The 57,671-nt window shown below is 56.4% G+C and carries 46 protein-coding genes and 1 riboswitch (2 of these 47 cut by a window edge); of the genes, 28 read left to right on the forward strand and 18 right to left on the reverse strand.

The genetic code is table 11. The features are described from left to right. From ribF to dapB, 6 genes are all read left to right on the forward strand, one after another. Window positions 1-228: the 3' end of a bifunctional riboflavin kinase/FAD synthetase gene (gene ribF, locus FA92_RS01480; RefSeq protein WP_013356724.1), read on the forward strand. Its footprint begins 702 nt before the window's first position; 228 of the gene's 930 nt are visible here — the last part of the coding sequence; the start codon falls outside the window, past its left edge; it ends in the stop codon at window positions 226-228. A 29-nt stretch (window positions 229-257) separates the two neighbouring features. Next, window positions 258-3,074, forward strand: a complete 2,817-nt coding sequence (ileS, locus tag FA92_RS01485; protein ID WP_033781823.1) for an isoleucine--tRNA ligase — start codon at window positions 258-260, stop codon at window positions 3,072-3,074. Then, window positions 3,074-3,580: a signal peptidase II gene (lspA, locus tag FA92_RS01490; protein WP_013356726.1), complete on the forward strand. Its 507-nt coding sequence runs from the start codon at window positions 3,074-3,076 to the stop codon at window positions 3,578-3,580. The genes ileS and lspA overlap by 1 nt, the downstream gene beginning before the upstream one ends. Window positions 3,581-3,583: 3 nt before the next feature. After that, window positions 3,584-4,054, forward strand: coding sequence for an FKBP-type peptidyl-prolyl cis-trans isomerase (fkpB, locus tag FA92_RS01495; RefSeq protein ID WP_033784493.1), 471 nt, complete (start codon window positions 3,584-3,586; stop codon window positions 4,052-4,054). Beyond that, window positions 4,035-4,988, forward strand: a complete 954-nt coding sequence (gene ispH, locus FA92_RS01500) for a 4-hydroxy-3-methylbut-2-enyl diphosphate reductase (protein ID WP_013356728.1) — start codon at window positions 4,035-4,037, stop codon at window positions 4,986-4,988. Before fkpB ends, ispH begins: the two co-directional genes overlap by 20 nt. 223 nt (window positions 4,989-5,211) lie before the next feature. Next, window positions 5,212-6,027: a 4-hydroxy-tetrahydrodipicolinate reductase gene (gene dapB, locus FA92_RS01505; protein ID WP_033781825.1), complete on the forward strand. Its 816-nt coding sequence runs from the start codon at window positions 5,212-5,214 to the stop codon at window positions 6,025-6,027. A gap of 186 nt (window positions 6,028-6,213) precedes the next feature. On the opposite strand, the gene FA92_RS23180 is transcribed toward dapB, so the two are convergent. Continuing rightward, a complete protein-coding gene (locus tag FA92_RS23180; protein ID WP_156105660.1) occupies window positions 6,214-6,381 on the reverse strand; it encodes a hypothetical protein in 168 nt (55 codons plus the stop codon). Window positions 6,382-6,496: 115 nt separating this feature from the next. Between FA92_RS23180 and carA the strand changes: the two genes are divergently transcribed. The 5 genes from carA to FA92_RS01530 all read left to right on the forward strand — a co-directional run bounded on the left by carA (window position 6,497) and on the right by FA92_RS01530 (window position 14,971). Then, entirely contained in the window at window positions 6,497-7,645 is a 1,149-nt protein-coding gene (gene carA, locus FA92_RS01510) for a glutamine-hydrolyzing carbamoyl-phosphate synthase small subunit (RefSeq protein ID WP_033781827.1), read from the forward strand. Between the two features lie 14 nt (window positions 7,646-7,659). Continuing rightward, window positions 7,660-10,887: a carbamoyl-phosphate synthase large subunit gene (carB, locus tag FA92_RS01515; RefSeq protein ID WP_013356733.1), complete on the forward strand. Its 3,228-nt coding sequence runs from the start codon at window positions 7,660-7,662 to the stop codon at window positions 10,885-10,887. 252 nt (window positions 10,888-11,139) lie between these two features. Further along, window positions 11,140-12,279: a porin gene (locus FA92_RS01520; protein WP_033781830.1), complete on the forward strand. Its 1,140-nt coding sequence runs from the start codon at window positions 11,140-11,142 to the stop codon at window positions 12,277-12,279. Window positions 12,280-12,514: 235 nt separating this feature from the next. Continuing rightward, window positions 12,515-12,997, forward strand: coding sequence for a type 3 dihydrofolate reductase (gene folA / locus FA92_RS01525; protein ID WP_013356735.1), 483 nt, complete (start codon window positions 12,515-12,517; stop codon window positions 12,995-12,997). 90 nt (window positions 12,998-13,087) lie between these two features. Continuing rightward, on the forward strand, window positions 13,088-14,971 hold the full coding sequence (locus FA92_RS01530) for a PhoX family phosphatase (RefSeq protein WP_033781832.1): 1,884 nt from the start codon (window positions 13,088-13,090) through the stop codon (window positions 14,969-14,971). Between the two features lie 35 nt (window positions 14,972-15,006). Here the strand turns inward: FA92_RS01530 and apaH are convergent, their stop codons facing one another. The 6 genes from apaH to lptD are packed head-to-tail and all read right to left on the reverse strand — an operon-like array spanning window position 15,007 to window position 21,820. After that, window positions 15,007-15,864 carry a bis(5'-nucleosyl)-tetraphosphatase (symmetrical) ApaH gene (gene apaH / locus FA92_RS01535; protein WP_033781834.1) on the reverse strand — a complete coding sequence of 286 codons (858 nt, stop codon included), beginning with the start codon at window positions 15,862-15,864 and terminating at the stop codon, window positions 15,007-15,009. 53 nt (window positions 15,865-15,917) lie between these two features. Further along, a complete protein-coding gene (gene apaG / locus FA92_RS01540; protein ID WP_013356738.1) occupies window positions 15,918-16,295 on the reverse strand; it encodes a Co2+/Mg2+ efflux protein ApaG in 378 nt (125 codons plus the stop codon). A gap of 3 nt (window positions 16,296-16,298) precedes the next feature. Beyond that, a complete protein-coding gene (gene rsmA / locus FA92_RS01545; RefSeq protein ID WP_033781836.1) occupies window positions 16,299-17,120 on the reverse strand; it encodes a 16S rRNA (adenine(1518)-N(6)/adenine(1519)-N(6))-dimethyltransferase RsmA in 822 nt (273 codons plus the stop codon). Further along, complete coding sequence (pdxA, locus tag FA92_RS01550; RefSeq protein WP_033784494.1) at window positions 17,113-18,105, reverse strand: 4-hydroxythreonine-4-phosphate dehydrogenase PdxA; 993 nt, start codon at window positions 18,103-18,105, stop codon at window positions 17,113-17,115. The genes rsmA and pdxA overlap by 8 nt, the downstream gene beginning before the upstream one ends. Continuing rightward, window positions 18,095-19,390, reverse strand: a complete 1,296-nt coding sequence (gene surA, locus FA92_RS01555; RefSeq protein WP_033781838.1) for a peptidylprolyl isomerase SurA — start codon at window positions 19,388-19,390, stop codon at window positions 18,095-18,097. Before surA ends, pdxA begins: the two co-directional genes overlap by 11 nt. Window positions 19,391-19,444: 54 nt before the next feature. Further along, entirely contained in the window at window positions 19,445-21,820 is a 2,376-nt protein-coding gene (lptD, locus tag FA92_RS01560; RefSeq protein ID WP_051926437.1) for an LPS assembly protein LptD, read from the reverse strand. Window positions 21,821-22,002: 182 nt separating this feature from the next. Here lptD and djlA point away from each other — a divergent pair, with 182 nt between their 5' ends. After that, the gene (gene djlA, locus FA92_RS01565; RefSeq protein ID WP_013356743.1) at window positions 22,003-22,812 is read left to right on the forward strand and encodes a co-chaperone DjlA; all 810 of its coding nucleotides are present in this window, start codon (window positions 22,003-22,005) and stop codon (window positions 22,810-22,812) included. Between the two features lie 59 nt (window positions 22,813-22,871). Here djlA and rluA read toward each other — a convergent pair whose 3' ends face one another. The 3 genes from rluA to polB all read right to left on the reverse strand — a co-directional run bounded on the left by rluA (window position 22,872) and on the right by polB (window position 28,985). Next, window positions 22,872-23,525, reverse strand: a complete 654-nt coding sequence (gene rluA / locus FA92_RS01570) for a bifunctional tRNA pseudouridine(32) synthase/23S rRNA pseudouridine(746) synthase RluA (RefSeq protein ID WP_013356744.1) — start codon at window positions 23,523-23,525, stop codon at window positions 22,872-22,874. A 39-nt stretch (window positions 23,526-23,564) separates the two neighbouring features. Next, the gene (gene rapA, locus FA92_RS01575) at window positions 23,565-26,471 is read right to left on the reverse strand and encodes an RNA polymerase-associated protein RapA (protein ID WP_013356745.1); all 2,907 of its coding nucleotides are present in this window, start codon (window positions 26,469-26,471) and stop codon (window positions 23,565-23,567) included. Between the two features lie 153 nt (window positions 26,472-26,624). Beyond that, window positions 26,625-28,985: a DNA polymerase II gene (polB, locus tag FA92_RS01580; RefSeq protein ID WP_107319330.1), complete on the reverse strand. Its 2,361-nt coding sequence runs from the start codon at window positions 28,983-28,985 to the stop codon at window positions 26,625-26,627. A 168-nt stretch (window positions 28,986-29,153) separates the two neighbouring features. Here polB and FA92_RS01585 point away from each other — a divergent pair, with 168 nt between their 5' ends. After that, a complete protein-coding gene (locus FA92_RS01585; RefSeq protein ID WP_013356747.1) occupies window positions 29,154-29,918 on the forward strand; it encodes a DedA family protein in 765 nt (254 codons plus the stop codon). 3 nt (window positions 29,919-29,921) lie between these two features. On the opposite strand, the gene thiQ is transcribed toward FA92_RS01585, so the two are convergent. From thiQ to sgrR, 4 genes are all read right to left on the reverse strand, one after another. Then, entirely contained in the window at window positions 29,922-30,623 is a 702-nt protein-coding gene (gene thiQ, locus FA92_RS01590) for a thiamine ABC transporter ATP-binding protein ThiQ (RefSeq protein WP_013356748.1), read from the reverse strand. After that, window positions 30,610-32,217: a thiamine/thiamine pyrophosphate ABC transporter permease ThiP gene (gene thiP / locus FA92_RS01595; protein WP_033781843.1), complete on the reverse strand. Its 1,608-nt coding sequence runs from the start codon at window positions 32,215-32,217 to the stop codon at window positions 30,610-30,612. The genes thiQ and thiP overlap by 14 nt, the downstream gene beginning before the upstream one ends. After that, window positions 32,193-33,179, reverse strand: coding sequence for a thiamine ABC transporter substrate binding subunit (thiB, locus tag FA92_RS01600; protein WP_033781845.1), 987 nt, complete (start codon window positions 33,177-33,179; stop codon window positions 32,193-32,195). The genes thiP and thiB overlap by 25 nt, the downstream gene beginning before the upstream one ends. Window positions 33,180-33,225: 46 nt before the next feature. Continuing rightward, window positions 33,226-33,328: riboswitch (TPP riboswitch) on the reverse strand. A 35-nt stretch (window positions 33,329-33,363) separates the two neighbouring features. Then, entirely contained in the window at window positions 33,364-35,025 is a 1,662-nt protein-coding gene (sgrR, locus tag FA92_RS01605) for an HTH-type transcriptional regulator SgrR (RefSeq protein ID WP_033781847.1), read from the reverse strand. A 253-nt stretch (window positions 35,026-35,278) separates the two neighbouring features. On the opposite strand from sgrR, the gene FA92_RS01610 reads away from it, so the two are divergent. After that, complete coding sequence (locus tag FA92_RS01610) at window positions 35,279-36,457, forward strand: MFS transporter (RefSeq protein ID WP_033781849.1); 1,179 nt, start codon at window positions 35,279-35,281, stop codon at window positions 36,455-36,457. Between the two features lie 270 nt (window positions 36,458-36,727). Here the strand turns inward: FA92_RS01610 and leuD are convergent, their stop codons facing one another. The 4 genes from leuD to leuA are packed head-to-tail and all read right to left on the reverse strand — an operon-like array spanning window position 36,728 to window position 41,404. Further along, window positions 36,728-37,333, reverse strand: coding sequence for a 3-isopropylmalate dehydratase small subunit (gene leuD, locus FA92_RS01615; protein WP_003854779.1), 606 nt, complete (start codon window positions 37,331-37,333; stop codon window positions 36,728-36,730). Between the two features lie 3 nt (window positions 37,334-37,336). Further along, window positions 37,337-38,743, reverse strand: a complete 1,407-nt coding sequence (gene leuC / locus FA92_RS01620; RefSeq protein WP_013356753.1) for a 3-isopropylmalate dehydratase large subunit — start codon at window positions 38,741-38,743, stop codon at window positions 37,337-37,339. A gap of 4 nt (window positions 38,744-38,747) precedes the next feature. Further along, the gene (gene leuB, locus FA92_RS01625) at window positions 38,748-39,839 is read right to left on the reverse strand and encodes a 3-isopropylmalate dehydrogenase (RefSeq protein ID WP_033781851.1); all 1,092 of its coding nucleotides are present in this window, start codon (window positions 39,837-39,839) and stop codon (window positions 38,748-38,750) included. 2 nt (window positions 39,840-39,841) lie between these two features. Continuing rightward, the gene (leuA, locus tag FA92_RS01630) at window positions 39,842-41,404 is read right to left on the reverse strand and encodes a 2-isopropylmalate synthase (protein WP_033781852.1); all 1,563 of its coding nucleotides are present in this window, start codon (window positions 41,402-41,404) and stop codon (window positions 39,842-39,844) included. A 904-nt stretch (window positions 41,405-42,308) separates the two neighbouring features. On the opposite strand from leuA, the gene ilvI reads away from it, so the two are divergent. The 14 genes from ilvI to murC form a co-directional block, all read left to right on the forward strand. Beyond that, window positions 42,309-44,033 (forward strand): acetolactate synthase 3 large subunit, encoded by a 1,725-nt coding sequence (gene ilvI / locus FA92_RS01635; RefSeq protein WP_033731545.1) that lies wholly within the window; start codon window positions 42,309-42,311, stop codon window positions 44,031-44,033. A 2-nt stretch (window positions 44,034-44,035) separates the two neighbouring features. Then, a complete protein-coding gene (ilvN, locus tag FA92_RS01640) occupies window positions 44,036-44,527 on the forward strand; it encodes an acetolactate synthase small subunit (RefSeq protein ID WP_033781853.1) in 492 nt (163 codons plus the stop codon). 196 nt (window positions 44,528-44,723) lie between these two features. Then, window positions 44,724-45,734, forward strand: coding sequence for a catabolite repressor/activator (cra, locus tag FA92_RS01645; RefSeq protein WP_013356758.1), 1,011 nt, complete (start codon window positions 44,724-44,726; stop codon window positions 45,732-45,734). A 494-nt stretch (window positions 45,735-46,228) separates the two neighbouring features. Next, complete coding sequence (mraZ, locus tag FA92_RS01650; protein WP_009092149.1) at window positions 46,229-46,687, forward strand: division/cell wall cluster transcriptional repressor MraZ; 459 nt, start codon at window positions 46,229-46,231, stop codon at window positions 46,685-46,687. 2 nt (window positions 46,688-46,689) lie between these two features. Continuing rightward, complete coding sequence (rsmH, locus tag FA92_RS01655) at window positions 46,690-47,631, forward strand: 16S rRNA (cytosine(1402)-N(4))-methyltransferase RsmH (RefSeq protein ID WP_033781854.1); 942 nt, start codon at window positions 46,690-46,692, stop codon at window positions 47,629-47,631. Then, the gene (gene ftsL / locus FA92_RS01660; protein WP_003854764.1) at window positions 47,628-47,948 is read left to right on the forward strand and encodes a cell division protein FtsL; all 321 of its coding nucleotides are present in this window, start codon (window positions 47,628-47,630) and stop codon (window positions 47,946-47,948) included. The genes rsmH and ftsL overlap by 4 nt, the downstream gene beginning before the upstream one ends. Before the next feature lie 16 nt (window positions 47,949-47,964). Then, complete coding sequence (locus FA92_RS01665) at window positions 47,965-49,734, forward strand: peptidoglycan glycosyltransferase FtsI (protein ID WP_013356760.1); 1,770 nt, start codon at window positions 47,965-47,967, stop codon at window positions 49,732-49,734. Beyond that, window positions 49,721-51,208, forward strand: a complete 1,488-nt coding sequence (gene murE / locus FA92_RS01670) for a UDP-N-acetylmuramoyl-L-alanyl-D-glutamate--2,6-diaminopimelate ligase (RefSeq protein ID WP_033781856.1) — start codon at window positions 49,721-49,723, stop codon at window positions 51,206-51,208. Before FA92_RS01665 ends, murE begins: the two co-directional genes overlap by 14 nt. Next, a complete protein-coding gene (gene murF / locus FA92_RS01675) occupies window positions 51,205-52,563 on the forward strand; it encodes a UDP-N-acetylmuramoyl-tripeptide--D-alanyl-D-alanine ligase (protein ID WP_033781858.1) in 1,359 nt (452 codons plus the stop codon). Before murE ends, murF begins: the two co-directional genes overlap by 4 nt. Beyond that, window positions 52,557-53,639 carry a phospho-N-acetylmuramoyl-pentapeptide-transferase gene (gene mraY, locus FA92_RS01680; protein ID WP_013356763.1) on the forward strand — a complete coding sequence of 361 codons (1,083 nt, stop codon included), beginning with the start codon at window positions 52,557-52,559 and terminating at the stop codon, window positions 53,637-53,639. The genes murF and mraY overlap by 7 nt, the downstream gene beginning before the upstream one ends. A 2-nt stretch (window positions 53,640-53,641) precedes the next feature. Next, window positions 53,642-54,958, forward strand: coding sequence for a UDP-N-acetylmuramoyl-L-alanine--D-glutamate ligase (gene murD / locus FA92_RS01685; RefSeq protein ID WP_033781860.1), 1,317 nt, complete (start codon window positions 53,642-53,644; stop codon window positions 54,956-54,958). Further along, window positions 54,958-56,172 (forward strand): cell division protein FtsW, encoded by a 1,215-nt coding sequence (ftsW, locus tag FA92_RS01690; RefSeq protein WP_003854750.1) that lies wholly within the window; start codon window positions 54,958-54,960, stop codon window positions 56,170-56,172. The genes murD and ftsW overlap by 1 nt, the downstream gene beginning before the upstream one ends. Beyond that, the gene (gene murG / locus FA92_RS01695; protein ID WP_013356765.1) at window positions 56,169-57,227 is read left to right on the forward strand and encodes an undecaprenyldiphospho-muramoylpentapeptide beta-N-acetylglucosaminyltransferase; all 1,059 of its coding nucleotides are present in this window, start codon (window positions 56,169-56,171) and stop codon (window positions 57,225-57,227) included. The genes ftsW and murG overlap by 4 nt, the downstream gene beginning before the upstream one ends. A 70-nt stretch (window positions 57,228-57,297) precedes the next feature. Then, window positions 57,298-57,671 carry the start of a UDP-N-acetylmuramate--L-alanine ligase gene (gene murC, locus FA92_RS01700; RefSeq protein ID WP_013356766.1) on the forward strand. The gene runs 1,105 nt beyond the window's last position, so the window shows 374 of its 1,479 coding nt (coding positions 1-374); the start codon lies at window positions 57,298-57,300; its stop codon lies off the right edge, out of view.

Here is a 57,671-nt window from a genome sequence, read left to right on the forward strand (position 1 = left end):
CCACTGCCGGGTGTTGCCAATATCGGCACCCGTCCGACCGTAAAAGGTTTACGCCAGCAGCTTGAAGTTCACCTGCTCGACATCAATATGGATCTCTATGGTCGTCACATTGATGTGGTGCTGAAACAGAAAATACGAAACGAGCAGCGCTTTGCCTCACTGGAGGCGTTGAAAGAACAAATTGCGAACGATGTGGTAACGGCCCGGCAGTTCTTTGGGCTGCTTTAACCTGAGCGAAAAACGGAATCGAGAATCTGATGAGTGACTATAAATCTACCCTGAATTTGCCGGAAACGGGATTCCCGATGCGTGGCGATCTGGCCAAACGCGAACCGGGAATGTTGCAACGCTGGTATGCCGACAACCTATACGGCATTATCCGCGAAGCCAAAAAAGGGAAAAAAACCTTTATCCTGCATGATGGCCCTCCGTATGCGAACGGCAGCATTCATATTGGTCACTCTGTTAACAAGATTCTGAAAGACATTATCGTCAAGTCGAAAGGCATGGCGGGTTATGACTCGCCGTATGTGCCGGGCTGGGACTGTCACGGTCTGCCAATCGAACACAAAGTTGAGCAGATGATCGGCAAGCCAGGCGAGAAAGTCAGCGCCGCTGAATTCCGTGCCGCGTGCCGCAAATATGCCGCTGAACAGGTTGAAGGCCAGAAGGCAGACTTTATCCGTCTGGGCGTGCTGGGCGACTGGGATCGTCCTTACCTGACCATGGATTTCGGCACCGAAGCTAACATCATCCGTGCGCTGGGTAAAATCATCGGCAACGGCCACCTGCATAAAGGCGCGAAGCCGGTGCACTGGTGCCTGGATTGCCGTTCTGCTCTGGCAGAAGCGGAAGTCGAGTATTACGACAAAACGTCACCGTCAATTGATGTGATGTTCAACGCTATCGATGCCGACGCGGTGCGTCAGGCATTTGGCGTAGCACAGGTCAATGGCCCAATCTCACTGGTGATCTGGACAACGACGCCGTGGACATTACCGGCTAACCGCGCCATCTCTCTGCATCCTGAATTTGAATACCAGCTGATCCAGATCGAGGGACGCGCCCTGATCCTGGCGAAAGAGCTGGTTGAGAGCGTCATGAAACGCGCCGGTGTCAGTGAATGGCAGGTACTGGGCGAATGCAAAGGCGCTGCGCTGGAACTGCAGAAATTCCAGCACCCGTTCCTGGCGATTGAGTCGCTGGTGGTGCTGGGCGATCACGTGACGCTGGACGCGGGTACGGGTGCAGTTCACACCGCACCCGGCCACGGTCCGGATGACTACGTCATCGGTCAGAAATATGGCATCGAAACGGCGAATCCAGTCGGACCGGATGGCAGCTACCTGCCAGGCACCTATCCGACGCTGGATGGGATTAACGTCTTCAAAGCTAACGACATGATCGTTGAGCTGCTGAAAGAGAAAGGCGCGCTGCTGCACGTTGAGAAACTGCTGCACAGCTACCCGCACTGCTGGCGCCACAAAACGCCGATCATCTTCCGCGCCACGCCGCAGTGGTTCATCAGCATGGATCAGAAAGGACTGCGTGCGCAGTCGCTGAAAGAGATCAAAGGAGTGCAGTGGATCCCTGACTGGGGCCAGGCGCGTATCGAATCGATGGTGGCGAACCGTCCTGACTGGTGTATCTCCCGTCAGCGTACGTGGGGCGTGCCAATGGCGCTGTTCGTTCATAAAGAGAGTGAAGAGCTGCACCCGGACACGCTGGCGCTGATGGAAAAAGTGGCGCAGCGCGTTGAGCAGGAAGGCATTCAGGCCTGGTGGGATCTCGACCCGCGCGAACTGATGGGCGACGATGCCGATCATTACGTCAAAGTGCCGGATACGCTGGATGTCTGGTTCGACTCCGGTTCTACCAGCTACTCTGTGGTGGATGCGCGTCCGGAATTTGGCGGACATGCGCCTGACCTCTATCTGGAAGGCTCCGATCAGCATCGCGGTTGGTTTATGTCCTCGCTGATGATCTCCACGGCGATGAAGGGCAAAGCGCCTTATCGTCAGGTACTGACACACGGTTTCACCGTGGATGGTCAGGGCCGTAAGATGTCGAAGTCGATCGGCAATACCGTTGCGCCGCAGGATGTGATGAACAAGCTGGGCGCTGATATTCTGCGTCTGTGGGTGGCCTCAACCGACTACTCAGGCGAAATGGCGGTCTCCGATGAGATCCTCAAGCGCTCTGCCGATGCCTACCGTCGTATCCGTAACACCGCACGCTTCCTGCTGGCTAACCTCAGCGGCTTCAACCCGGCCACCGATCTGGTGAAACCGGAAGAGATGGTCGTCGTGGATCGCTGGGCAGTGGGTCGCGCACAGGCAGCACAGGCCGATATCGTTGCCTCTTATGAGAACTACGATTTCCACGAAGTGATCCAGCGTCTGATGCAGTTCTGCTCAATTGAGATGGGCAGCTTCTATCTCGACATCATCAAAGATCGTCAGTACACCGCGAAAGGCGATGGCCTGGCACGTCGCAGCTGCCAGACCGCGCTGTGGCATATCGTCGAAGCGCTGGTGCGCTGGATGGCACCGATCATGTCCTTTACGGCGGATGAAATCTGGGGCTACCTGCCAGGTGAACGCGCGCAGTATGTCTTCACCGAAGAGTGGTATCAGGGTCTGTTTGGCCTGGCGGAAGATGAAGCGCTGAATGACGCCTACTGGGCTGAGCTGCTGAAAGTGCGTGGCGAAGTGAACAAGGTAATCGAGCAGGCGCGTGCGGATAAACGTATCGGTGGCGCACTGGAAGCGACGGTGACGCTGTATGCCGATCCGGAACTGGCGGCTAAGCTGCAGGCGCTGGGCAATGAACTGCGCTTTGTGCTGCTGACCTCTGGCGCACAGGTGGCGGATTACGCCCTGGCGAACGACGAAGCGCAGCAGAGTGAAGGGCTGAAAGGTCTGAAAATCGCGCTGCACAAGGCGCAAGGCGAGAAATGTCAGCGCTGCTGGCATTACACTACCGATGTCGGACAGAATCCTGAGCATGCTGAGGTCTGTGGTCGTTGTTACACTAACGTAGCCGGTGACGGCGAACAGCGTGAATTTGCCTGATGCGTAAACCTATTTTATCAACCGGATTGCGCTGGCTCTGGCTGGTACTGGTGGTGATTGTTGTGGACTTCGCCAGTAAGCAGTGGGTGATGAACAACATGATGCTGCATGAAACACAGCCGCTGATGCCTTATCTGAATCTGTTCTACGCGCACAACTATGGCGCGGCGTTCAGCTTCCTGGCGGACAAAGGTGGCTGGCAGCGCTGGTTCTTTGCGGGCATCGCGCTGGCTATTGTGATCTCACTGATGGTGATGATGTATCGCAATCAGGCCAGCCAGAAGATCGCTAACATCGCGTATGCCCTGATTATCGGCGGCGCGATCGGCAATCTGTTCGATCGCTCATATCATGGCTTTGTGGTCGATTTTATCGATTTCTATGTCGGTAACTGGCACTTCGCTACATTTAATATCGCTGACTGCGGCATCTGTATTGGTGCCGCACTGGTGGTGCTGGAGGGCTTTTTCAGCCCCAACGGCAAACAGGCTAAACAGAAAGGGTAAGTGATGACTGAGTCCGTACAGCGCGAAAGCGCGGTGTTGGTGCATTTTACGCTGAAGCTGGAAGATGGCTCGACGGCGGAATCGACCCGTGCAAACGGCAAGCCCGCGCTGTTCCGTCTTGGTGATGGCAGCCTCTCTGCGGCACTTGAGCAGGCACTGCTGGGGCTGAAAGCGGGTGAAACTAAGCAGTTCAACCTCGAGCCGGAAGACGCCTTTGGCGGCGTCAGCCCTGACCTTATTCAGTATTTCTCGCGTCGGGATTTTATCGATGCAGGCGAACCTGAAGTGGGTGCCATCATGCTGTTCAGCGGCATGGGCGGCAGTGAAATGCCAGGCGTGATCCGTGAAGTCTCCGGTGATTCGATCACCGTGGATTTCAACCATCCGCTGGCAGGTCGTCGTATTCAGTTTGATGTAGAGGTGCTGGAAATCGATCCGGCACTGGAGGCGAACGATGCAAATCCTGTTAGCTAATCCGCGCGGTTTCTGCGCTGGCGTTGATCGCGCCATCAGTATTGTTGAGCGCGCGCTGGAGATGTATGGCGCGCCCATCTATGTCCGTCACGAAGTGGTGCATAACCGTTACGTGGTGAACAGCCTGCGTGAGCGCGGTGCTATCTTCATTGAAGAGATCAGCGAAGTGCCGGATGACGCGATTCTGATCTTCTCGGCACACGGTGTTTCACAGGCCGTGCGTGCCGAAGCCAAAGCGCGCAATCTGACCATGCTGTTCGACGCCACCTGTCCGCTGGTGACCAAAGTGCATATGGAAGTGGCGCGCGCCAGCCGTAAAGGTGTGGAAGCGATTTTGATTGGTCATGCGGGTCATCCGGAAGTTGAAGGCACTATGGGGCAGTACAACAACCCTAATGGCGGCATGTATCTGGTGGAGTCACCGGAAGATGTCTTCAGGCTGACTGTCAAAGACGAAAACAATCTGAGCTTCATGACGCAGACCACGCTGTCGGTGGATGACACCTCTGACATCATTGATGCCCTGCGTCAGCGTTTCCCTGCGATCATCGGGCCGCGTAAAGATGATATCTGCTACGCCACCACCAACCGTCAGGAAGCCGTTCGTACGCTGGCGAAAGATGCGGAAGTGGTGCTGGTGGTAGGGTCGAAAAACTCCTCGAACTCTAACCGTCTGGCTGAGCTGGCACAGCGTGCCGGTAAGCTGGCTAAGCTGATCGACTCTGCGGATGATATTCAGGAAGAGTGGGTAAAAGGCGTGGCCTGTATTGGTGTGACCGCAGGTGCCTCAGCCCCCGATATTCTGGTGCAACAGGTGATCCAGCGACTGCGTGAGCTGGGCGGTGAAGCGGCGATTGAGCTGATTGGCCGTGAAGAGAATATTGTCTTCGAAGTGCCTAAAGAGCTGCGCGTCGAAGTACGTAACGTGCAGTAACTCTTCGATATAACTGATAAAAAGGCCGACTCTGTTCGGCCTTTTTTGTTTTTCTGGCCAGACAGAAAAGGCCGCTGTTTGCCGTCATGATTGCTTTTACTGATAATCACAGGCGGCTGGCATAAAATTCTTATTATCACGGATTAATAGTGGCGTGACTGTTAACTCATCGTTAACCTGATGACGCTTTGGATGCATAGTTTTGTTTTGGGAATGAATAAATATGAACACTATCCGCATTGCTATTGTGGGCGCGCCGGGCCGAATGGGCCGTAATCTGATTCAGGCGACGCAGCAGGCAGAAGGCGTTGAACTGGGTGCGGCACTGGCACGCCCGGGTTCATCGCTGACCGGCAGCGACGCTGGTGAATTAGCGGGCATCGGTAAGAATGGCATCCTCATCGCAGACGATTTACGCGCGGTGATAAACGACTTTGATGTGCTAATCGACTTCACCCGCCCGGAGGGCACGCTGGAGTATATGGCGATCTGCCGTGAGCAGGGTAAAGCGATGGTCATTGGCACCACCGGTTTTGATGAGGCAGGCAAAGCGGCCATTCGCGCGGCGGCAGAAGATATCGCCATCGTGTTCGCCGCGAACTTCAGTGTGGGGGTTAACCTGGTGCTGAAGCTGCTGGAGAAGGCCGCTAAAGTGATGGGTGAGTACGCGGACATTGAGATCGTTGAAGCACACCACCGTCATAAAGTAGATGCGCCGTCTGGCACCGCGCTGGCGATGGGAGAGGCGATAGCCGATGCGATGCAGTGGAAACTGGATGAGCATGCAGTCTATACGCGTGAAGGCCACACGGGTGAACGCCAGCCGCAGACCATCGGTTTTGCGACGGTGCGCGCAGGTGACATCGTCGGTGAGCATACAGCGATGTTTGCAGATATCGGTGAGCGGGTAGAGATAACCCACAAGGCTTCGAGTCGTATGACCTTTGCAAATGGTGCAGTTAAGTCAGCTTTATGGCTGAAAGATAAGAAATTCGGCCTGTTTGATATGCGGGATGTACTGGATTTGTCGATGTTGTAAGTGTTTTGAGCCATCGTGATGTGGTTATTTCAATCGGTAATTGATTGATTGAAAAGGGGCAATGTTTTCATTGCCCTTAATTTTATCTGAAAAATACCATTCCGATTTAAAATAGTCATCTGATGCTCATTTGTATCTGTTTTCCAGGTTTAGCAGCCCGGTGAAACACCATTTTTGACCATTTGGTCAAAAATAAAGGCCCTGCTGCGCCGGTTTAGTTTTTACGCCGCCTGGCAAACGATTATTCCGCCGGGTTTTCCCCTCTTTTTGCCGCTTATGCCCACTTTTTCCCTCATAAGGCAGATAATCATTAAAAAATACCGCTTCAGGGTAGACAATGACCAGGGCGATCATTAGAATGCGCGCAATTTGCCAAAAATCGACAATTCAGGCGGTTTTTGCATTGATTCAGGCGGCTATTTTGAATTAATATGCAGATATATTGACTGTTTATTCCCTGGAGGATGTTTTGATCAAGTCAGCAATCCTGGTTCTGGAAGACGGAACCCAATTCCACGGTCGGGCCATCGGGGCAACAGGATCGGCAGTGGGAGAAGTCGTTTTCAACACTTCAATGACCGGTTATCAAGAAATCCTCACTGATCCTTCCTATTCCCGCCAAATCGTTACTCTCACTTATCCCCATATCGGTAATGTCGGTGCCAATGCCGCCGATGAAGAATCCAGCCAGATTCACGCGCAGGGCCTGGTTATTCGTGACCTGCCGCTGATTGCCAGCAACTTCCGTAGCGAAGAGGGCTTATCGGCTTACCTGCAGCGCAACAACATCGTGGCGATTGCCGATATCGATACCCGCAAGCTGACGCGCTTGCTGCGTGAGAAAGGGGCGCAGAACGGCTGCATTATTGCTGGCGACAATCCGGATGCTGCGCTGGCGCTGCAAAAAGCCCAGGCGTTCCCGGGACTGAAAGGAATGGATCTGGCAAAAGAGGTCTGCACCACGGAGACTTACAGCTGGCAGCAGGGCAGCTGGACGCTGGACGCGGGTCTGCCAGAGCAGGCTGCTGCGGAGTCGCTGCCTTACCATGTGGTGGCTTACGACTACGGCGCTAAGCGCAACATCCTGCGCATGCTGGTCGATCGCGGCTGCCGTCTGACCGTGGTTCCGGCACAGACACCTGCCGAAGAGGTGCTGAAGCTGAACCCGGATGGCATTTTCCTCTCCAACGGTCCTGGCGACCCGGAGCCGTGCGACTACGCCATCAGCGCGATTCAGGCCTTCCTGAAAACCGAGATCCCGGTATTCGGTATCTGCCTGGGTCATCAGTTGCTGGCGCTGGCCAGCGGGGCTAAGACCGTGAAGATGAAGCTCGGCCACCACGGCGGCAACCATCCGGTGAAAGATCTCGAAAACAATCGCGTCATGATCACCGCCCAGAACCACGGTTTTGCAGTCGATGAGAACAATCTGCCTGCGAACCTGCGTGTCACCCACATTTCGTTGTTCGATAAAACCGTGCAGGGTATTCACCGCACTGACAAGCCCGCATTCAGCTTCCAGGGACACCCGGAAGCCAGCCCTGGACCGGGTGATGCTGCGCCGCTGTTTGACCACTTTATTGAATTGATTGACACATTCCGTCTGCAAGCGAAGTAATCAGGAGCTAATTCATGCCAAAACGTACAGACCTAAAATCCATCCTGATTCTTGGTGCCGGTCCGATTGTGATCGGCCAGGCCTGCGAATTTGACTATTCCGGTGCGCAGGCGTGTAAAGCGCTGCGTGAAGAGGGCTACCGCGTCATTCTGGTGAACTCTAACCCGGCGACGATTATGACCGACCCGGAAATGGCCGATGCAACCTACATTGAGCCGATTCACTGGGAAGTGGTGCGCAAAATCATCGAAAAAGAGCGCCCGGATGCGGTGCTGCCAACGATGGGCGGACAGACAGCGCTGAACTGTGCGCTGGAGCTGGAACGCCATGGCGTGCTGGAAGAGTTTGGCGTCACCATGATTGGCGCGACCGCTGATGCGATCGACAAAGCGGAAGATCGTCGTCGCTTCGACGTGGCGATGAAAAGTATCGGTCTGGATACCGCGCGCTCCGGCATTGCGCACACCATGGAAGAAGCGCTGGCCGTGGCGGAAGATGTTGGCTTCCCGTGCATCATCCGCCCCTCCTTTACCATGGGCGGCACCGGTGGCGGCATCGCCTATAACCGCGAAGAGTTTGAAGAGATTTGCGAACGCGGTCTCGACCTCTCACCAACCAATGAGCTGCTGATTGATGAGTCGCTGATTGGCTGGAAAGAGTATGAAATGGAAGTGGTGCGCGATAAAAACGATAACTGCATCATCGTCTGCTCCATTGAAAACTTCGACGCGATGGGCATTCACACCGGTGACTCCATCACGGTCGCACCTGCCCAGACGCTGACCGACAAAGAGTATCAGATCATGCGTAACGCCTCGCTGGCGGTACTGCGTGAAATCGGTGTTGAAACCGGCGGCTCCAACGTGCAGTTCTCGGTTAACCCGAAAGATGGTCGCCTGATTGTCATCGAGATGAACCCACGCGTATCGCGCTCCTCGGCGCTGGCCTCAAAAGCAACGGGCTTCCCGATTGCGAAAGTGGCGGCCAAACTGGCGGTGGGCTATACCCTCGATGAGCTGATGAACGATATCACCGGCGGTTTAACGCCAGCCTCGTTCGAGCCGTCAATCGACTACGTCGTCACCAAGATCCCGCGTTTCAACTTTGAAAAATTTGCCGGTGCCAACGATCGCCTGACCACGCAGATGAAGTCAGTCGGTGAAGTGATGGCGATTGGCCGCACATTCCAGGAATCGATGCAGAAAGCGCTGCGCGGTCTGGAAGTGGGCGCTAATGGCTTCGATCCGAAAGTGCACCTGGACGATCCGGAAGCGTTAACCCGCATCCGCCGCGAGCTGAAAGATGCCGGTTCAGACCGCATCTGGTACATCGCAGACGCTTTCCGCGCTGGCATGTCGGTTGATGGCGTGTTCAATCTGACCAACATTGACCGCTGGTTCCTGGTGCAGATTGAAGAGCTGGTGCGGCTTGAAGATCAGGTGGCAAGCGAAGGAGTGAATAGCCTGGATGCCACGTTCCTGCGTACCCTGAAGCGCAAAGGCTTTGCTGATGCGCGGCTGGCGACGCTGGCGGGTGTGGCAGAGAGCGAAATCCGCAAGCTGCGTCAGCAGTTTAACCTGCACCCGGTTTATAAGCGTGTGGATACCTGTGCCGCCGAGTTCGCCACGGATACGGCCTACATGTACTCCACCTATGAGGAGGAGTGTGAAGCCAACCCGAGTCCGGATCGCGAAAAAATCATGATTCTGGGTGGTGGACCAAACCGTATCGGTCAGGGTATCGAATTCGACTACTGTTGCGTTCACGCCGCTCTGGCGCTGCGTGAAGATGGTTACCAGACCATTATGGTCAACTGTAACCCGGAAACGGTTTCGACCGATTATGACACCTCCGACCGCCTCTACTTTGAGCCGGTCACGCTGGAAGACGTGCTGGAGATTGTGCGGATTGAGCAGCCAAAAGGCGTCATCGTCCAGTATGGCGGTCAGACCCCGCTGAAACTGGCGCGTGCGCTGGAAGCCGCAGGCGTGCCGGTTATCGGCACCAGCCCGGACTCGATTGACCGTGCGGAAGACCGTGAACGTTTCCAGCAGGCGGTTGATCGCCTGAAACTGAAGCAACCGGCTAACGCCACGGTAGCGACGCTGGAACAGGCGGTCGAGAAAGCCGCTGGCCTGGGTTATCCGCTGGTGGTGCGTCCTTCTTATGTACTGGGCGGCCGTGCCATGGAGATCGTCTACGACGAGATCGACCTGAGACGCTACTTCCAGACGGCGGTTTCGGTTTCCAACGATGCGCCGGTACTGCTGGATCGCTTCCTTGATGATGCGGTTGAAGTGGATGTGGATGCGATTTGCGACGGTGAGCGTGTGCTGATTGGCGGTATCATGGAACACATTGAGCAGGCTGGCGTTCACTCCGGTGACTCCGCCTGTTCACTGCCGGCCTACACGCTGAATCAGGAGATTCAGAACGTGATGCGCCAGCAGGTTGAGAAGCTGGCGTTTGAGCTGAACGTTCGTGGCCTGATGAACGTTCAGTTCGCAGTGAAAGACAATGAAGTCTACCTGATCGAAGTTAACCCACGTGCGGCACGTACCGTTCCGTTCGTCTCTAAAGCGACCGGCGTACCGCTGGCGAAAGTGGCCGCGCGCGTGATGGCAGGTAAAACACTGGCAGAGCAGGGCGTCACGGAAGAGGTGATTCCGCCTTACTACTCAGTCAAAGAAGTGGTTCTGCCGTTCAACAAATTCCAGGGCGTTGACCCGATTCTGGGACCAGAAATGCGCTCTACCGGTGAAGTCATGGGCGTGGGCCGCACGTTCGCTGAGGCATTCTCCAAAGCGATGCTGGGTGCCCAGAGCAATATGAAGAAGTCGGGCCGTGCGCTGCTGTCGGTGCGTGAAGGCGACAAGAAACGTATCGTCGACCTGGCTGCGAAGCTGCAGAAGTTTGGTTTCGAACTGGATGCGACCCACGGCACGGCAGTGGTGCTGGGCGAAGCGGGCATCAATCCGCGCCTGGTCAACAAGGTACATGAAGGACGTCCACACATTCAGGACCGCCTGAAGAATGGCGAGTATAGCTACATCGTCAATACCACGGCGGGTCGTCAGGCGATTGAAGATTCCAAGCTGATTCGCCGCAGCGCACTGCAGTATAAAGTGCACTACGACACCACGCTGAACGGCGGCTTCGCCACTGCGATGGCGCTGAATGCTGACCCGACGGAACAGGTTATCTCCGTTCAGGAGATGCATGCCCAGATAAAGGCGATGTAAGATAATGTAGTGTGAAAAACGGCTCCTGCAGGAGCCGTTTTTTTTGCCACTTCTCTGGCGATAATCCGAATCCCAGGTTCAGGTGAAGCCAGGTATTTGCGTTAAAGTGACTGATTTGGCTTAATTTTTTAGCTTTAGGTGCGAATGAGGCCGGTTCGCACAAATTTATAAGATAAACACTTCCTGTGCGGATTTTTCGCCAGTACTATGCCTGCCGCTTATCACTGAAGCGTATCAGGACATAAATAAAAAATGAAAATGCGTACTTTTTCTCTGAGTGCAGTGGCTGCACTGATGGTTACTCTTCCTTTCGCCAGTCAGGCGGAAATTACCCTGTTAAAACAGGATCCGCAGGCAGGCGATCCGCTTAGCCGTCTTACCCTGAATGTTGGCGGCAGCATCCGTGCTCAGGTCAATCATCAGACCGGCGTGGGTGACAAATCCTACAAGCGTGACGGTTTCGATGGCGGCACCCGTTTCCGTTTCGGCGCAGATTACTACCTGTTTGATGACGTTAGCTGGATCAGCTACTACGAGCTGGGCGTTAACATCCCGGCAGTGTTCAGCTGGGATCGTCACTATGCCGATGGTGCCAATAACACCACGCGTCGCCAGCTCTACACCGGTCTGAAAAGCAAAACCTGGGGTCAGCTTACCTTTGGTCAGCAGAACAGCGTCTATTACGACACCGTGGGCGCCAAGACGGATATCTGGGATTACGATATGGTCGGCCAGGCACCGGGCAACGGAATCAACGGCGACTATGACGGATCTTATCGTTCACGTAAGCAGCTGAAGTATAAAAATACCTTCGGCGATGCGGATATCTACGCTTCTTATCTGTTCGACGATAACGAGTATCTGCCAGGCAACGGCCTGCGCTATAAGCGCAAAGGCGGCGGCTCGCTGGGCGTGGATTACCACATCACTGACGATCTAAGCTGGGGCACGGCGTGGAACTACACCCGCGCGGCAATGCGTAACCCGAACAACGGCGACAGCAAAGATTATGATCAGAATATTTACGGCACCGCACTGAGCTGGACACCAGGCAACTGGACGCTGTCAGCCGGTGGTGGCTGGTATGAAAACTTCATGACCACCAAACGCAAAGATGTGCATGACTACTTTGCCGGCGATGCGTGGGGCATTGAATATTTCGCCGGTTACAAGATCCCGGTGGCGCAGTATGGTCTGAAAGCCGTCCAGCCTTATGTCATGGGTGACCGCATCGAGTATGCGACAGGCCGTGATTACCAGCGCATCGACAACGGTCTGGGTGTGACGCTGTTCCTCGACTACGGTTTCCGTGTTGATTACGAACATGTCTTCACCTCCAGCACTGATAACCTGGGTGATATGAATCTGGTGCGTCTGCGCTACGACTTCTGATAACTCTGACGGCTTCCCCTGGAAGCCGTTTTATTTTGCGCACGCTTTTTGTGCCAGCCTGAGGCAAATCGCTGGCGTGCTGCAGCAAACTGACGCGATTACGCGGTGAAAAACGCTGCACAGGCCGTGAAAAACGGCGTCCTGAAAAGGTTTACGCAAATAGACCTTTCCCCCTATCGACGAAAGTTTCACCTTTACGTATCATGGCGCCAATTTTTTTCAGTGAGTGGTTAACATGATTAGTCTTATCGCGGCATTAGCAGCAGATCGCATTATTGGGATGGAGAACGCCATGCCGTGGGACCTGCCTGCAGATCTGGCGTGGTTCAAACGCAATACGCTGAAGAAACCGGTCATTATGGGCCGACTGACCTTTGAATCCATCGGGCGCCCGTTACCTGGCCGGCTGAACATCGTGGTCAGCAGTAAGCCAGGCACCACGGAAGGCGTCACCTGGGTTACGTCGCTGGATGAGGCGTTACAGGCAGCCGGTGATGCAGAAGAGATCATGGTGATTGGGGGTGGACGCGTCTACGAGCAGATGCTGAAGCGTGCCGATCGTCTCTATCTGACGCACATTGATGCGGAAGTGGAAGGCGATACGCAGTTCCCGGATTACGAGCCGGATGAGTGGCAGTCCACGTTCAGCGAATTCCACGACGCTGATGAGCAGAACTCCCACAGCTACTGCTTTGAGATCCTCGACCGTCGCCGTTAATCCTCTTCCAGCCCGGCTGTAACCTGGCTGTCATCTCTGTTTATTAGCATTGCTTCTTTTCTGGGAACGTCATAAAGGAAGCAATCAATAATGAAAACCGAACTCTCCGCATTAAGCACTGACCGCCTTCGTGATCCACATCGTCGTAAATTTCTTGCCGGTTCTGGCGCGATAGGGTTGACCGGCTTTCTCAGCGGCAGCCTGACGCTCTCATCCAGCGCACTGGCGCAGACGAAGCCTGCCGGCAGCCCGCTGCTGGGCTTTCAGGCGATTGCCGCATCCACGGCCGATGAGGTTGTGGTTGCTCCCGGCTATCGTGCTGACGTGCTGATCTCCTGGGGGGATCCGCTGGTGAATGGCGCCGTCGCATTTGATCCGCACGGAAACAACAGCGCGGAAGATCAGGAAAAGCAGTTCGGTGATAACAACGATGGCATGAGTTTCTTCGCCATTGATGAGCATCGCGGCGTGATGGCGATTAACAATGAGTATGTGAATGAGCCGACGCTGTTTGCCCACGGCGGCAGCAAAGCGACCAGTCTGGAAGATGTGAGGAAGTCACAGGCGGCACACGGCGTCTCCATCGTTGAAGTTAAACGGGGTGAAGACAATCGCTGGCAGGTGGTACGTCCTTCTGACTACAATCGCCGCATTACTGCCAATACGCCTATGCGGTTTTCCGGTCCGGCCGCCGGTGATAACGCGCTGAAGACCGCGGCTGATCCCCAGGGAATGCATGTCCTTGGCACCTTTGGTAACTGTGCCAACGGTAAAACGCCGTGGGGCACCTATCTCACCTGTGAAGAGAACTACGACACCTACTTTGGCACTCATCAGGCAGACTTTACCCCGACTCCACAGCAGAAGCGTTACACCCTGAATGCCGCCGAGCCGGAGCGCAACTGGTCTGACTTTGATCCCCGCTTCGATATCGCGAAAAATCCTAACGAATTTAATCGCCACGGCTGGATTGTCGAGATCGATCCCTTTGATCCTCACGCCGTGCCGGTCAAACGCACCGCGCTGGGCCGCTTTAAGCACGAGAACGCGGCTGTGACGGTCGCGAAAACCGGGCAACTGGTGGTTTACATGGGCGACGATGAGCGCGGCGAATATATCTATAAATATGTCTCCGATGACAAGGTCATTCCGGATGATGCCAAAGCCAGTCAGGGACTGCTGGATAAGGGCACGCTCTATGTGGCGCAGTTCAACGGCGATGCGCAGGGCACACCGCTGAAAGGCACCGGGCGCTGGCTGGCGCTGAAGTGGGGCGAAAATGGACTCACCGCTGAGAAAGGCTTTAACAGTCAGGCTGATGTCCTGATCAATGCACGTGCTGCGGCCGATGTGGTGAACGCCACGCGGATGGACCGGCCCGAGTGGATTGCCGTTAATCCGCACGATGGCCGTGCCTACTGCACCCTGACCAACAATAACAAGCGTGGCAATGAGGGCATGCCGGTCAATGCGGCGAATCCGCGGCCCAAAAATATCTACGGTCAGATTATCCGCTGGGATGAAAAGGGTGATGCTACGGCACAGACCTTTGAGTGGGATATCTATGCGTTGTGCGGTAACCCGATAGCGCATCCCGAGGGGATCTATCGCGGCACACCTAATATCACTGCGGAGAACACCTTCAACAGTCCGGATGGTCTGGGCTTTGATGCGCACGGGCGCTTATGGATCCTGACTGACGGCAAGTACAGTAATAAAGAGGATTATCAGGGACAGGGAAATAATCAGATGCTGGTGGGGGATCCTGACAGCGGAGAGATCCGCCGCTTTATGGTCGGTCCCAAATCGTGCGAGCTGACCGGCATTACCTTCACGCCCGACTACAAAACATTGTTCGTGAACGTGCAGCATCCTGGTGAAGAGGGTGACTCGCACTTTCCCAATAACAGTCCACGCCCACGCTCATCGGTGATCATGATCACCCGTGAAGATGGCGGCATTATCGGCGCCTAAAACAGGATGCTGGCCTGACGGGCCAGCATCAAAGTTTACAGCGTGGGCGGCGCCAGACTGTCGCTGGAGGCCAGTGCTTTTTCGCGATTGGAGTGTTGCACCACATAACGCTGATCTTCCCAGTGCAGCAGGGTCAGCGTTCCGCCCCAGCAGCAGCCGGTATCCAGACCGATAATACCCTCGGGTGTTCCTTTGCCTTCCAGTGATGCCCAGTGACCAAACACGATGGTGTAGTCACGTGCGACCGGTCCCTCAATGTTAAACCAGGGTTTCAGCGGCGGAAGGGCTGACTCAGGGGCATCTTTGCAGATCATGTCCAGCTGGCCGTTGGGGAAGCAGTAACGCATGCGGGTCAGGGCGTTGGTGCTGAAGCGCAGACGCGCCAGGCCGGTCAAATCCTCACTCCAGTTGTTCGGCATATCGCCATACATGGCATCCAGGAACAGCGGATAACTGTCGCTGGCGAGCACCGCTTCAACTTCACGCGCGCACTTTTTCGCGGTCTCGATATCCCACTGCGGCGTGATACCGGCGTGGCCCATCACCAGCTTTTTCTCTTCATCCACCTGTAACAGCGGCTGACGGCGCAGCCAGTTGATCAGCTCATCTGCATCGTCCGCTTCGAGCAGGGGCGTCAGGCGATCTTTAGGCTTGTTACGGCTGATCCCGGCGTAGACCGCCAGCAGATGCAAATCGTGATTGCCCAGCACCAGACGTACCGCGTCACCCAGCGATTTCACGTAGCGCAGGACATCAAGGGAGCCCGGACCGCGTGCCACCAGGTCGCCGGTCAGCCACAGCGTATCCTGCTCAGGATTGAAATCGACCTGTTGCAGCAACGCACGTAATTCATCGTAGCAACCGTGAACATCGCCAATCAGGTATGTGCTCATAACGTTTTATCCATCAGGAAGGTGCCCGACTTAACGGGCAAAAAGCGTGTAAATCAATGAATGTGGGTCTGAATGGCGAGGCGGAACACCGGGATCTCGACGTGGAAGGTATCGCCCTGTTCGTCGACCATCACATAATGTCCCTGCATGGTGCCCATCGGCGTTTCGATCACGGCACCGCTGGTGTACTGAAATTCATTGCCAGGCGCAATAAACGGCTGTTCACCGACCACACCTTCACCCTGAACTTCCGTTTCGCGGCCATTACCGTTGGTAATCAGCCAGTAACGTCCCAGCAGTTGCACGGAGGAACGGCCCAGATTGCGTATCGTAATGGTATAGGCGAAGACGTAACGATCATCATCCGGTGAGGATTGTGAGGCGACGTACTGGCTTTGCACATGGACGGAGACGCGGGCCGTTTCACTCATGACTTACTCCTGCGATTTTCCCTGATGATTCGCCAGCCAGTTCGCCAGCTGACAATATTGCGCGACGGAGACGTTCTCGGCACGCAGGGTTGGATCTATGGATAACTCTTCCAGTGCCCCGGCAGCCACCATGTGGCTCAGGCTGTTGCGCAGCGTTTTGCGGCGCTGGCCGAATGCTTCCGTGGTAATACGGCTCAGGATGCGCACGTCGCTGACCGGATGAGGCGGCTCAGCAAACGGCACCAGCCGCACTACGGCCGAGTCCACTTTCGGTGGCGGCGTAAAGGAGTGCGGAGGCACTTCCAGCACCGGGATGACCTGGCAGTAATATTGCGCCATCACCGTCAGACGACCATATGCTTTACTTCCCGGACCGGCAACCAGACGGTTGACCACTTCTTTCTGCAGCATGAAGTGCATATCTTTGATCGAACCAGTATAGCTGAAAAGGTGGAACATCAGCGGGGTCGAAATATTGTACGGCAGGTTACCAAATACCCGCAGCGGCTGGCCTCTCTCCTGCGCCAGCGCGGCGAAGTCGAAGGTCATGGCATCCTGCTGGAAGATAGTCAGTTTCGGGCCAAGGAACGGATGGGTTTCCAGACGCGCAGCGAGGTCGCGGTCCAGCTCTATTACCGTTAATTTATCGAGGCGTTCGCCAACCGGCTCGGTTAAGGCACCCAGGCCCGGGCCGATTTCCACCAGCGCTTCGTCGCGCTGTGGATGGATGGCGGAGACAATGCTGTCGATAATGTACTGATCGTTCAGGAAGTTCTGCCCGAAACGTTTACGGGCGTAGTGCCCCTGATGGACGCGATTATTCATTACTGCTCTTGATCATAGTGATGGCGAGGTTAAGCGCCGTGATGAAGCTGCCCGGTTCTGCCCGACCCAGACCGGCGAGTTCAAGCGCGGTGCCGTGGTCAACGGAGGTCCGGATAAAGGGCAGGCCCAGGGTGATATTCACCGCCCGGCCGAACCCCTGGAATTTGAGTACCGGCAGGCCCTGGTCGTGATACATCGCCAGCACCGCATCGGCATACTGCAGATATTTAGGCTGGAAAAGGGTATCTGCAGGCAGTGGGCCGGTCAGATTAATGCCCTGCTGACGCAGTTCGTTGAGTGCTGGCGTGATGGTCTCGATTTCTTCACGTCCCATGTGGCCACTTTCACCCGCATGAGGGTTAAGACCACAGACGTAAATATGCGGTTCGGCAATCGCAAATTTCTGCTGCAGATCGCGATGCAGAATCGTGATCACTTCATGCAGACAGTCGCGGGTGACCGCCGCAGGGACATCCTTCAGCGGCAGATGCGTAGTCGCCAGTGCGACTCGAAGCTCTTCTGTCGCCAGCATCATGACCACCCGATGCCCGCCAGCGCGATCGGCGAAAAATTCGGTATGGCCGGTAAAGGCGATACCGGCATCATTGATGACACCTTTGTGCACCGGGCCGGTTATCAGGGCAGCAAATTCACCGTCGAGACAACCGTCACACGCGCGCGCCAGCGTAGCCAGTACATAGTCGCTGTTGGCGACGCAGAGTTCACCTGGCGTAACCGTCTCTGCCGTTTCAATGGGCAGGACAGTCAGCGTACCCGCCTGCTGCGGCTCTGCCGCCGCGTCAGGCTGGTAGGTCCGTAGCGTCAGCGGCAGACCAAGTTGGGCCGCACGCTGCTGCAACAGTGCTGGTGAGGCGCAGACCACCAGTTCAACCGGCCACGACTGCTGAGCCAGCTGAACGGTGAGATCGGGACCAATCCCGGCGGGTTCGCCGGGCGTGATCACCACACGAAGATTACTGCGCATTGCCATCCAGAATCTTCACGTAGGCGCTGGCGCGCTGTTCCTGCATCCAGGTCTGCGCTTCTTCTGCGAACTTACGGTTAAACAGCATACGGTAAGCACGCTCTTTCTGGGCGGCATCAGTTTTGTCCACCTGACGGCTGTCCAGCAACTGGATCAGATGCCAGCCGAAAGAGGAGTGAACCGGCTGGCTGGTCTGGCCTTTCTGCAGACGCAACAGCGCGTCGCGGAACGCCGGGTCGAAGGATTCCGGTGAGGTCCAGCCAAGATCGCCACCCTGGTTCGCCGAACCCGGGTCATCAGAGTACTGTTTAGCCGCCGCGGCGAAAGTAGTTTTGCCACTGCGAATATCAGCAGCGATCTGTTCCAGCTGCGCGCGTGCCTGGTCGTCTGTCAGAATCGGCGACGGCTTCAGCAGAATGTGACGTGAATGGACTTCGGTGACAGAGACATTTTTGCTCTCGCCACGCAGGTCGTTTACTTTCAGGATGTGGAAGCCGACACCGGAGCGAACGGGTCCGACGATATCGCCTTTTTTCGCGGTCGCCAGCGCCTGTGCAAACAGGGTTGGTAACTCTTCGATTTTACCCCAGCCCATGTTGCCGCCTTTCAGCGCCTGAGAGTCGGCAGAATAGGTTACGGCCATCTTGCCGAAGTCCGCGCCATTTTTCAGTTCGCCAACCAGCTGTTTCGCCAGCGTTTCCTGCTCATCAACCTGCTGCTGCGTCGGGTTTTCCGGCAGCGGCAGCAGAATATGGCTGACGTTCAGTTCGGTGCCCTGACTGTTCTGAGAGCCGATCTGGTTAGCCAGCGTATCGACTTCCTGCGGCAGAATGGTGACGCGACGACGTACTTCGTTGTTGCGCACTTCAGCAATGGTCATCTCTTTACGGATCTGAGAGCGATAAACGCTGTAGTTCATGCCGTCATAAGCCAGACGGCTGCGCAGCTGATCAAGGCTCATGCGGTTCTGCGCAGCGATGTTCTGAATCGCCTGGTCCAACTGCTCGTCGCTGATCTGGATCCCTGCTTTTTCACCCATCTGCAGAATGATGTTGTCCATGATCTGACGTTCCAGAATCTGATGGCGCAACGTTTTATCATCCGGCAACTGCTGACCTGCCTGCTGGGCCTGAGATTTAACCGTGCCCATCATGCCGTCCACGTCACTCTCAAGAACCACGCCGTTATTGACCACGGCTGCAACTTTATCAACGACTTGTGGTGCTGCGAACGCGGTGTTGGCACTGATTGCCACACCAAGAATCAGCATTCTCCAGTTCTTCATACTTTATCCATTGTTGGTTCCGCACTGCGGGATTGCCTGTCAAACATCACAACATCAGAAAGCGGGCTGGTAAGGGATAATGCCCTGACGCAGCATATCGTTGGTGCCTAAGCCATAGTTAGGACTCAGACCACGCAGCTCAATGTTGAATGAGATTTGGTTGTCATATTTACTGTCGTTGTTTTCCCAACCGTTAATTTTGCGTTCGTAACCGACCCGAATCGCGTAACAGCATGAGCTGTACTGCAGGCCAACCAGCTGCGACGCCGGACGCGTATTGCGGGTATCGTAGTAGTAAGCACCTACCACAGACCATGCATCCGCAATCGGCCAGCTGGCCGTGGTACCCACCTGTGAAATCCCGTTTTTAAAGATAGGGTTTGTCACCAGGCTGCTATCGTTCAGCGCGGTCGCTACATATTCCGGGCTGCTGTAACGGTAGCTCAGCTGTACCATGCGGTCGGCGTCACGACGGTATTCCAGTACGGTATTGCCCTGGGAGACGTTGTCGAGTTTGGTGTCATATTGCAGCCCACCTCTGACGCCCCAGCGATCGCTGATTTTCCAGTATGTATCACCAGCCCAAATCAGGCTGCCGGTATCATCTTCTTTACTGGTTTGATTCACACCAGTACGAGAAGGGGTAAACGAGTAGATTTGACCCACAGAAACGTTAAAACGTTCAACCAGATCGGTATCATAAATACGCGAGGTGACACCGGTAGCCACTTCATTGGCCGACGCGATGCGATCCAGCCCGCTATAAGTACGATCGCGGAACAGACCGGTGTAGTCGGTTTGCAGCAATGTTGAGTCGTAGGGATAGATGTTGCTCTGGTTACGGTACGGGATATACAGGTACTGCACGCGCGGTTCCAGCGTTTGGGTATAGCCCGCAGCCGAATTCATATCGCGGTCAAATACCAGCCGGCCATCCACTTTAAACTGCGGCAGGGTGCGGTTTACAGATTCATCCAGTTCGCCGCTCTTATCACCCCGGAGACCGTTAGCAGCGTTGTTATAGTAATCAACGTCAGTCTGCTGATAGTGGGTCGCCAGGAACTTCGCTTCGGTATCCAGGCTGGCCCAACCATTGGACAGTGGCAGATTCAGCGTTGGCTCAACATGCAAGCGGGTCGCCTCGGGATAGCGGCTGTTGACGTTGGTGAACTTCACCGCCTGCGCATAAACGCGGCCATCAAACGGGCCGATATCGTTCTGATAGAGATTAACGTCCAGCTGCGGCATCGCGCGATAGACATTATTGCTGGTGGTATTGCCAAATACCTGGAAATCTTTGGTGGAGAGCGTGGCGTCCCAGTTGGTGTCCGCATAGCCAACGCTGAATTTCTGCGTGGCGTAGTTGTCGGTCGAGCTGTAGTACTTCGAGTCGAGATCGTTGAAGTAATATTTGTCGCTGACTTTGGTATAGTCCGCGTTGAAACGCCAGTGCTGGTCATAAACACCCGCATGACGCCAGTAGAACAGCCAGCGATCGGAGCTGGCGCTTTCGGCGATGCCACGCTCTGATTTGTCGTTATCGTACTGTTTATCAGAGCCGAGGTAGTCGAATTCCATCAGACCGGCACCCAGCGTGGTCAGATAACGGAATTCATTTTCAAACTTCATGCCGCGCTTACTGATGTAGTGCGGCGTAATGGTCGCATCAGCCTGTGGCGCGATGTTCCAGTAATAGGGCAGAATGAACTCAAAGCCGTTATTACTGCCATATTTTGCATTCGGGATCAGGAAACCGGACCGGCGGCGATCGCCAATCGGTAACTGCAGATAGGGGCTGTAGAACACCGGAACCGAACCGAGCTTAAAGCGGGCGTTCCAGATCTCCGCCACTTCCTCTTCACGATCCTGGATCACTTCTGAACCGACCACGCTCCAGCTGTTGGAGCCAGGCAGACAGGAGGTAAAGGTACCGTTTTCCAGAATGGTATAGCGGTTATCGCCGCGCAGCTTCATCTGATCGGCGGTACCACGTCCCTGACGATCCACCATCTGGTACTGACCATTCCAGACGTTGGTATCTTTGCTGTTGAGGTTTGACCAGGCTTTCGGACCTTTCAGGATGACCTGGTTGTCATCGTAGTGCACATTACCCAGGGCATCGACGGTACGCACGGGCGCGGTCTGGCCTTCCTGCTGACGCTGATGAAGCTGAACTTCATCCGCCTGCATACGGCTGTTGCCCTGCTCAATGTTTACGTTGCCGGTAAAGACCGCATCATTGGGATAGTTCCCTTTCGCGGCATCGGAGTGAATGGTGACAGGCAGCTGGTTCGTATCACCGTTCACCAGCGGGCGGTTGTAACTCGGCACGCCTAACATACACTGCGACATCAAATCGTCGGCAAAGGCTTGCTGGCTAATGGCTGCGCCGATCAGTGTGGCCAGCAGAGTAGGTATATGTTTTTTCATACGCGGTATCGAGAATTCCATGAAAACTGGCATCATGCCGACAATCGGGTCAGAGACTAACTTACTGCCCGGCGTTGCGCCAGTGTTAATCCTGGTCTGTCAGCGTTGCCGTTAGGCGCTGAGATAAATGACAGGTATGATAATGCAATTTTCAGCCGCAAGCATGGCGAATTGAGGAGTTTATGCGCTACTGGGGAAAAGTTATGGGTCTGGCGGTGGGATTACTTTCCGGCGCAGGCTTTTGGGGTATTGTGATCGGTTTGATCATTGGCCATATGATTGACAAAGTACGCGGCGCACAAGGCAAGGCTTACTTCTCAAATAATCAGACCCGACAGACGCTGTTTTTCAGCACCACCTTTCAGGTGATGGGCCATCTGACCAAGTCAAAAGGGCGCGTCACGGAAGCGGATATTCAGATTGCTTCGCTGTTAATGGAACGGATGCAGCTGCACGGTGACTCCCGCAGTGCAGCCCAGCGCGCGTTTCGCGAAGGCAAGCAGGCAGATTACCCGTTACGCAGCAAATTGCGTGAACTGCGCAGCGCCTGTTTTGGCCGGTTCGATCTGATTCGGATGTTCCTGGAGATCCAGATTCAGGCCGCCTTTGCCGACGGTTCACTGCATCCCAATGAGCGTCAGGTGCTCTATGTGATTGCTGAAGAGCTGGGCATTTCACGGGTCCAGTTCGACCAGTTCCTGCGCATGATGGAAGGTGGTCAGCAGTTTGGCGGTGGTCAGCGCAGTTCTGGCGGTTTCCAGCAGGCGCAACGTGGCCCCACGCTGGAAGATGCCTGTAGCGTGCTGGGTGTGAAAAGCAGTGATGACGCCACCACGATCAAACGCGCTTACCGTAAACTGATGAGCGAGCATCATCCCGACAAGCTGGTGGCGAAAGGGCTGCCGCCAGAGATGATGGAGATGGCGAAGCAGAAAGCGCAGGAAATTCAGGCGGCGTACGATCTGATTCGCAAAGAGAAAGGCTTTAAATAATCACTGTTTCCCCTGGCCTCTTCTGCAACAGAGGAGGCCAGGGTGACAGGTCGAACATCTCAAAAATCGGCGGGCTGACGAAACGTCATAGCATTACCAAATGCCGGATGGGTAATGGTCAGTGACTCCGCATGCAGCAGCAGACGGGCTGCCATCGCTTTGGCTTCCGGGTGCGCATAGAAGTTGTCTCCCAGAATCGGATGGCCCAGCGCCAGCATATGCACCCGCAACTGGTGTGAACGGCCGGTAATCGGCTTCAGCGACACGCGTGCACTGTTATCCGCACGATACTCCAGCACCTGATACTCCGTCTGCGCGGCTTTGCCGGTCTCGAAGCAGACCATCTGCTTTGGACGATTTGGCCAGTCACAAATCAGCGGCAGATCAACCAGTCCCTCTTCCTTTTCAGGATGTCCCCAGATACAGGCCACGTAGGTTTTGGAAGGCTCCCGTTCGCGGAACTGGCGTTTCAGCTCGCGTTCCGCCGCCTTGGTCAGCGCCACCACCATTACGCCGCTGGTCGCCATATCGAGTCGGTGGACCGACTCGGCCTGCGGGAAATCACGCTGTATCCGCGTCATCACGCTATCTTTGTGCTCATCCAGACGACCGGGTACTGAGAGCAGACCGCTGGGTTTATTCACCACCATGATATGCGCATCCTGATAAAGGATGTGCAGCCAGGGTTCACGCGGTGGATTGTAAGGTTCCATGGGGCTTTCCAAAAATAAGGGGCTATGTGGCCCCTGAGCTTACTGGTGTGTCACCACAATCAGGCGCAGCGCGTCGAGACGCCAGTTGGCCTGGTCGAGACTTTCCAGCACCTGTTCGCGGTTGCTTTCCAGCGCCTCAACTTCATCGTCGCGGATGTTCGGGTTGACGGCTTTCAGCGCGTTAAGACGCGAAAGCTCGGCACCCAGCTTCTCGTTCGCTTCAGCACGTGCCGCATCAATCACCGCACGCGCTTCACTGACGACGCTCTCTTCGGCCTGCGTCAGAATCGCATGCACATCCTGCTGCACCGCATTCACCAGTTTACTGGCGGTGTGACGGTTAACCGCATTCAGCTGACGGTTAAAGCTTTCGAACTCCACTTTGCCCGCCAGGTTAGTGCCTTTGGTATCCATCAGCAGACGGATTGGCGTCGGTGGCAGGAAGCGGGTCAGTTGCAGATGCTTCGGTGCCTGCGCTTCAACCACATAGATCAGCTCGACCAGCAGCGTCCCCACCGGCAGCGCCTTGTTCTTCAGCAGTGACAGTGCGCTGCTGCCGGTATCGCCTGACAGGATCAGATCCAGACCGTTACGGATCAGCGGGTGTTCCCAGGTAATGAACTGAGTATCCTCGCGTGACAGTGCCTGATCGCGGTTAAAGGTAATGGTGCAGCCATCTTCCGGCAGGCCAGGGAAATCGGGCACCAGCATGTGGTCGGAAGGGGTCAGCACAATCAGGTTATCGCTGCGATCTTCCTGATTGATGCCGACGATATCAAACAGGTTAAGCGCGAAGTTCACCAGGCCAGTATCGTTATCCTGCTCGCTGATAGCATTGGCCAGCAGCTGCGCCGATTCACCGCCGTTGGAGTTAAGTTCCAGCAGGCGATCGCGACCCTGTTCCAGCTGCGATTTCAGCGCGTCGTGCTGTTTACGGCAGTCAGTGATAAACGCATCGAAGCCTTCATTGTTCTCCGGCGCGGCCAGATAGCCGATCAGCTGTGAATGGACGCTGTCATAGATGGTACGGCCGGTCGGGCAGGTGTGCTCAAACGCGTCCAGCCCTTCGTGATACCAGCGCAGCAGCACCGCCTGTGCGGTCTGCTCCAGCCACGGCACCAGAATCTGAATATCGTGCGCCTGACCGATACGGTCCAGACGACCGATACGCTGCTCCAGCAGGTCCGGGTTAAACGGCAGGTCGAACATCACCAGACGGCTGGCAAACTGGAAGTTACGGCCTTCTGAACCGATCTCGGAGCACAGCAGCACCTGCGCGCCGTTCTCTTCTGAGGCGAACCAGGCGGCAGCACGGTCACGTTCAATGATCGACAGACCTTCGTGGAACACCGCGGCGCGGATGCCTTCACGTTCACGCAGCACCTGCTCCAGCTGCAGCGCGGTGGCGGCTTTGGCGCAGATCACCAGCACTTTCTCTTTACGGTTGCTGGTGAGATAGCCCATCAGCCATTCGACGCGCGGGTCGAAGTTCCACCAGGTCCCGCTGTCGCCCTCAAATTCCTGATAAATCTGCTCCGGGTAGAGCAGGTCGCGCGCCCGCTCCTCGGCGCTTTTGCGCGTACCCATAATGCCGGAGACTTTAATCGCCGTCTGATACTGCGCAGGCAGCGGCAGACGGATCTGATGCAGCTCGCGTTTCGGGAAGCCTTTAACGCCATTACGGGTATTACGGAACAGTACGCGGCTGGTGCCGTGGCGATCCATCAGCATGGAGATCAGCTCCTGGCGCGCCTCCAGCTTGCCATCACGGTCGCTGTTGGCGACCTGCAGCAGCGGCTCAATGTCCTGCTCGCCGACCAGATCGTTGATCCGGTTCATCTCCTCCTGGGAGATCGCGTTGTCCGCCAGCAGCGCTGTGACGGCATCGGCAATCGGGCGGAAATGCTGCTGCTCTTCTACAAAGGCGGCAAAGTCATGGAAACGGTCCGGGTCGAGCAGGCGCAGGCGGGCGAAGTGGCTCTCCATACCCAGCTGCTCTGGTGTTGCGGTCAGCAGCAGAACGCCGGCAGTTTTTTCGGCCAGCTTTTCGATAACCTGATATTCGCGGCTTGGCTCGCCTTCTGACCAGGCCAGATGGTGCGCTTCATCCACCACCAGCAGATCCCATTCGGCATCGGCCAGCATCTCAAGGCGCTGTTTGTTACGGCGCACAAAGTCCAGCGAGCAGATAATCAGCTGCTCCGTTTCAAACGGGTTATCGCTGTCGTGCTGCGCTTCGGTATAGCGATCGTCATCAAACAGCGCAAAGCGCAGGTTGAAGCGGCGCAGCATTTCGACCAGCCACTGGTGCTGTAAGGTTTCAGGCACCACGATCAGAACACGCTCAGCACGACCCGCCAGCAGCTGTTGCTGGATGATCATCCCGGCTTCAATAGTTTTACCCAGGCCAACTTCATCGGCCAGCAGCACGCGCGGCGCATGGCGACGGCCGACATCGTGGGCGATATGCAGTTGGTGAGGGATCAGGTTGGTGCGCATACCGCGTAAGCCGCTGATCGGCAGGCGGTACTGCTCGCTCTGGTATTTACGGGCGCGGAAGCGGAGGGCGAAACGATCCATCCGGTCGAGCTGGCCGGCAAACAGGCGATCCTGCGGCTTACTGAATACCAGCTTGCTGTCGAGCATCACTTCGCGCAGCATCACGTCGCTTTCTTCGGTATCCAGCCGGGTACCGATATAGGTCATCAGGTCATTTTCGTTGCGTACTTCATCGACGCGCATCTGCCAGCCTTCGTGGCTGGTGATGGTATCACCCGGATTAAAGATGACGCGGGTAACCGGCGAATCGTTGCGGGCGTAGAGGCGGTTTTCCCCCGTGGCCGGAAACAGCAGGGTGATCATGCGGGTATCGATCGCCACCACGGTGCCCAGTCCCAGTTCACTTTCCGTATCACTAATCCAGCGCTGACCTAATGTAAAAACCATATGTTTTTTGCTCGAATTTTAACGTTTTTAGAGGTGTTCCCAAAGCTCAGGCAATAGCGTTACCGCCAGACAAACGAGGTCTGGAGCGGGAGTAAGAGCGGTGAGTTTCAGGAAGGGCGCTATGGTACTGGATGGCAGGGCGTTCGTCACCTGTCAAAAAAGCCCCAGTTGCCCTGTAATCAGTGTAGCAAAGTCCCCTTCAACAAAGGGCAGAATCCCCTCAGCGACCGGCTGAAGTTGCTTCGTTACATAGTGGTCATAGTCCAGCGGCGTGCTGCGCGCTTCCAGTGGTTCCGGGCCTGCCGTCGCCATAACGTAACGAATACGGCCTCCCTTCTGATACTGCAATGGCCGGTTTAATTTACGATTCTGCTCATCGGCCAGCCTGGCGGCACGCACATGCGGGGGCACGTTTCGTTCATATTCATTCAGCGGCCGCCGCAGACGCTTTTTATAGATCAGCTGATCGTCGAGTTCACCCGCCAGCAGCTGCGCTATGGTCGTGCGGATGTAGTCCTGCCACGGCTCACGGTGAAAAATGCGATGGTAGAGCTGCTGCTGAAACTGTTTGGCCAGCGGCGTCCAGTCGGTTCGCACCGACTCCAGCCCCTTGAAGACCATGCGCTCACCGGCAGCGTCACGAATCAGTCCGGCGTAGCGTTTCTTGCTGCCCTGTTCCGCGCCGCGAATGGTCGGCATCAGGAAGCGGCAGAAGTGGCTTTCATACTCCAGCTCCAGAGTGCTGGTCAGCCCCTGCGTCTGCTGGAGGTGGTCACGCCACCAGTCATTTACTTTCTGCACCAGCTGCTGACCAATCGCGGCAGCATCTTCTTCACTGTGCGCCGACTTCAGCCAGACAAAGGTGGAGTCGGTGTCGCCATAGATAACGTCATAGCCTTCCGCTTCAATCAGCGTGCGGGTCTGCTGCATGATGGCGTGACCGCGCAGGGTAATCGAGGAGGCGAGACGAGGATCGAAGAAGCGGCAGGCGCTGGTACCCAGCACGCCATAAAAGGCGTTCATGATAATCTTCAGCGCCTGAGACAGCGGCTGATTTTTCTGCTTTTTCGCTGCCTCACGACCCAGCCAGATCTGCTCAACAATCGCGGGCAGGCAATGGGTATGCCGTGAGAAACGCGCTTCGCGGAAACCTTCGACTGAATCGGCATCATCCGGATGGGCCAGTCCCTCTACCAGACCCACCGGGTCGATCAGGAAGGTGCGGATAATCGACGGATAGAGGCTTTTGTAATCCAGCACCAGCACCGAGTCATACAGGCCGGGGCGCGAATCCATCACATAGCCGCCCGGGCTGGCTTCCGGGGCGACATCGCCCATGTTCGGGGCGACAAACCCGGCGCGATGCATCCGCGGAATATAAAGATGACCAAAAGCCGCCACCGAACCGCCGTGGCGATCGACGGCCAGGCCATTCACCGCCGCACGCTCCAGCAGAAACGGCATAATTGCGGTTTTGTGAAAAATGCGCGTCACCAGCTCGCAGTCTTTCAGGTTGTAGCGTGCCAGCGCCGGTTTATCGTTGGCAAAGCGCCAGTTGATCTCCTCCATGCGATCCCAGGGATTATCAATCGCTTTTCCTTCACCCAGCAGCTGTTGCGACACCGACTCCAGGCTGAACGACGGAAAATCCCAGAACGCCGATTTCAGGGCGTCGATGCCATCGATAATTAACCGGCCGCTGGCCTGCGCGAAAAAAACGCCGGGCTTGAAGCCGTGTTCACGCCACTCCAGCGCGGCCTGCTGGCGGCCAAGACGCAGCGGTATGCCGTAGCGATCGGCATGCTTCTGCAGCACCCGCAGATCAAACTGCACCACGTTCCAGCCAATCAGCACGTCCGGGTCATGCTCTGCAAACCACTGGTTCAGCGCTTCAAGCAGCTGCGGGCGGCTGTCGAGATAGATCAGCTCGAAGTCCAGCGCGCTGGCATCACCGTTTGGCGGGCCGAGCATAAAGACCTGGCGCTGACCGCAACCCTCCAGCCCGATGCAATAAAGCTCGCCATGCTGCGTGGTTTCAATATCCAGTGAGACCCATTTCAGTGGCGGGCGATAGTCGGGGTGGGGTTTGAGCCGCGCATTGACCACGCTGTCGCCGCGCTGCTCGCCGTCAAACCAGACCGGCGCGGTAATAAAACGCTCCATCAGGTAGCGCTCCGGCGGGCGGATATCCGCCTCATAGACCGGAATACCCTGTTCGCGCAGCCGTTTTTCGATGCGCTGTAGTTGACGGTTCTGTGGACAGTAGAGGCCAAAAACCGTGCGGCGGCGGAAATCTTTCAGCGCCAGCGACTGAATTCGAAACTGACGTTCATCTTTGAGTAATTCGCTGACCTGCGCCTGAAATTCCTCGGGAATAAACGCAACGGACTCCTGTACCGGCAGTACCACGCGCTGCGCGCCAGCATCCGTGGCGAGCCAGAGGATAATTTCAGTGCCTTGCGGGCTGTCGCGCCAGTGGCGGGTGAGCAGAAAACCTGCGCGGGCCATATTCAGATGTTCTCCGGACTCAGCAATTCAGGGATGAGAAAACTGCTTAAGTATATCATGGATATTTATACAGTTCCCGCCGCCGCTTTTGTCAACATTGTCCTACAATTCTTGCCTTGACGCTGTGTGGCTGGCTCTGGACAATCCAGCCTTCTGCTTTTACTTAGGATGATTATGGAAGCCTGGATTCAACAACTGATTACGCAGTCCCTGGAGTGGGCGCTGTTTGCCGTTGCGCTGGTGACGTTTCTGGAGTCGCTGGCGCTGGTCGGGCTGTTGCTGCCAGGTACGGTAATGATGGCCAGTCTGGGTGCGCTGGTGGGCAGTGGCGAGCTTGGTCTCTATCCTGCCTGGGCGGCGGGCTTTGCGGGCTGCCTGATTGGTGACTGGGTCTCTTACGGCATCGGCTGGAAATTCCAGGGGCCGCTGCATCGCTGGAAGTATCTGCAAAAATATAAAGGCCTGCTGGATAAAACCGAGCACGCCCTGCATCAGCACAGCATGTTTACGATTCTGGTCGGGCGCTTTGTGGGGCCGACACGTCCGCTGATTCCGCTGGCGGCCGGTATGCTGGAGCTGCCGGTGCGTAAATTCCTGCCGCCGAACATTATTGGCTGCATCCTCTGGCCGCCGCTCTATCTGCTGCCCGGGATTCTGGCGGGGGTGGCGATCGATGTGCCGAAAGCCGCGCAGGGCGGCAGCTTTAAGTGGCTGTTACTCGGCGCAGCCCTGCTGATCTGGCTGGGTGGCTGGTTATGCTGGCGCTGGTGGCGCAGCGGCAAGAGCCGCGACTGGGCGACCGCCTGGCTGCCGCCTGAACGTTTACGCTGGGCAGGACCGCTGGGGCTGGTGATCGCCGTTGCAGCGTTTGTGGGTATTCAGTTCCATCCGATGATGCCGGTTTTCCGTCATCTGCTGTGGCAGGTGTTCTTCGCCTGACGCTTAACGACGCGGGATGCCGAGGACTTCTGCCTCCCGCGTCTCGCCCGACAGCAGCAGTCGGGTCTCGCCATCCCAGTAAACCCGTCCATCCACAATCACCACACTGCGCGGCGCAATCTGCTGTGCATCTTCCAGACTGTGCGACACCATCAGCAGCGTGATGCTGCGCGCTTCGCACACCGAACGCACCAGTTGCAGCATCTCGCCACGCAGCGCGGGATCCAGCGCAGAAAACGGCTCATCAAGCAGCAGCACTGGCCGGTCACGCAGCAGACAGCGAGCCAGCGCCACGCGCTGTCGCTGTCCGCCCGACAGTTCGCCTGGCAGACGGGTCAGCAGATCGCCTAATCCCACCTGATCGGCCAGCGTGGCCAGTTGCTGACGCTGCTCAGCGCTGAGTTTTAATCCCGGATGCAGGCCCAGCGCCATGTTCTGCTGCACGCTGAGGTGCGGAAACAGGTTGTTCTCCTGAAACAGCATGGACACCGGTCGTCTGGCCGGAACGCTGTGGGTGTGCTCCTGACCGTCAATCATCAGGGTGCCCTGTTTCACCGGCAGGAAACCGGCGATCAGGCTCAGCAGCGTGCTTTTACCGGCTCCGCTGGGTCCGAGAATCGCGATCCGCTCGCCGCGCGCGGCAGTGAGGCTGAAGCGCATCGGCAGATGCTGATAAAGGTAAGTGAGGTTATCAAGTGTCAGCATGGCGGCCTGGTAATTTTTCCATTAGCGTGAACAGCAATAAGCAGAGCAGCAGCAACAGCAGAGCGGTAACCGCGCCATCAGCGCCGCGATAGGCGCCAATCTGCTGATAAAGGTAGAACGGCAGCGTGCGGAAGTCGGCATTGCCAAACAGCGCCACCACGCCAAAATCACCAATCGACAGCACGCAGGCAAAGGCCAGCGCCTGGGCCAGCGGACGCTTCAGCGCCCGCAGCTCGATCAGCCGCAGCCGGTTCCAGCCGTGAATATCCAGTGAATCGCAAAGTCTGCCGTAGCGCTCTGCGACATCCCGCATCGGGTTTTCCAGCACTTTCAGCGCATAGGGAATGGCGATTAGCGAATTGGTAAAGATCACCAGCCCGTCGGCCGACTCGGGCAGGCCGATGGTGGCATTGAACAGCAGGAAAAAGCCGGTGGCGAGCACAATGCCTGGCATTGCCAGAATCAGCATGCCGCTGGTGTCGATCAACTGTGCCGCCGCCGGACGCTGACGCAGACGCAGTTCCCGACTGCTCCACAGCAGCATCATGGTCAGGACCACTGAGAGTAAACCGGCACCAATGGCGATGCGCAGTGAGGTAAAGGTGGCCTGCCACAGTGCAGGCTGTGCCAGCGCGCCACGCAGTCCGCCGTGCAGACCATCGACGATCACAGCCGCCAGCGGAGGCAGTAGCAGAATCAGCGCCAGCCCGATCAGCAGCGCATCCATCAGCTGTGCTGTACGGGAATCCTGCGGATCGCGCCAGCCGTTCAGCTGGCTGGTTCCGGCGGGAATCGCCTTGCTGAAGCGCTGGCTGAGCAGCACCAGCGTAAGGCAGCAGCCGAGCTGAATCAGCGCCAGCAGCGCCGCACGTCCGGGATCGTAGTCATAACTCAGCGCCTGGAATATCGCCAGTTCGATGGTGGTCGCCTGAGGACCGCCACCCAGCGACAGCACGGTGGCAAAGCTGGCGAAACAGAGCATAAAGATCAGCGCGCCGGTTGGCAGCAGCTGACGCCGCAGCCACGGCCACTCCAGCAGACGAAAATGGTGCCAGCCGCGCAGGTCGAGCTGCGCCGCCAGCTGACGCTGTTCAGCCGGGATGCTCTCCAGCGCCTGCAGCATCAGGCGGGTCGCCAGCGGCAGGTTAAAGAAGACGTGCGCCAGCAAGATGCCCGACAGACCATAGGGCGAGAAGTGATAACCTAGCCCTGCCATCTGGCACAGCTGCGCCAGCCAGCCATTGCTACCGTAAACGGTCAGCAGGCCGAACACCGCGACCAGCACCGGCAGCACCAGCGTCATGGCGCACAGGCGCAGCAGCAGCTGGCGGCCAGGGAAACGACGTCGATAGAGCGCCCGCGCCAGCGGCACCGCAGGCAGCAGCGACAGCAGGGCGGAGAGCAGCGCCTGAGCGAAAGAGAACGCGATAACGTGATGCAGGTAGTCATCCTGCAGCACGCCGCGTAAATCCGTGTCCGGTGCGGCGCTCCAGAGTGCACTGAAGGCCAGAAGCGCCACGAGTGTCAGTAACACCATGGCGAGGGAACCGGGGATCAGCCAGCGCGGCATCAGCGGCTGACGGCGCGTTGCCACTGGCTAATCCAGCCCGAACGCTGGCTGGCAACCTCTTCCGGCGAGAACTGCAGAGCAGTTGAAGGCACGCTGAGCGCCGTGAAACCGGCAGGCAGAGGCGTGTCGATCACCGGGTACATCCAGTTGCCGGTGGGGATAGTGCGCTGGAAGTCAGGCGAGACCATAAACTTCATAAACTGCTGTGCCAGCGCGGGCTGTTTGCTGCTGGTTAACTGCGCGGCCACTTCAACCTGCAGATAGTGTCCCTCGGCAAAAGACGCGGCAGCATAGTTCTCTTTTTTCTCTTCGATGATGTGGTAAGCCGGTGAGGTGGTGTAACTCAGCACCAGATCGCCTTCGCCCTTCAGGAACAGGCCATAGGCTTCACTCCAGCCTTTAGTGACCGTCACGGTTTTCTGCGCCAGCTTTTGCCACGCCTGCGGGGCCTGATCGCCATAGACCTTCTGCATCCATAGCAGCAGACCTAAGCCGGGCGTGCTGGTGCGGGGATCTTCGTAGATCACCCGCCACTTCTCCGGGCTGTCGACCAGCTCTTTCAGGCTTTTTGGTGGATTTTTCAGCCGGGTTTTGTCATAGACAAAGGCGAAGTAGCCATAATCGAACGGCACGAAGGTGGTGTTGTGCCATCCATCGGGCAGTTTTAATGTCGAGGTGTCGACCTGACTTTCGGCAAACAGGCCAGTTTTTTGCGCCGCCTGCACCAGATTGTTATCCAGCCCCAGCACCACATCCGCTTTACTGTTTTTGCCTTCCATGCGGACGCGGTTCAGCAGCGAGACGCCATCTTCCAGCGTGACGAATTTCAGTTCGCAGTCGCACTGGGCTTCAAAGGCTTTTTTCACTGCCGGGCCAGGGCCCCAGTCGGCGGAGAAGGAGTCGTAGGTGTAGACCGTGAGAACTGGCTTAGCCGCCAGAACGGGGGCGGAGAGTAACAGCAGCACCGGCAGAACTTTGTTTAACACTTTGCGCTCCTTCAGGAGAATAGGGGATGAGTCGCAAAGGATCTGAGCACAGAGGCCTCTCAAATCCCTACGTCGGTATTAACCGAATCAGGTTCGACGGGTCTCTCTCAGCGGCTTGCTTGTGGCAGGCCGCACCCCGTTGAGAACGTCACATTCTAGTCATTTCAGCGCCGGGGCGAAAGCGTCACAGCGCTGGTGGCGCGAACCAGGCCGATTTAAAATCAAACCAGCCCAGGGTATTCATCCGTACGCCGCGCATGCTGCGCTGTCCTTCCAGTAGCAGCCAGTGGTGAAACAGCGGATGCAAACCGGCTTCTTCGACTAACTGCTTGCTCCATTCGGCCAGCGGCAGTGTTTTCTCACGCCAGCGGGCCGCATCGCCGTGCCAGTCGATCGGCAGACAGTGATGCAGCAGCGGAATCTCATAAAGTTGCGCGAACAGGGAGTAATTCAGCGGCAGGGTAAAGTTCACGCTGCCCAGCCAGATATCACTTTCCGCCTCGCCCTGATACCAGCTTTCGTAGCTGATCTCACGGGTCTCCAGCGTGACGCCATGCGCTGCCAGCAGCGGACGCAGTGCATTAGCGATACCTTCGTGCTCCACGTGCTGGCTGTACCAGGTCAGCGTCAGGTGCGTTAAGCCGGGCGGTTTTTCCACGGGCGTCAGATCACGGCGATGATGCCAGCGCGGCAGCAGACCATACGCCGGAAACCAGTAGCGCTGATAGCCGACGCCGGCATGATTGAGCAGGGCGATGGGGTTAAACAGATAGCTGACCCAGCGCCGCACCGCCTCGTTGCGACCCTGCTCTGAACGCTGATCGAACAGCAGATAGTAGCAGCCCTCTTCAAGGCGGCTCTCCTCCTGAACTTCATCGACGCTGTCGCCCTGCAGTCGGACACCGGCATAGACCAGCTCATCGCTGATGTCGGGCAGGACCCAGATAGAGACATCATCAATCAGGGCGCGAAAACCGAAGTAGTCATCAAACGCTTCGATTTTCAGCTGGCTCTCCTGATTGCGGATCACCCGGTAGGGACCGGTGCCAACAGGCTGACGGGCAAAATCACGCAGTGTCGGCCATTCGCGCGGCAGGATCATCGCACTGACGCTGCCAAGCAGCCAGGGTAATCCCTCGTCGGGCTGGCTTAAACGGATATCCAGCGTCCAGGGGGCAGGCGAGTCAATCTGCGCGATATGGCAAAAGAGTGGATGGGCGCGCTGACGCTCCAGCGTGGCGAGCACATCCTCCATCTCCAGTTCTCTGCCGTGATGGAAGCGAATCGCCGGACGCACAAAGAAGCGCCAGTGAAGTGGGGAAGTCTGCTGCCAGTGGTGCGCAATATCGGGTTCGATTTCCCCGTTTTCCTCATTTATCCGCGTCAGGCCGTTAAAAATCTGTCGCGCAATATGCGTTTCCGAGCGCCGCAGCGGCGAACCGGGCAGCAGGTTAAGCAGCGGACGATAGTAGAGCACCCGCAGGATATGCTTGCCCTGGCGGAAACTGCGCCCCAGGTGTGCCCCAATCATCTGCCGCACCTGGTTTTTATCGCCCACCAGCTGGACCAGTTGATCGATGCGATCCTGTTCCAGCAGATCCTCAGCACGCTGCTGCTGCAACGCCAGACCGGTGTAGCAGAAGGTGAGTTGCGATCGCCTGCCGCGCCCGGCTTCCGCCTGCCAGATCAGCCAGCCTGCATCCTGCATCCGGTTGAGCAGATTACGCATATGACGGCGAGAGCAATGCAGCAGGTCAGCCAGTTCGCTGAGGGTAATCTCCTGCGTCTGCCCCTGGCAGCTCTGCCACAGGCGAATGAACTGCTGCTTCAGACGTGATGAGGTCATAAAAGAGGAACTCCCTGTGAAAAGCGCTCTGTTTTTTCTGCCCCATTTTAAGAGCAAACTTTGCGCTATGGGAAGAGCGGGAGGCATTCAGCAGTGAATGGCGTTCGACCCTCACTTCGCTGTTCAGTGGAGTGCTTTTCTGAGTAGGGTGCATTTACACCGCCAGCAGATGATCTCTGCTGGCTTTTTTCATGTTGCGCGGTATCGTCTACCCTTCTTTTTCCCCTCTGTTTGTTCTGAAAGGGATTTCGCTATGAAATCGCTGTTAACGCGGCAGCGCCGCATCAATCCGGTTTACCTCGCTTTTATGGTTGCCTCGTTCATGCTGGGCATCGCGGGCGCATTACAGGCACCCACGCTCAGCCTGTTTCTGACGCGCGAGGTGCAGGCGCGGCCCTTCTGGGTCGGGCTGTTTTTCACCATCAATGCGGTGGCCGGTATCGTGGTGAGCATGCTGGTGGCTAAGCGCTCAGACAGCGTTGGCGATCGTCGGCATATCATTCTCTTCTGCTGCCTGATGGCGCTGATGAATGCGCTGCTGTTTGCCTTTACCCGCCACTATCTGACCCTGCTGACGCTGGGTGTACTGCTGTCGGCGCTGGCCAGCGTCTCAATGCCGCAGCTGTTTGCGCTGGCGCGGGAGTATGCCGATCAGTCGGCACGGGAAGCGGTGATGTTCAGTTCGGTGATGCGTGCGCAGCTGTCGCTGGCGTGGGTGATCGGGCCACCGCTCTCGTTCGCGCTGGCGCTGAACTACGGTTTTGTGACGCTGTTTTTGGTGGCCGCTGCGCTGTTTCTGATCTGTATCCTGCTGGTCTGGTTTACGCTGCCGTCTGTGTCACGCACGCAGCCGCTGATGCAAAGCGGCGGGCTGCCGATAAGCGGCTGGAGCGATCGGGATGTGCGGTTGCTGTTCATCGCCTCCGTCGTGATGTGGACCTGCAACACCATGTATATCATCGATATGCCGCTCTATATCAGCACCACGCTGGGGCTGCCGGAGAAGCTGGCTGGTTTGCTGATGGGAACGGCGGCCGGGCTGGAGATTCCGGTGATGCTGCTGGCGGGACATTACGCGCGCCGCATCGGCAAGCGGCGGTTAATGCTGATCGCGGTGGCAGCGGGCGTCCTGTTTTACCTGGGGCTGGTGTTGTTCAACTCCCGCACTTCGCTGATGGTGTTGCAGCTGTTTAACGCGGTATTTGTCGGGATTATTGCGGGTATCGGGATGTTGTGGTTTCAGGATCTGATGCCAGGACGACCCGGCGCGGCGACCACTATGTTCACCAATTCGATTTCGACCGGCATGATTCTGGCCGGGGTGATTCAGGGAACACTGAGTGAGCGGCTGGGACATGAGGCGGTTTACTGGCTGGCATTCGGGCTGGCGATTGTGGCGCTGGTGATGTCGGCGCGGGTGCGCGACGTATAAAAGAGAAGGGCGACAGGATGTCGCCCTCACAGTGCTGATAACGTCCGGCTCGGTGGCGGTAAGACCGAGCTGGCGAAGAGAACACGGTCAGATCGGAAAGTCGCTTAAGCCATCCCTGGCCGCTCGGCCCGCGCCGTCCCTGGCGCGGGACGCTTTCCTCTTCTGACCGTGTTCCCAGCGCATCAGGTTTTTTTATTGCTGTCAGATTCACCCTGATTTGGGTTTGTCAGCAGTCTGAGGGCGACCCGGTGTCGCCCTGCTTTAACTCAATCAGCGCAGAAAAGCGGGCTGATTCTGCTCGTACTGCGAAATCGAGGCTTCGTGCTGCAGGGTCAGGCCGATGCTGTCGAGACCATTAATCATGCAGTGGCGGCGGAAGCTGTCGAGTTCAAACGGATAGACTTTATCGCCTGCGGTGACCGTCTGCGCTTCCAGATCGACCGTGAAGCTGATACCCGGCTGGGCCGCAACCAGTCTGAACAGCTCATCCACTTCCTCTTCGCTTAACTTCACCGGCAGCAGCTGGTTGTTGAAACTGTTGCCGTAAAAAATATCCGCGAAGCTCGGCGCAATCACCACGTGGAAACCGAAATCGGTCAGCGCCCAGGGCGCATGCTCACGTGAAGAGCCACAGCCAAAGTTCTCGCGCGCCAGCAGGATGCTGGTGCCTTTGAACTCAGGCTTGTTCAGCACAAAGCCGGGCGTCGGCACCGTACCAGCGTCATCTTCAAAGCGCCAGTCATGGAACAGATGCTGACCGAAACCGGTACGGGTGACCTTCTGCAAAAACTGCTTGGGAATGATCGCGTCCGTATCGACGTTCGCGGCATCCAGCGGTGCAACAATGCCAGTGTGCTGAGTAAATTTATTCGCCATGACTTAAGCTCCTGTCGTCAGTTCACGGATGTCGGCAAAGTGGCCGGTCACGGCAGCCGCTGCGGCCATCGCCGGGCTGACCAGATGGGTACGTCCACCACGGCCCTGGCGACCTTCAAAGTTACGGTTGCTGGTAGATGCGCAACGCTCGCCCGGATTCAGGCGGTCATTGTTCATCGCCAGGCACATTGAGCAGCCAGGCAGACGCCATTCAAAGCCCGCTTCCAGGAAGATTTTATCCAGACCTTCCGCTTCAGCCTGCGCTTTGACCGGGCCGGAACCCGGCACCACCATCGCGACCACGCCAGGCGCGACTTTGCGGCCTTTGGCGATAGCGGCGGCGGCACGCAGATCTTCAATACGTGAGTTGGTGCAGGAGCCGATAAACACTTTATCAATCGCAACATCGGTCAGTTTAATGCCCGGCTGCAGGTTCATGTAGGCCAGCGCTTTTTCCGCTGAGGCGCGCTCAACCGGATCGGCGAATGAGGCCGGGTTCGGGATCAACTGATCAACGGCAATCACCTGGCCCGGGTTGGTGCCCCAGGTGACCTGCGGTGCAATCTCTTCAGCATGCAGCGTCACTACCGCATCATACTTCGCGCCTTCATCAGATTTCAGGGTGCGCCAGTATTCAACGGCCTGCTCCCATTTCTCGCCCTGTGGGGAGAACTGACGACCTTTCAGGTAGTTGAAAGTAGTGTCATCCGGTGCTACCAGGCCCGCTTTCGCGCCCATCTCAATCGCCATGTTGCACAGGGTCATACGACCTTCCATGCTCAGCGCCTGAATGGCCGGGCCGCAGAATTCAACCACATAACCAGTACCGCCTGCGCTGCCGGTTTTACCGATGATCGCCAGCACGATATCTTTGGCGGTAATGCCGGTGGACGCCTGGCCCAGTACTTCAATCTTCATGGTTTTCGCCCGACCCTGTTTCAGGGTCTGAGTGGCAAATACATGTTCCACTTCAGAGGTGCCGATACCAAAGGCCAGCGAGCCGAACGCGCCGTGGGTGGCGGTGTGCGAGTCGCCGCACACAATGGTCATGCCCGGCAGCGTCATACCCTGCTCAGGACCGATAACGTGGACGATGCCCTGGAATGGGTGATTCAGGTCATACAGCTGTACGCCAAATTCTTCGCAGTTCTTCATCAGCTCCTGCATCTGAATACGCGCCATTTCGCCCGACGCATTGATATCTTTGGTCTGGGTAGAGACGTTGTGATCCATCGTGGCAAAGGTTTTGCCCGGCTGACGGACTTTACGTCCGTGTGCGCGCAGGCCATCAAAGGCCTGTGGCGAGGTCACTTCATGGATCAGGTGACGATCGATGTAGAGTAACGGCGTTTCGTTTGGCGCTTCGTGGACGACATGTGCATCAAATAACTTCTGGTATAAGGTTTTCATTTTTTTATTTTTCCTCGGCGATAAAGCGGGCAATGATGCTGCCCATCTCATCTGTGCTGACCGCAGGGCCATCACCGGCTAAATCTTTGGTGCGGTAACCCTGTTCCAGCGCACGGCTAATGGCACGTTCGATACTGTCGGCAGCGACATCGGCATTCAGGCTGTAACGCAGCAGCAGCGACAGCGACAGGATCTGGGCGACCGGGTTAGCAATATTCTGACCGGCGATATCCGGCGCTGAACCACCCGCCGGTTCGAACAGGCCAAAGCCCGCTTCATTCAGGCTGGCTGACGGCAGCATGCCCATCGAGCCGGTGATCATGGCGCACTCATCAGAGAGAATGTCACCGAACAGGTTGGAGCAGAGCAGCACGTCAAACTGCGACGGGTCTTTGATCAGCTGCATGGTCGCGTTGTCGATATAGATGTGGCTCAGCTGCACGTCCGGGTACTCTTTTGCCACTTCATTAACAATTTCACGCCACATCACCGAGGTCTGCAGCACGTTGGCTTTATCCACCGAGGTGACTTTGTTGCGACGTTTGCGCGCCGATTCAAACGCGATACGGGCGATGCGCTCAATTTCGAAACGGTGATAGACCTCGGTATCAAAGGCACGCTCTTCCGGGCCGCTGCCTTCGCGTCCTTTCGGCTGACCAAAATAGATGCCGCCGGTCAGTTCACGCACGCAGAGAATGTCGAAGCCCTTTGCGGCGATATCGGCGCGCAGCGGGCAGAAGGCTTCCAGTCCGCTGTAGAGCGCCGCCGGACGCAGGTTACTGAACAGCTTAAAATGCTTGCGCAGCGGCAGCAACGCACCGCGTTCCGGCTGTGATGCTGGCGGTAAATGCTCCCACTTCGGACCACCAACGGAGCCAAACAGAATCGCGTCGGCCTGCTCGCAGCCTGCAACCGTAGCCGGTGGCAGAGGTTCGCCATGCTGATCGATAGCGATGCCGCCGACCGCATATTCCTGGGTGGTAATCTGCATATCAAAGCGCTGACGAATGGCATCCAGCACTTTCATCGCCTGTGCCATCACTTCCGGGCCGATACCGTCACCGGATAAAACTGCGATATGAGAGGAGGTGGACATGGTTATACGGTTTCCTTCTGATCTTTAAATTTGCGCTGCAATTCTTGTTCAACCTGACGGGCACGCCAGATATTGTTCAGGGCGTTGACCATCGCTTTCGCAGAGGACTCGACGATATCGGTCGCCAGACCAATGCCGTGGAATTTGCGGCCGTTGTAGCTCACAACGATATCGACCTGACCCAGCGCGTTTTCGCCGTGGCCTTTCGCAGTCAGCTTGTAGTTAACCAGCTCAGCGTCAAACTGCGTGATTCGGTTAATCGCCTGATAGACCGCATCAACCGGACCGTTACCGGTGGCGGCATCCGATTTAGCGACATCGCCGCAGCCCAGATTGACAGAGGCGGTGGCGGTGATGCCGGAACCGGTCTGGACGTTAAATTCGTGCAGCTGGAAATGCTCCGGCTCTTCATTCTGTTTGTTGATGAAGGCCAGCGCTTCCAGGTCGTAATCGAAGACCTGACCTTTTTTGTCGGCCAGTTTCAGGAAGGCGTCATACAGCGTATCCAGATTGTAATCCTGCTCGGCATAGCCCATCTCTTCCATGCGATGTTTTACCGCCGCACGGCCTGAACGCGAGGTCAGGTTCAGCTGGATTTTGTGCAAGCCAATCGACTCTGGCGTCAGGATTTCGTAGTTCTCGCGATTCTTCAGCACGCCATCCTGATGAATACCGGAGGAATGGGCGAAAGCGTTGGAGCCGACCACTGCTTTATTCGCCGGGATCGGCATGTTGCAGATCTGGCTGACCATCTGGCTGGTGCGGTAGATTTCCTGATGATTGATAGTGGTGTGCACGTTCATGATCTGCTGACGGGTTTTAATCGCCATGATCACCTCTTCCAGCGCACAGTTACCGGCACGTTCACCCAGCCCATTCATCGTGCCTTCAACCTGACGCGCGCCGGCCTGAACAGCAGCCAGGGCGTTACCGGTTGCCATGCCCAGGTCATCGTGGGTATGTACAGAGATAATCGCTTTATCGATGTTAGGAACGCGGTTCATCAGTTCGCTGATGATGTGAGCATATTCGCCTGGCAGGGTGTAGCCAACGGTGTCCGGGATGTTGATAGTGGTCGCACCGGCGTTAATCGTGGCTTCCACCATCCGGCACAGGTCATCAATGGGGGTACGGCCGCCATCTTCACAGGAGAACTCGACGTCACTGGTGTAGTTACGCGCACGCTTTACCATATGCACCGCACGCTCAATCACTTCCGGCAGCGTACTGCGCAGTTTGGTGGCGATGTGCATCGGGGAGGTCGCGATGAAGGTATGAATACGGAAGGCTTCGGCAACGCGCAGTGATTCATATGCCGCGTCGATGTCTTTCTCCACACAGCGCGCCAGTCCGCAGACCCGACTGTTTTTGATGGTACGCGCAATGGTCTGTACTGATTCAAAGTCGCCTGGTGAGGAGACCGGGAAACCCACTTCCATCACATCCACGCCCATACGCTCCAGCGCTAAGGCAATCTGCAATTTTTCTTTCACACTCAGGCTGGCCTGTAATGCCTGCTCACCATCGCGCAGAGTGGTATCGAAAATAATGACTTGCTGGCTCATCGTATTCATCCTTTTGCTTTTTTCGGGCCTGGCAACGAGCATAAAAAAACCCGCGACAGGCGCGGGTTTTTAACTTTCAGCAGGTTTGAATCAGTGTTTGATTCCGCCCACAAGTCTACCGCGCAAGCTGAGTGCGTTTAGTAGTAGACCGAGAAGGCGAACAGAACGAAACATGGATTCAAACCTTATAAAATGTTGTGCTGTACATATTGGTACTGGAATCGCTCAGGGATGTCAACCTTCAATGCAGGGGTATTATCCGGGACGATGAAGGAAGATATTCTGTTATTTAACGGTCAGGCAGCGTAATGAACAGCGCGTCAGTCACTGCGTAAGCAATCAGCCCCGGAAGGCTGCCTTTTATGGGCTGTTCAAAGATTTATTCTATTGAAAAATAATAATTTTATTGTTTTTCAGCCTGGCAGCACCACAGGATTTATCACCTGTCGGTTAGCATAATCGAATGCGCTTGCGTGATTTACTGGTTAATTACGCCAGAAAAGAAAAGCGTCAGGCGATTGTGGGCTATTGCAGGCGGTAATAAGTTTTCGTTATTTCTTATATCTCGCTGAAAATAATTTCTTACTTAGCATTTTCGTCTGCGGTTCTGCGACGTAATTAGTTTAATCCGCGCAGCCAATTCTTATCAGGCAGAGCCTTTACGTCCCGGCCTTTTAATTTACGCGGGTTTGCGGTTTGCCTGCCCGGTTAACTGCGGTTATGGTAATTGACCTACTCTCAGAACAATGAACTCAACAGATTTCTCTGTAACCGGACAGCGGCACATGTTTTCGCTGTCGTGCATAAACATAAGATTTTGATTGGCAAAGCAGGCACCAGGGCAACGTGTTACACACCAACGGGCGTAGTAACCGGGCCGGGTCCTCAAGCCTGGAGGCAGAAGATGGAGATGTTGTCAGGAGCCGAAATGGTCGTCCGTTCGTTAATCGATCAGGGCGTTAAGCAGGTATTCGGTTATCCGGGTGGCGCAGTCTTAGATATCTATGATGCGCTGCAAACCGTCGGGGGTATCGATCACATTCTGGTGCGCCATGAGCAGGGCGCGGTGCATATGGCTGACGGTCTGGCGCGTGCTACTGGTGAAGTTGGCGTGGTGCTGGTTACCTCAGGACCCGGTGCAACCAATGCCATTACCGGTATCGCTACCGCCTATATGGACTCGATTCCGCTGGTGATCCTGTCGGGTCAGGTTCCCTCGTCGCTGATTGGCTATGATGCTTTTCAGGAGTGCGACATGGTCGGCATCTCTCGTCCGGTGGTGAAGCACAGCTTCCTGGTAAAAAGCACCGAAGAGATCCCAACCGTACTGAAAAAGGCGTTCTGGCTGGCCTCCAGCGGACGTCCGGGACCGGTGGTGATCGACCTGCCAAAAGATATTCTGAACCCGGCCAACAAACTGCCTTATCACTGGCCGGATTCGGTAAGCATGCGTTCATACAACCCGACCATTCAGGGTCACAAAGGGCAGATTAAGCGCGCGCTGACCACCTTGCTGGCTGCGAAGAAGCCGGTGATTTACGCGGGTGGCGGGGCCATCACCGCTGGCTGCGAAGCGGAACTGTTACAGCTGGCCGAAAGCCTGAATATTCCGGTGACAACTTCGCTGATGGGCCTGGGCGCGTTTCCGGGTACCCACCGTCAGTGCGTCGGCATGCTCGGTATGCACGGCACGTACGAAGCCAACATGACGATGCACAATACCGATCTGATTTTTGGTATCGGCGTTCGCTTCGATGATCGCACCACCAACAACCTGGCGAAATATTGTCCCAACGCCACGGTGATGCACATCGATATCGATCCTACCTCTATTTCCAAAACGGTTGCGGCGGATATTCCGATTGTGGGCGATGCGAAACAGGTATTGCAGCAGATGCTGGAGTTGCTTGCGCAAAGCGACACGCCATCGCGTGCTGAGAGCCTGCACGACTGGTGGCAGGCGATCGAAGGCTGGCGCAGTCGTCACTGCCTGGAGTTTGATCGCACCAGCGACAAAATTAAACCACAGGCCGTGATTGAAACCATCAGCCGTCTGACCAAAGGCGATGCGTACGTCACGTCAGATGTGGGCCAGCATCAGATGTTTGCTGCGCTCTATTATCCTTTCGATAAACCGCGCCGCTGGATCAACTCCGGCGGTCTGGGCACCATGGGCTTTGGCCTGCCTGCTGCGCTGGGCGTTAAGATGGCGTTGCCGGAAGAGACCGTCATCTGCGTAACGGGCGATGGCAGTATCCAGATGAACATTCAGGAGCTCTCTACAGCACTGCAGTACGATCTGCCGGTGCTGGTGCTGAACCTGAATAACCGGGTGCTGGGCATGGTGAAGCAGTGGCAGGATATGATCTATTCCGGTCGTCACTCCCAGTCTTATATGGAGTCGCTGCCTGACTTCGTGCGTCTGGCGGAAGCCTACGGTCATGTCGGCATCGCGATTGAACATCCGGCTGAGCTGGAAGAGAAACTGACGCTGGCGCTGGAAACGCTGGCGAAAGGACGTCTGGTGTTTGTGGATGTCACCGTTGACGGTAGCGAGCACGTTTACCCGATGCAGATTCGCGGTGGCAGCATGGATGAGATGTGGTTAAGCAAAACGGAGAGGACATAATTATGCGTCGCATTTTATCAGTTCTGCTGGAGAACGAATCCGGCGCATTATCCCGTGTCGTCGGTCTGTTTTCGCAGCGCGGCTATAACATTGAAAGCCTGACTGTGGCACCGACCGACGATCCCACGCTGTCGCGGATGACCATTCAGACGGTGGGTGATCAGAAGGTGCTGGAGCAGATTGAAAAGCAGCTGCACAAGCTGGTGGATGTGCTGCGCGTTACCGAACTGGGGCTGGGCGCCTATGTTGAACGTGAAATCATGCTGGTGAAGATTCAGGCCAGCGGTTATGGCCGTGAAGAGGTGAAACGAAACGCCGAGATCTTCCGCGGTCAGATCATTGACGTGACGCCGACGCTGTACACGGTTCAGCTGGCAGGCACCAGTGACAAACTGGACGCCTTCCTGAATACCGTCCGCGATGTTGCCGAAATTGTTGAAGTGGCACGCTCCGGGATCGTGGGCGTTTCACGTGGCGATCGCATCATGCGTTAATTACGCTCCGTCATCATCAATCCTCACCTAACCCGGCGAAATGCCGGGTTTTTTTATTTTTTATGCGCCAGGCGGGTTACATTCAGAAAAGCGGTTGCTCCGCGCACTTTTCTGCTGTTAGATGATAGTCATAAGTTATCCATAGCTTAACTGCGGCTATTTTTGCCGTTAAAGCGGATTTGATGGTGGGGTTATCGTGAAACTGGATGAAATTGCGCGTCTGGCAGGCGTATCGCGCACCACGGCCAGTTATGTGATCAATGGCAAAGCGCGGCAGTATCGTGTCAGCGACAAAACCGTTGAGAAAGTCATGGCGGTGGTACGTGAGCATAATTATCACCCTAATGCGGTGGCTGCCGGGCTACGCGCCGGGCGAACGCGCTCTATTGGGTTAGTGATTCCCGATCTGGAAAATACCAGCTATACCCGTATTGCGAACTATCTGGAGCGCCAGGCGCGTCAGCGCGGCTATCAGCTGCTGATCGCCTGCTCTGAAGACCAGCCTGATAACGAGATGCGCTGCATTGAACATCTGTTACAGCGGCAGGTCGATGCGATTATCGTCTCTACCTCATTACCGCCAGAGCATCCCTTTTATCAGCGCTGGATCAACGATCCCCTGCCGATTATCGCGTTAGACCGCGCGCTGGATCGTGAACATTTTACCAGCGTAGTGGGTGCCGATCAGGATGATGCACAGACGCTGGCCGCTGAACTGCGTCAGCTTGAGGTTAAAAATGTGCTGTTCCTTGGCGCGTTACCTGAGCTCTCAGTAAGTTTCCTGCGGGAGATGGGGTTCCGCGATGCCTGGAAAGACGATCCCCGTCCGATTGACTATATCTATTGCAACAGCTTCGAACGCACCGCCGCTGCCGCGCTGTTTGAAAAATACCTTGAAGATCACCCGATGCCGGAGGCGCTGTTTACCACCTCATTTGGTCTGCTGCAGGGTGTCATGGATGTGACGCTGAAACGTGACGGAAGGCTGCCGACCGAGCTGGCCATTGCCACCTTTGGCGACCACGAATTACTGGACTTTCTTGAGTGTCCGGTACTGGCGGTGGGTCAGCGTCATCGTGACGTGGCAGAGCGTGTACTGGAATTAGTTTTAGCCTCGCTGGATGAACCCAGAAAACCGAAACCGGGTTTAACCCGCATTCGTCGTAATTTATACCGTCGCGGACAATTAAGCAGAAAAGTTAAATGAGTAACGGGCAGTATTATGCTGCCCGCCCATTTTATTTCCGTGATGTACTGATTAAATAAACAGGTCGACGTAAAAAAGCGTAAATTCTGCTCATCAAATCTAACAAAGTCGACAGGCTTATTTTTATTATCTGCTTACAACTTCAACAAACTTCCTGCCCCGTCTCGCCTGAAGCTGCTGTGCTTCCTTTCGGAAATCCCCTAAAATGCCGCCGCTGTCTCAGAAACTACGATAAATATTCAGCGCTTCATGTTGTTTCATTTTTAGTCGTTTTTTTGTGGGTCCTTATTTTTATTCAGGTATTCATTGGCTTAATTTTTACTTTCCCTTTTTATTCGTTTATATCGTCGCCAGAGATTAATTTTGCGCTCTGTAAAGAGTGATATTCAACTACCGCTCCGGCTTGACAAGGATTTCATGGGATCCTTAAACTCGTTTCGTGGTAAAAAGTGGGATAAAGTGGCGTAAATGGGTGACCAGGAGGAGAGACTGGCATGTTCCGCGGAGCAACGTTAGTCAATCTCGACAGCAAAGGGCGGCTCGCCGTACCCACGCGATATCGCGATTTGCTGATTGGGGAATCTCAGGGGCAGATGGTCTGTACCATCGACCTCCACCAGCCATGCCTGTTGCTTTATACCCTGCCCGAATGGGAAATCATTGAAAAAAAGCTGGCACGCCTTTCCAGCATGAATCCACTTGAGCGCCGCGTACAGCGTTTGCTGCTGGGACATGCCAGTGAATGTCAGATGGACAATGCAGGCCGCCTGCTGCTGGCAAATACGCTTCGGCAGCACGCAAAATTAACCAAAGAAGTGATGCTGGTTGGACAGTTCAACAAGTTTGAGCTGTGGGATGAACAGACCTGGTATCAACAAGTCAGGGACGATATTGACGCAGAACAGTCGGCTCAGGAGCCTTTATCTGAGCGGTTGCAGGACTTGTCGCTATAGCTATGCAGGAAAATTTCATACATACCACCGTACTGTTGGATGAGGCGGTTAACGGCCTCAATATCAGGGAAGACGGTATTTACATCGACGGCACTTTTGGCCGTGGTGGCCATTCACGCCTGATTCTTTCGCAACTGGGAGAGAAGGGAAGGCTGATCGCCATCGATCGCGATCCGCAAGCTATCGCCGCTGCCGCTGAGATCACCGATCCGCGTTTTTCAATTATTCATGGCCCTTTTTCCGCGCTGGCAGAGTATGTCGCTGAACGGGATTTAGTCGGGAAAATTGACGGCATTTTACTCGATCTGGGGGTTTCATCACCGCAACTGGATGACGCCGAACGCGGCTTCTCCTTTATGCGTGACGGACCACTGGATATGCGCATGGACCCTTCGCGCGGTCACTCCGCCGCAGAATGGTTACTGCACGCGGAAGAAGCGGATATCGCCTTCGTCCTGAAGACCTACGGTGAAGAGCGATTCTCTAAACGTATTGCCCGGGCCATTGTCGAGCGCAATCGTGAACAGCCGATGACCCGCACCCGGGAGCTGGCTGAAGTGATCTCTGTCGCCATGCCGGTGAAAGATAAGTTTAAGCATCCGGCTACACGCAGCTTCCAGGCCATTCGTATCTGGATTAACAGCGAACTGGAAGAGATCGATATTGCTCTGAAAGGGGCGGTTGAGGTGCTGGCACCACAGGGGCGCCTCTCTGTTATCAGCTTCCATTCACTGGAAGATCGGCTGGTGAAGCGCTTTATGCGCGATCAGAGTCGCGGGCCACAGGTGCCAGCCGGGATACCGATGACTGAACATCAGCTGCGAGCGCTGGGCGGGCGTGAGCTGAAGCTGCTTGGCAAGATGTCACCGGGTGATGCTGAAGTCTCTGAAAATCCACGTGCGCGCAGTTCGGTATTACGTATCGCGGAGAAAACCGACGCATGATCGGTAATGAGCGCCACAGTCTGCCCGCCGTCATCGGCGGGGATTTGCTGCGAAAAGGCAAGATTCCGGTGCTGTTGCTGATCGCTGTGGTGGTGTCTGCCGTGCTGGTGGTCACCACCACCCATAAAACACGACTGCTGACCGCGCAGCGCGAACAGCTGGTGCTGGAGCGTGATGCGCTGGATATCGAGTGGCGCAACCTGATTCTGGAAGAGAATGCGCTGGGCGACCATAGCCGGGTTGAACGCATCGCCACCGAGAAGCTGCAGCTGCAGCACGTTGATCCTTCACAAGAAAATATCGTGGTGCAGAAATAAGGATTTCAGATAGCGAATGAGCGGCACAGGCAGAACGCTGAAGTTAAAGAAACCGGAAGATAAAGCCAGCTTTGTAAGCTGGCGTTTTGCGTTGCTGTGCGGCTGTATTTTACTGGCGCTGGGTGGCTTGCTGTCGCGTGTGGCCTGGCTGCAGGTCATCAATCCCGGCAAGCTGGTGAAAGAGGGCGATTTGCGCTCGCTGCGTGTTCAGGCAGTGCCGACTTCGCGCGGGATGATCAGCGATCGCGCTGGCCGCCCACTGGCTGTCAGTGTACCGGTTAATGCCATCTGGGCTGATCCAAAAGAGCTGCATGCCGGTGGTGGCGTAACGCTCGACAGCCGCTGGAAAGCACTGTCCGATGCGCTCTCTATTCCGCTTGATCAGCTGGCGGCCCGCGTCAATGCCAACCCTAAAGGCCGCTTTGTCTATCTGGCGCGCCAGGTTAATCCGGCCATCGGTGAATACGTCAAAAAACTCAAACTTCCCGGTATTCATCTGCGCGAAGAATCGCGTCGTTACTATCCTGCCGGGCAGGTCACCTCTCATCTGATTGGCTTTACCAATATCGACGGCCAGGGCATCGAAGGCATTGAGAAGAGCTTTGATAAATGGCTGACCGGTGCGCCGGGCGAGCGGACGGTGCGCAAAGATCGCTATGGCCGCGTCATCGAAGATATCTCCTCTGTGGACAGCCGCGCCGCCCATAACCTGACCCTGAGCATTGATGAGCGGTTACAGGCGCTGGTTTACCGTGAACTGAATAACGCCGTTGCTTTTAACAAAGCGGAATCGGGTACGGCGGTGCTGGTGGATGTGAATACCGGTGAAGTGCTGGCGATGGCCAACAGTCCGGCTTACAACCCGAATAATCTCACCAATACGCCAAAAGATCTGATGCGTAACCGCGCGATTACCGACATCTTCGAGCCGGGTTCTACCGTGAAGCCGATGGTGGTGATGACCGCGCTGCAACGCGGCGTGGTCAGAGAGAACAGCGTCCTGAATACCGTGCCGTACCGCGTCAATGGTCATGAGATCAAAGATGTGGCGCGCTACAACGAATTGACCCTGACAGGGGTTTTACAGAAGTCGAGTAACGTCGGTGTTTCACGTCTGGCGTTAGCGATGCCTTCCTCAGCGCTGGTAGAAACTTACGCGCGCTTTGGACTGGGCAAACCGACCAATTTGGGGCTGGTCGGGGAAAGCAGTGGCTTATACCCTAAAAAACAACGGTGGTCTGACATAGAGAGGGCCACCTTCTCTTTCGGCTACGGGCTAATGGTAACGCCGTTACAGTTAGCGCGAGTCTACGCAACGATTGGCAGCTATGGCATTAACCGTCCGCTGTCGATTACCAAAGTGGATCCGCCCGTCGCGGGACAACGCGTTTTCGATGAGTCACTGGTGAAAACCGTGATGCACATGATGGAAAGCGTGGCGCTGCCCGGTGGCGGTGGCGTTAAAGCGGCAATCAAGGGTTATCGCATCGCGATAAAAACCGGTACGGCGAAAAAAGTCGGGCCGGACGGACGCTACGTCAATAAATACATTGCCTATACCGCAGGCGTTGCGCCTGCCAGTCATCCCCGATTCGCGCTGGTGGTGGTGATCAACGATCCCCAGGCTGGCAAGTATTACGGCGGTGCGGTTTCTGCACCGGTGTTTGGTGCCATCATGGGCGGCGTACTGCGCACCATGAACATCGAGCCGGACGCATTACCGACGACCAATGACAGGAATGAGTTGGTGACTAACAGAAGTGAGGAATCAAGTGACAGATCGTAACCTGCGCGACTTACTCGGCCCCTGGGTGCCAGGCGCGCCGGCGCGCCCACTGCGCGACATGACCCTGGATAGCCGCATGGCGGCGTCTGGCGATCTGTTTGTCGCTGTTGCAGGCCATCAGGTTGATGGCCGCCGTTTCATTCCGCAGGCGATTGCGCAGGGCGTCGCCGCCGTGGTGGCTGAAGCTGAAGGTGAAGCGACTGACGGCGAAATCCGTGAAATGCACGGCGTACCGGTCATCTATCTGGCACAGCTGCATCAGCGGCTGTCGGCTTTAGCAGGACGTTTTTATCAGCAGCCGGGCGAGAAGCAGACGCTGATTGGCGTCACTGGCACCAACGGTAAAACCACGACCACCCAGCTGCTGGCGCAGTGGGCGACGCTGCTGGGTGAAACCAGCGCAGTGATGGGCACCGTCGGCAACGGGCTGGTGGGTCACTTAGTCGCTGCAGAAAATACTACCGGTTCAGCCGTGGACGTTCAGCATATGCTGCACGAGCTCGCTGAAAAAGGAGCGACCCTGACCGCGATGGAAGTCTCGTCACACGGTCTGGTGCAGCATCGCGTTGCGGCGCTGCCGTTTGCCGCGGCGGTCTTCACCAATCTCAGTCGCGATCACCTCGATTACCACGGTGACATGCCGAGCTATGAATCGGCTAAATGGCTGCTGTTTTCTGAGCATCAGGTCGGACAGGCGATTCTTAACGCTGATGATGAAGTCGGCCGTCGCTGGCTGGCGCGCTTACCTGATGCGGTTGCCGTCACCATGGAAGATAACCTTCAATCGGGCTGCCATGGCCGCTGGCTGAAAGCCGATGCGGTGGAGTACCACGACAACGGGGCTCATATCCGTTTCAGCTCCAGCTGGGGCAACGGTGAAATCGACAGCCCGCTGATGGGCGCGTTCAACGTCAGCAATCTGCTGCTGGCGCTGGCGACCCTGCTGTCACTGGATTATCCGCTGGCGACGCTGATAAGCGTTGCACCACGATTACAGCCCGTTAACGGGCGTATGGAAGTGTTCAGCGCTGCAGGAAAACCGACGGTCGTGGTGGATTATGCCCACACGCCGGATGCGCTGGAAAAAGCGCTGGAAGCGGCACGTCTGCATTGCAAAGGAAAACTCTGGTGCCTGTTTGGCTGCGGCGGCGACCGCGACAAAGGCAAGCGCCCGTTAATGGGGGCAATTGCTGAACAATTTGCGGATGTGGTGGTGATTACCGACGACAATCCGCGCAGCGAAGATCCGCAGGCGATAGTAAAAGACATTCTGACCGGTTTGCTGGATCCGGGCCGCGCCCGCGTGGTAGCAGGTCGTGCGCAAGCGGTCACTAACGCCATTATGCAGGCACAACCTGACGATATCGTGCTGGTGGCGGGCAAAGGCCATGAAGATTATCAGATCATCGGCAACCGTCGTCTCGACTACTCCGATCGTGCCACGGTAGCGGCACTGCTGGGAGGCGCAGCATGATCCCGGTTTCATCAAAGACCCTGGCGGAAATTACCGGCGGCACGCTGCACGGCAGCGATTTCACCCTGAACGATGTGACCACCGATACCCGCAAAGTGACGGCGGGCAGCCTGTTTGTCGCGCTGGTGGGCGAACGCTTCGATGCACACGACTTCGCCGGAGAGGCCATTGCGAATGGCGCACAGGCGCTGCTGGTGAGTAAGCATTTACCTGTCGCTGTGCCTCAGGTGGTGGTTGAAGATACCCGTATCGCCTTTGGACGACTGGGTGCCTGGGTTCGTCAGCAGTCGACCGCCCGCGTAGTCGCGCTGACCGGCTCCTCCGGCAAAACTTCGGTCAAAGAGATGACCGCAGCGATTCTGCGTCAGTGTGGCGAAACGCTCTACACCGCAGGCAATCTCAACAACGATTATGGCGTGCCGATGACCCTGCTCCGCCTGACCGCAGAACATCAGTATGCGGTCATCGAGCTGGGTGCTAATCATCAGGGCGAAATCGCCTACACCACTGACCTGGTTAAACCAGAAAGCGCGCTGGTGAATAATCTGGCCGCGGCCCATCTGGAAGGCTTTGGTTCGCTGGCGGGTGTTGCTAAAGCGAAAGGTGAGATCTTTCAGGGCCTGCCGGCTCACGGCATTGCCATTCTCAACGATGAGAGCAACGACTGGCCGAACTGGCAGAGCACGCTGCAGGATAAAACCGTGTGGCGCTTTTCACCGCAGGCGGACGAGTGTGATTTCTCCGCCCGTGATATCCGCATTGCGCAGGATGGCACCCATTTTGTGATGAACACACCGCGTGGCACGGCTGAGATCGTACTGCCGCTGCCGGGCCGTCATAACATTGCTAACGCCCTTGCGGCGGCGGCACTGGCCCTGTCAGTGGATGCGCCGCTTAGCGCCGTTCAGCAGGGACTGAAAAACCTGCAGTCGGTGCCGGGTCGTCTGTTTCCGGTGCGTCTTTCTGCGCATCAGCTGCTGCTGGATGACAGCTACAACGCTAACGTCGGCTCGATGACCGCCGCCGTCCAGGTCCTGTCAGAGATGCCAGGTTACCAGGTGCTGGTCGCGGGTGATATGGCGGAACTGGGTGAAGAGACTGAAAAATGTCACCGCGAAATCGGTGAAGCGGCACGCGAAGCAGGCCTTGACCGCGTGCTGACCTGTGGAAAATTCAGTCACTTCATCAGTGAAAGCAGTGGAGTTGGTGAACATTTCAGCGATAAGACGGCGCTGACTGAACGTTTGCGAGAATTGTTGTCCCAACACTCAGAAATTACCGTCCTGATAAAAGGTTCACGTAGTGCCGCCATGGAGCAGGTAGTACAGAGCTTAAAGGAGAAAGGAACATGTTAGTTTGGCTGGCCGAGCATCTGGTCGCTTTTTATTCGGGCTTCAACGTCTTTTCCTATCTGACGTTTCGCGCCATTGTCAGCCTGCTGACCGCGTTATTTATCTCGCTCTGGATGGGGCCGCGCCTCATCGCCTGGCTGCAGAAATTACAGATTGGCCAGGTCGTCCGTAACGACGGTCCGGAATCGCACTTCAGTAAGCGCGGGACGCCTACCATGGGCGGCATCATGATTCTGACCTCCATCACCATTTCGGTGCTGATGTGGGCCTATCCGTCGAACCCCTATGTCTGGTGCGTGCTGTTCGTGCTGGTCGGCTTTGGCATCATCGGCTTTGTCGATGACTACCGCAAAGTGGTGCGTAAAGACACCAAAGGCCTGATCGCCCGCTGGAAATATTTCTGGATGTCGGTGATTTCGCTGGGTGTGGCATTCGGACTTTATGCGGCGGGCAAAGATACCCCTGCGACTCAACTGGTCGTGCCGTTTTTCAAAGACATCATGCCGCAGCTTGGCCTGTTTTATGTGCTGCTGGCCTACTTTGTGATTGTCGGAACGGGTAACGCGGTCAATCTGACCGATGGCCTGGATGGCCTGGCGATTATGCCAACCGTCTTTGTCGCTGCGGGCTTCGCGCTGGTTGCCTGGGCAACCGGTAACGTGAAGTTTGCTGAATACCTTCATATTCCCTATCTGCGTCACGCCGGTGAGCTGGTGATTGTCTGTACCGCCATCGTCGGGGCAGGGCTGGGCTTCCTGTGGTTCAACACCTATCCGGCTCAGGTCTTTATGGGTGACGTCGGCTCGCTGGCTTTAGGCGGCGCGCTGGGCACCATCGCGGTGTTACTGCGTCAGGAATTTTTACTGGTGATCATGGGCGGCGTATTTGTGGTTGAAACGCTGTCGGTGATCCTGCAGGTGGGATCGTTCAAGTTGCGCGGCCAGCGTATTTTCCGCATGGCGCCGATCCATCACCACTATGAACTCAAGGGCTGGCCGGAACCGCGCGTCATCGTGCGCTTCTGGATTATTTCGCTAATGCTGGTGCTGATTGGCCTGGCCACGCTGAAGGTGCGTTAATCATGGCTGACTATCGGGGTAGAAAAGTCGTCATCATCGGACTGGGCCTTACCGGGCTCTCCTGTGTTGATTTCTTTTTAGCGCAGGGCGTCACGCCTCGCGTGATGGACACCCGTGTCTCGCCGCCGGGGCTGGATAAATTGCCCGGGCAGGTTGAACGCCATCTGGGCGGCATTAACGGTGACTGGCTACTGGCGGCAGATCTGATTGTTGCCAGCCCTGGCGTCGCGCTGGCGCATCCGATTCTCAGCGAAGCGGTAGAAGCCGGAATTGAAATCGTCGGTGACATTGAGCTGTTCTGCCGCGAGGCGCAGGCTCCCATCGTGGCAATTACCGGTTCCAACGGCAAAAGCACCGTGACCACGCTGGTAGGTGAGATGGCGAAAGCCGCAGGCTGGCAGGTGGGCGTCGGTGGCAATATTGGTCTGCCCGCGCTGAGTCTGCTGCAATCACCGGCCCAACTTTATGTACTGGAACTCTCCAGTTTCCAGCTTGAGACCACCCACAGTCTGAAAGCGGCTGCGGCAACCGTGCTTAACGTCACCGAAGATCATATGGACCGCTATCCGCTGGGTATGCAGCAGTATCGTGCTGCCAAGCTGCGGGTCTATGAGAATGCGCAGATCTGCATCGTTAACGCTGATGATGCGCTGACGATGCCGGTACGTGGTGCGGATAAGCGCTGTGTCAGCTTTGGTGTCGATTTCGGTGACTACCACCTTAACAAGCAGCAGGGCAGTATCTGGCTGCGGGTGAAAGGTGAGAAAGTCCTGAACACCGCTGAAATGAAGATGGTGGGACAGCATAACTACACCAACGCGCTGGCTGCGCTGGCGCTGGCCGATGCGGTCGGTCTGCCACGCGCCTCCAGCCTGGCGGCTTTAACGCAATTTAACGGTCTGGCGCATCGCTTCCAACTGGTCCATGAAAACCAGGGCGTACGCTGGATTAATGACTCCAAAGCGACCAACGTCGGCAGCACCGAAGCGGCGCTGAATGGCCTGCAGGTTCAGGGAACGCTGTGGCTGCTGATGGGGGGTGATGGCAAGTCAGCCGATTTTACACCGTTGATCCCGTGGCTGCAGGGCGACAACGTGCGCCTTTACTGCTTTGGCCGTGACGGCGATGCGCTGGCCGCGCTGCGTCCTGACATCGCTGTACGCACGGAAACGATGCGACAGGCAATGGAGCAGATCGCGCCACAGGTTAAAGCAGGCGATATGGTTCTGCTGTCGCCGGCCTGCGCCAGCCTTGACCAGTTCCGTAACTTTGAGCAGCGCGGTGAGCAGTTCGCGCAACTGGCGAAGGAGCTGAGCTGATGCGTATTCCTGGTGCCGGACTGGCGGGTTACTTCTCAGGACGCCTGAAAGACTGGGTGATGGGCGCACGCGAAAGTGATGATTCATCGCTGGTGCTCTATGACCGCACTCTGTTATGGCTGACGCTGGGCCTGGCGGTAATTGGTTTTGTGATGGTGACGTCGGCGTCTATGCCGGTAGGTCAGCGTCTGAATGACGATCTCTTTTACTTCGCCAAACGTGATGCGTTCTACATCGTGCTGGCTTTGGGTATGGCGCTGGTCACGTTGCGGGTGCCGATGGATTTCTGGCAGCGCTACAGCAACGTGATGCTGATGGTCACGGTGGCGATGCTGCTGATTGTTCTGGTCGTCGGCAGCTCAGTTAACGGTGCCTCGCGCTGGATTGCGCTGGGTCCGCTGCGTATCCAGCCTGCGGAGCTGTCGAAGCTCTCCCTGTTCTGCTATCTGGCCAGCTACCTGGTGCGCAAAGTGGAAGAGGTGCGTAACAACTTCTGGGGCTTCTGTAAGCCGATGGGGGTGATGGTCGTGCTGGCGGTGTTACTGCTGGCGCAGCCGGACCTCGGTACGGTGGTGGTGCTGTTTGTCACCACGCTGGCGATGCTGTTCCTGGCCGGTGCCAAGCTGTGGCAGTTCATGGCCATCATCGGCTCCGGCATTTTTGCGGTGATCCTGCTGATCATTGCAGAACCTTATCGTATGCGCCGTGTGACCTCGTTCTGGAACCCGTGGGAAGATCCGTTTGGTAGTGGCTACCAGCTGACGCAGTCTCTGATGGCATTTGGTCGCGGAGAATTCTGGGGGCAGGGACTCGGTAACTCGGTGCAAAAGCTGGAATATCTGCCGGAAGCGCATACCGACTTTATTTTCGCCATCATCGGGGAAGAACTCGGCTATGTCGGTGTGGTACTGGCACTTTTAATGGTATTCTTCGTCGCTTTTCGTGCGATGTCGATTGGCCGTCGTGCTCTGGAACTGGATCAGCGTTTTTCCGGCTTTTTAGCCTGTTCAATCGGTGTCTGGTTCAGCTTCCAGGCGCTGGTTAACGTCGGGGCTGCTGCCGGTATGTTACCGACCAAAGGCCTGACCTTACCGCTGATCAGTTACGGTGGGTCGAGTCTGATCATTATGTCGACCGCCATCGTCTTTTTATTACGCATAGATTATGAAACGCGCCTGGCGAAAGCGCAGGCGTTTACCCGAGGTGGTCGATGAGCGGTAAGCGATTGATGGTGATGGCAGGCGGAACCGGCGGACATGTCTTTCCCGGTCTGGCTGTCGCCCATCATCTGATGGAACAGGGCTGGCAGGTTCGCTGGTTAGGCACCGCCGACCGTATGGAAGCCGATCTGGTGCCAAAGCACGGCATCGACATCGACTTCATCCGTATCAGCGGATTACGCGGGAAGGGCATGAAAGCACTGCTACTGGCACCGCTACGTATCTTCAATGCCTGGCGCCAGGCGCGTCGCATTATGAAAGACTGGCAGCCGGATGTTGTGCTGGGCATGGGCGGCTACGTTTCAGGACCAGGCGGCTTAGCGGCCTGGAGCTGCGGAATTCCGGTGGTGCTGCATGAGCAGAACGGGATCGCCGGGCTGACTAACAAATGGCTGGCGAAAATCGCTACCAAAGTACTGCAGGCGTTTCCGGGCGCGTTTCCCGCCGCCGATGTGGTGGGGAATCCGGTTCGTACCGATGTTCTGGCTCTGCCTTTACCCGCGCAACGTCTGGCGGATCGTCATGGCCCGATTCGGGTGCTGGTGATTGGGGGCAGTCAGGGGGCGCGGATTCTGAACCAGACGCTGCCGCAGGTTGCGGCGCTGGTGGGTGATGAGATCACCCTGTGGCATCAGACCGGTAAAGGGGCACAGCCCGAAACAGAGAAAGCCTATCAGCAGGTGGGACAGACGCAGCATAAGGTCACTGAGTTTATTGATGACATGGCTGCCGCCTACGCCTGGGCTGATGTGGTGGTATGTCGCTCCGGCGCATTAACCGTGAGCGAAGTCGCTGCCGCTGGTTTACCGGCGATTTTCGTGCCGTTTCAGCACAAAGATCGCCAGCAGTACTGGAACGCGCTGCCGCTGGAGAAAGCGGGCGCCGCCAGAATTTTTGAGCAGCCGCAATTTACTGCGGAGGCTGTAGCGGATTTGCTACGCCACTGGGACCGCGCAACACTGCTGACGATGGCTGAGCAGGCCCGTCAGGTGGCGATCCCCGATGCGACTGGACGGGTCGCTCAGGAAGTGGCTCGCGCCGCAAAGTAATCATTCCGGTCAGCGTGTCTGACCTGTACCCGAAGTGGGTACAAACTGAAATAGCAGGTAACTGAGAGCGATGAATACACAACAATTGGCAAAACTGCGTTCTATCGTGCCCGAGATGCGTCGCGTCCGGCACATCCACTTTGTCGGCATCGGTGGTGCTGGCATGGGCGGTATTGCCGAAGTGTTAGCAAATGAAGGCTACCATATCAGCGGTTCAGATCTGGCCCCTAACCCGGTGACGCAGAACCTGATCGCCCTGGGCGCCACCATTTATTTTAACCATCGCCCCGAAAACGTGACCGATGCCAGCGTCGTTGTGGTCTCCAGCGCCGTATCGCAGGATAACCCGGAACTGGTAGCGGCTCGTGAACAGCGTATCCCGGTCATCCGTCGCGCGGAAATGCTGGCTGAACTGATGCGTTTCCGTCACGGCATCGCCGTTGC

Source organism: Pantoea sp. 9140 (assembly GCF_000745295.1).
In the GTDB taxonomy this organism is placed as follows: domain Bacteria; phylum Pseudomonadota; class Gammaproteobacteria; order Enterobacterales; family Enterobacteriaceae; genus Pantoea; species Pantoea vagans.

Bases quoted from the DNA above. Each gene is read 5' to 3' on its own strand.
- ispH (WP_013356728.1), top strand. From the start codon at position 4,035: ATGCAAATCCTGTTAGCTAATCCGCGCGGTTTCTGCGCTGGCGTTGAT.
- ftsL (WP_003854764.1), top strand. From the start codon at position 47,628: ATGATCGGTAATGAGCGCCACAGTCTGCCCGCCGTCATCGGCGGGGAT.
- pdxA (WP_033784494.1), bottom strand. From the start codon at position 18,105: ATGCGCAGTAATCTTCGTGTGGTGATCACGCCCGGCGAACCCGCCGGG.
- leuB (WP_033781851.1), bottom strand. From the start codon at position 39,839: ATGTCCACCTCCTCTCATATCGCAGTTTTATCCGGTGACGGTATCGGC.
- thiQ (WP_013356748.1), bottom strand. From the start codon at position 30,623: ATGCTGACACTTGATAACCTCACTTACCTTTATCAGCATCTGCCGATG.
- surA (WP_033781838.1), bottom strand. From the start codon at position 19,390: ATGAAGAACTGGAGAATGCTGATTCTTGGTGTGGCAATCAGTGCCAAC.
- djlA (WP_013356743.1), top strand. From the start codon at position 22,003: ATGCGCTACTGGGGAAAAGTTATGGGTCTGGCGGTGGGATTACTTTCC.
- ileS (WP_033781823.1), top strand. From the start codon at position 258: ATGAGTGACTATAAATCTACCCTGAATTTGCCGGAAACGGGATTCCCG.
- rluA (WP_013356744.1), bottom strand. From the start codon at position 23,525: ATGGAACCTTACAATCCACCGCGTGAACCCTGGCTGCACATCCTTTAT.
- ftsW (WP_003854750.1), top strand. From the start codon at position 54,958: ATGCGTATTCCTGGTGCCGGACTGGCGGGTTACTTCTCAGGACGCCTG.
- ilvN (WP_033781853.1), top strand. From the start codon at position 44,036: ATGCGTCGCATTTTATCAGTTCTGCTGGAGAACGAATCCGGCGCATTA.
- murD (WP_033781860.1), top strand. From the start codon at position 53,642: ATGGCTGACTATCGGGGTAGAAAAGTCGTCATCATCGGACTGGGCCTT.
- FA92_RS01665 (WP_013356760.1), top strand. From the start codon at position 47,965: ATGAGCGGCACAGGCAGAACGCTGAAGTTAAAGAAACCGGAAGATAAA.
- leuC (WP_013356753.1), bottom strand. From the start codon at position 38,743: ATGAAAACCTTATACCAGAAGTTATTTGATGCACATGTCGTCCACGAA.
- rsmH (WP_033781854.1), top strand. From the start codon at position 46,690: ATGCAGGAAAATTTCATACATACCACCGTACTGTTGGATGAGGCGGTT.
- sgrR (WP_033781847.1), bottom strand. From the start codon at position 35,025: ATGACCTCATCACGTCTGAAGCAGCAGTTCATTCGCCTGTGGCAGAGC.
- lptD (WP_051926437.1), bottom strand. From the start codon at position 21,820: ATGAAAAAACATATACCTACTCTGCTGGCCACACTGATCGGCGCAGCC.
- FA92_RS01530 (WP_033781832.1), top strand. From the start codon at position 13,088: ATGAAAACCGAACTCTCCGCATTAAGCACTGACCGCCTTCGTGATCCA.
- FA92_RS01520 (WP_033781830.1), top strand. From the start codon at position 11,140: ATGAAAATGCGTACTTTTTCTCTGAGTGCAGTGGCTGCACTGATGGTT.
- leuA (WP_033781852.1), bottom strand. From the start codon at position 41,404: ATGAGCCAGCAAGTCATTATTTTCGATACCACTCTGCGCGATGGTGAG.
- murG (WP_013356765.1), top strand. From the start codon at position 56,169: ATGAGCGGTAAGCGATTGATGGTGATGGCAGGCGGAACCGGCGGACAT.
- apaG (WP_013356738.1), bottom strand. From the start codon at position 16,295: ATGAGTGAAACGGCCCGCGTCTCCGTCCATGTGCAAAGCCAGTACGTC.
- dapB (WP_033781825.1), top strand. From the start codon at position 5,212: ATGAACACTATCCGCATTGCTATTGTGGGCGCGCCGGGCCGAATGGGC.
- leuD (WP_003854779.1), bottom strand. From the start codon at position 37,333: ATGGCGAATAAATTTACTCAGCACACTGGCATTGTTGCACCGCTGGAT.
- fkpB (WP_033784493.1), top strand. From the start codon at position 3,584: ATGACTGAGTCCGTACAGCGCGAAAGCGCGGTGTTGGTGCATTTTACG.
- mraZ (WP_009092149.1), top strand. From the start codon at position 46,229: ATGTTCCGCGGAGCAACGTTAGTCAATCTCGACAGCAAAGGGCGGCTC.
- FA92_RS23180 (WP_156105660.1), bottom strand. From the start codon at position 6,381: ATGATCGCCCTGGTCATTGTCTACCCTGAAGCGGTATTTTTTAATGAT.
- rapA (WP_013356745.1), bottom strand. From the start codon at position 26,471: ATGGTTTTTACATTAGGTCAGCGCTGGATTAGTGATACGGAAAGTGAA.
- FA92_RS01610 (WP_033781849.1), top strand. From the start codon at position 35,279: ATGAAATCGCTGTTAACGCGGCAGCGCCGCATCAATCCGGTTTACCTC.
- carB (WP_013356733.1), top strand. From the start codon at position 7,660: ATGCCAAAACGTACAGACCTAAAATCCATCCTGATTCTTGGTGCCGGT.
- rsmA (WP_033781836.1), bottom strand. From the start codon at position 17,120: ATGAATAATCGCGTCCATCAGGGGCACTACGCCCGTAAACGTTTCGGG.
- lspA (WP_013356726.1), top strand. From the start codon at position 3,074: ATGCGTAAACCTATTTTATCAACCGGATTGCGCTGGCTCTGGCTGGTA.
- folA (WP_013356735.1), top strand. From the start codon at position 12,515: ATGATTAGTCTTATCGCGGCATTAGCAGCAGATCGCATTATTGGGATG.
- mraY (WP_013356763.1), top strand. From the start codon at position 52,557: ATGTTAGTTTGGCTGGCCGAGCATCTGGTCGCTTTTTATTCGGGCTTC.
- murF (WP_033781858.1), top strand. From the start codon at position 51,205: ATGATCCCGGTTTCATCAAAGACCCTGGCGGAAATTACCGGCGGCACG.
- ilvI (WP_033731545.1), top strand. From the start codon at position 42,309: ATGGAGATGTTGTCAGGAGCCGAAATGGTCGTCCGTTCGTTAATCGAT.
- apaH (WP_033781834.1), bottom strand. From the start codon at position 15,864: ATGAGCACATACCTGATTGGCGATGTTCACGGTTGCTACGATGAATTA.
- FA92_RS01585 (WP_013356747.1), top strand. From the start codon at position 29,154: ATGGAAGCCTGGATTCAACAACTGATTACGCAGTCCCTGGAGTGGGCG.